Annotated in this window: 59 protein-coding genes (1 of these 59 only partly in view); 11 read left to right on the top strand and 48 right to left on the bottom strand. The window is 64.0% G+C overall.

The window, feature by feature from the left end; genetic code table 11:
• The 25 genes from IFSED24_RS13580 to IFSED24_RS13460 form a co-directional block, all read right to left on the bottom strand.
• Positions 1-170, bottom strand: the 5' end (the start) of a protein-coding gene (locus tag IFSED24_RS13580; RefSeq protein WP_491332009.1) for a hypothetical protein. 292 nt of this gene lie to the left of the window's left edge; the window shows 170 of its 462 coding nt (coding positions 1-170); the start codon lies at positions 168-170; the stop codon falls past the left edge of the window.
• A 188-nt stretch (positions 171-358) separates the two neighbouring features.
• Positions 359-1,174: a hypothetical protein gene (locus IFSED24_RS13575; RefSeq protein WP_491332008.1), complete on the bottom strand. Its 816-nt coding sequence runs from the start codon at positions 1,172-1,174 to the stop codon at positions 359-361.
• 149 nt (positions 1,175-1,323) lie between these two features.
• Positions 1,324-1,743, bottom strand: a complete 420-nt coding sequence (locus IFSED24_RS13570) for an SgcJ/EcaC family oxidoreductase (protein WP_491332007.1) — start codon at positions 1,741-1,743, stop codon at positions 1,324-1,326.
• 166 nt (positions 1,744-1,909) lie between these two features.
• Complete coding sequence (locus tag IFSED24_RS13565; RefSeq protein WP_491335060.1) at positions 1,910-2,374, bottom strand: GNAT family N-acetyltransferase; 465 nt, start codon at positions 2,372-2,374, stop codon at positions 1,910-1,912.
• A gap of 234 nt (positions 2,375-2,608) precedes the next feature.
• Complete coding sequence (locus tag IFSED24_RS13560) at positions 2,609-2,926, bottom strand: antibiotic biosynthesis monooxygenase (protein ID WP_491332006.1); 318 nt, start codon at positions 2,924-2,926, stop codon at positions 2,609-2,611.
• A gap of 171 nt (positions 2,927-3,097) precedes the next feature.
• Entirely contained in the window at positions 3,098-3,316 is a 219-nt protein-coding gene (locus IFSED24_RS13555) for a BrnA antitoxin family protein (RefSeq protein WP_491332005.1), read from the bottom strand.
• A 2-nt stretch (positions 3,317-3,318) separates the two neighbouring features.
• Entirely contained in the window at positions 3,319-3,606 is a 288-nt protein-coding gene (locus tag IFSED24_RS13550; protein WP_491332004.1) for a BrnT family toxin, read from the bottom strand.
• A 140-nt stretch (positions 3,607-3,746) separates the two neighbouring features.
• Positions 3,747-4,280, bottom strand: coding sequence for an ORF6N domain-containing protein (locus IFSED24_RS13545; RefSeq protein ID WP_491332003.1), 534 nt, complete (start codon positions 4,278-4,280; stop codon positions 3,747-3,749).
• 270 nt (positions 4,281-4,550) lie between these two features.
• Complete coding sequence (locus IFSED24_RS13540; protein ID WP_491332002.1) at positions 4,551-4,898, bottom strand: hypothetical protein; 348 nt, start codon at positions 4,896-4,898, stop codon at positions 4,551-4,553.
• A 130-nt stretch (positions 4,899-5,028) separates the two neighbouring features.
• Entirely contained in the window at positions 5,029-5,859 is an 831-nt protein-coding gene (locus IFSED24_RS13535) for a hypothetical protein (protein ID WP_491332001.1), read from the bottom strand.
• 106 nt (positions 5,860-5,965) lie between these two features.
• A complete protein-coding gene (locus IFSED24_RS13530; RefSeq protein ID WP_491332000.1) occupies positions 5,966-6,670 on the bottom strand; it encodes a hypothetical protein in 705 nt (234 codons plus the stop codon).
• 1,318 nt (positions 6,671-7,988) lie between these two features.
• Positions 7,989-8,642, bottom strand: coding sequence for a hypothetical protein (locus IFSED24_RS13525; protein ID WP_491331999.1), 654 nt, complete (start codon positions 8,640-8,642; stop codon positions 7,989-7,991).
• 570 nt (positions 8,643-9,212) lie between these two features.
• Positions 9,213-9,695 carry a YybH family protein gene (locus tag IFSED24_RS13520; protein WP_491331998.1) on the bottom strand — a complete coding sequence of 161 codons (483 nt, stop codon included), beginning with the start codon at positions 9,693-9,695 and terminating at the stop codon, positions 9,213-9,215.
• 156 nt (positions 9,696-9,851) lie between these two features.
• Positions 9,852-10,244, bottom strand: coding sequence for a type II toxin-antitoxin system death-on-curing family toxin (locus IFSED24_RS13515; RefSeq protein WP_491331997.1), 393 nt, complete (start codon positions 10,242-10,244; stop codon positions 9,852-9,854).
• On the bottom strand, positions 10,244-10,474 hold the full coding sequence (locus tag IFSED24_RS13510; RefSeq protein ID WP_491331996.1) for an AbrB/MazE/SpoVT family DNA-binding domain-containing protein: 231 nt from the start codon (positions 10,472-10,474) through the stop codon (positions 10,244-10,246). The genes IFSED24_RS13515 and IFSED24_RS13510 overlap by 1 nt, the downstream gene beginning before the upstream one ends.
• Before the next feature lie 541 nt (positions 10,475-11,015).
• Positions 11,016-11,477, bottom strand: a complete 462-nt coding sequence (locus tag IFSED24_RS13505; RefSeq protein ID WP_491331995.1) for a group I intron-associated PD-(D/E)XK endonuclease — start codon at positions 11,475-11,477, stop codon at positions 11,016-11,018.
• A 178-nt stretch (positions 11,478-11,655) separates the two neighbouring features.
• Positions 11,656-12,138, bottom strand: coding sequence for a YybH family protein (locus IFSED24_RS13500; protein WP_491331989.1), 483 nt, complete (start codon positions 12,136-12,138; stop codon positions 11,656-11,658).
• Positions 12,139-12,340: 202 nt separating this feature from the next.
• Positions 12,341-12,928 (bottom strand): hypothetical protein, encoded by a 588-nt coding sequence (locus IFSED24_RS13495; protein ID WP_491331994.1) that lies wholly within the window; start codon positions 12,926-12,928, stop codon positions 12,341-12,343.
• Between the two features lie 49 nt (positions 12,929-12,977).
• The gene (locus tag IFSED24_RS13490; RefSeq protein ID WP_491331993.1) at positions 12,978-13,457 is read right to left on the bottom strand and encodes a DUF8426 domain-containing protein; all 480 of its coding nucleotides are present in this window, start codon (positions 13,455-13,457) and stop codon (positions 12,978-12,980) included.
• A gap of 161 nt (positions 13,458-13,618) precedes the next feature.
• Complete coding sequence (locus IFSED24_RS13485; RefSeq protein ID WP_491331992.1) at positions 13,619-13,897, bottom strand: hypothetical protein; 279 nt, start codon at positions 13,895-13,897, stop codon at positions 13,619-13,621.
• Between the two features lie 206 nt (positions 13,898-14,103).
• Entirely contained in the window at positions 14,104-14,697 is a 594-nt protein-coding gene (locus IFSED24_RS13480) for a hypothetical protein (RefSeq protein WP_491331991.1), read from the bottom strand.
• A 244-nt stretch (positions 14,698-14,941) separates the two neighbouring features.
• Positions 14,942-15,808, bottom strand: a complete 867-nt coding sequence (locus IFSED24_RS13475; protein WP_491331990.1) for a hypothetical protein — start codon at positions 15,806-15,808, stop codon at positions 14,942-14,944.
• Between the two features lie 206 nt (positions 15,809-16,014).
• Positions 16,015-16,497 (bottom strand): YybH family protein, encoded by a 483-nt coding sequence (locus IFSED24_RS13470; protein ID WP_491331989.1) that lies wholly within the window; start codon positions 16,495-16,497, stop codon positions 16,015-16,017.
• Between the two features lie 405 nt (positions 16,498-16,902).
• Complete coding sequence (locus IFSED24_RS13465) at positions 16,903-17,619, bottom strand: hypothetical protein (protein ID WP_491331988.1); 717 nt, start codon at positions 17,617-17,619, stop codon at positions 16,903-16,905.
• Positions 17,620-17,848: 229 nt separating this feature from the next.
• On the bottom strand, positions 17,849-18,817 hold the full coding sequence (locus IFSED24_RS13460) for an integron integrase (protein ID WP_491331987.1): 969 nt from the start codon (positions 18,815-18,817) through the stop codon (positions 17,849-17,851).
• Between the two features lie 378 nt (positions 18,818-19,195).
• Here IFSED24_RS13460 and IFSED24_RS13455 point away from each other — a divergent pair, with 378 nt between their 5' ends.
• Complete coding sequence (locus IFSED24_RS13455; RefSeq protein WP_491331986.1) at positions 19,196-19,465, top strand: hypothetical protein; 270 nt, start codon at positions 19,196-19,198, stop codon at positions 19,463-19,465.
• A 134-nt stretch (positions 19,466-19,599) separates the two neighbouring features.
• Here IFSED24_RS13455 and IFSED24_RS13450 read toward each other — a convergent pair whose 3' ends face one another.
• From IFSED24_RS13450 to IFSED24_RS13405, 10 genes are all read right to left on the bottom strand, one after another.
• Complete coding sequence (locus IFSED24_RS13450; protein ID WP_491331985.1) at positions 19,600-20,103, bottom strand: ROK family protein; 504 nt, start codon at positions 20,101-20,103, stop codon at positions 19,600-19,602.
• A gap of 121 nt (positions 20,104-20,224) precedes the next feature.
• Positions 20,225-20,971 carry a 6-phosphogluconolactonase gene (gene pgl / locus IFSED24_RS13445; protein ID WP_491331984.1) on the bottom strand — a complete coding sequence of 249 codons (747 nt, stop codon included), beginning with the start codon at positions 20,969-20,971 and terminating at the stop codon, positions 20,225-20,227.
• A gap of 103 nt (positions 20,972-21,074) precedes the next feature.
• Positions 21,075-22,712, bottom strand: coding sequence for a glucose-6-phosphate isomerase (gene pgi / locus IFSED24_RS13440; RefSeq protein WP_491331983.1), 1,638 nt, complete (start codon positions 22,710-22,712; stop codon positions 21,075-21,077).
• 23 nt (positions 22,713-22,735) lie between these two features.
• The gene (tal, locus tag IFSED24_RS13435; protein ID WP_491331982.1) at positions 22,736-23,815 is read right to left on the bottom strand and encodes a transaldolase; all 1,080 of its coding nucleotides are present in this window, start codon (positions 23,813-23,815) and stop codon (positions 22,736-22,738) included.
• Positions 23,816-23,857: 42 nt separating this feature from the next.
• Entirely contained in the window at positions 23,858-25,246 is a 1,389-nt protein-coding gene (gene zwf / locus IFSED24_RS13430) for a glucose-6-phosphate dehydrogenase (protein ID WP_491331981.1), read from the bottom strand.
• 64 nt (positions 25,247-25,310) lie between these two features.
• Complete coding sequence (gene gnd, locus IFSED24_RS13425) at positions 25,311-26,330, bottom strand: phosphogluconate dehydrogenase (NAD(+)-dependent, decarboxylating) (RefSeq protein WP_491331980.1); 1,020 nt, start codon at positions 26,328-26,330, stop codon at positions 25,311-25,313.
• 13 nt (positions 26,331-26,343) lie between these two features.
• Positions 26,344-28,413 (bottom strand): transketolase, encoded by a 2,070-nt coding sequence (gene tkt, locus IFSED24_RS13420; RefSeq protein WP_491331979.1) that lies wholly within the window; start codon positions 28,411-28,413, stop codon positions 26,344-26,346.
• A gap of 319 nt (positions 28,414-28,732) precedes the next feature.
• Positions 28,733-29,791 carry a FlgD immunoglobulin-like domain containing protein gene (locus IFSED24_RS13415; RefSeq protein ID WP_491331978.1) on the bottom strand — a complete coding sequence of 353 codons (1,059 nt, stop codon included), beginning with the start codon at positions 29,789-29,791 and terminating at the stop codon, positions 28,733-28,735.
• A gap of 146 nt (positions 29,792-29,937) precedes the next feature.
• Complete coding sequence (locus IFSED24_RS13410) at positions 29,938-31,263, bottom strand: SdrD B-like domain-containing protein (protein WP_491331977.1); 1,326 nt, start codon at positions 31,261-31,263, stop codon at positions 29,938-29,940.
• 198 nt (positions 31,264-31,461) lie between these two features.
• Positions 31,462-32,142 carry a metal-dependent hydrolase gene (locus IFSED24_RS13405; RefSeq protein WP_491331976.1) on the bottom strand — a complete coding sequence of 227 codons (681 nt, stop codon included), beginning with the start codon at positions 32,140-32,142 and terminating at the stop codon, positions 31,462-31,464.
• A gap of 166 nt (positions 32,143-32,308) precedes the next feature.
• Between IFSED24_RS13405 and IFSED24_RS13400 the strand changes: the two genes are divergently transcribed.
• Complete coding sequence (locus IFSED24_RS13400; RefSeq protein ID WP_491331975.1) at positions 32,309-32,926, top strand: HAD family hydrolase; 618 nt, start codon at positions 32,309-32,311, stop codon at positions 32,924-32,926.
• On the opposite strand, the gene IFSED24_RS13395 is transcribed toward IFSED24_RS13400, so the two are convergent.
• The gene (locus IFSED24_RS13395) at positions 32,917-33,138 is read right to left on the bottom strand and encodes a hypothetical protein (RefSeq protein WP_491331974.1); all 222 of its coding nucleotides are present in this window, start codon (positions 33,136-33,138) and stop codon (positions 32,917-32,919) included. The genes IFSED24_RS13400 and IFSED24_RS13395 overlap by 10 nt on opposite strands.
• Positions 33,139-33,515: 377 nt before the next feature.
• Between IFSED24_RS13395 and hydG the strand changes: the two genes are divergently transcribed.
• Positions 33,516-34,925 carry a [FeFe] hydrogenase H-cluster radical SAM maturase HydG gene (gene hydG, locus IFSED24_RS13390; protein ID WP_491331973.1) on the top strand — a complete coding sequence of 470 codons (1,410 nt, stop codon included), beginning with the start codon at positions 33,516-33,518 and terminating at the stop codon, positions 34,923-34,925.
• 65 nt (positions 34,926-34,990) lie between these two features.
• Here hydG and IFSED24_RS13385 read toward each other — a convergent pair whose 3' ends face one another.
• From IFSED24_RS13385 to IFSED24_RS13375, 3 genes are all read right to left on the bottom strand, one after another.
• On the bottom strand, positions 34,991-35,527 hold the full coding sequence (locus IFSED24_RS13385) for a hypothetical protein (RefSeq protein ID WP_491331972.1): 537 nt from the start codon (positions 35,525-35,527) through the stop codon (positions 34,991-34,993).
• 93 nt (positions 35,528-35,620) lie between these two features.
• Positions 35,621-36,190: a thioredoxin family protein gene (locus IFSED24_RS13380; RefSeq protein WP_491331971.1), complete on the bottom strand. Its 570-nt coding sequence runs from the start codon at positions 36,188-36,190 to the stop codon at positions 35,621-35,623.
• 2 nt (positions 36,191-36,192) lie between these two features.
• A complete protein-coding gene (locus IFSED24_RS13375; protein ID WP_491331970.1) occupies positions 36,193-36,669 on the bottom strand; it encodes a hypothetical protein in 477 nt (158 codons plus the stop codon).
• A gap of 149 nt (positions 36,670-36,818) precedes the next feature.
• Here IFSED24_RS13375 and IFSED24_RS13370 point away from each other — a divergent pair, with 149 nt between their 5' ends.
• The 5 genes from IFSED24_RS13370 (at position 36,819) to IFSED24_RS13350 (ending at position 42,191) form a co-directional block, all read left to right on the top strand.
• A complete protein-coding gene (locus IFSED24_RS13370; RefSeq protein ID WP_491331969.1) occupies positions 36,819-37,316 on the top strand; it encodes an asparaginase domain-containing protein in 498 nt (165 codons plus the stop codon).
• Between the two features lie 115 nt (positions 37,317-37,431).
• Complete coding sequence (locus tag IFSED24_RS13365; RefSeq protein ID WP_491331968.1) at positions 37,432-38,379, top strand: DUF6588 family protein; 948 nt, start codon at positions 37,432-37,434, stop codon at positions 38,377-38,379.
• A 16-nt stretch (positions 38,380-38,395) separates the two neighbouring features.
• Entirely contained in the window at positions 38,396-39,070 is a 675-nt protein-coding gene (locus IFSED24_RS13360; RefSeq protein ID WP_491331967.1) for a hypothetical protein, read from the top strand.
• A 150-nt stretch (positions 39,071-39,220) separates the two neighbouring features.
• A complete protein-coding gene (locus IFSED24_RS13355; RefSeq protein WP_491331966.1) occupies positions 39,221-41,233 on the top strand; it encodes a TonB-dependent receptor plug domain-containing protein in 2,013 nt (670 codons plus the stop codon).
• Positions 41,223-42,191: a DUF4249 family protein gene (locus IFSED24_RS13350; protein WP_491331965.1), complete on the top strand. Its 969-nt coding sequence runs from the start codon at positions 41,223-41,225 to the stop codon at positions 42,189-42,191. The genes IFSED24_RS13355 and IFSED24_RS13350 overlap by 11 nt, the downstream gene beginning before the upstream one ends.
• Here IFSED24_RS13350 and IFSED24_RS13345 read toward each other — a convergent pair.
• The gene (locus IFSED24_RS13345; protein ID WP_491331964.1) at positions 42,177-42,503 is read right to left on the bottom strand and encodes a hypothetical protein; all 327 of its coding nucleotides are present in this window, start codon (positions 42,501-42,503) and stop codon (positions 42,177-42,179) included. The two genes, IFSED24_RS13350 and IFSED24_RS13345, sit on opposite strands and share 15 nt — an antisense overlap.
• 211 nt (positions 42,504-42,714) lie before the next feature.
• Between IFSED24_RS13345 and IFSED24_RS13340 the strand changes: the two genes are divergently transcribed.
• Positions 42,715-43,935, top strand: a complete 1,221-nt coding sequence (locus IFSED24_RS13340; protein WP_491331963.1) for an esterase-like activity of phytase family protein — start codon at positions 42,715-42,717, stop codon at positions 43,933-43,935.
• A gap of 259 nt (positions 43,936-44,194) precedes the next feature.
• Here the strand turns inward: IFSED24_RS13340 and IFSED24_RS13335 are convergent, their stop codons facing one another.
• Both IFSED24_RS13335 and IFSED24_RS13330 read right to left on the bottom strand, forming a co-directional pair.
• On the bottom strand, positions 44,195-45,253 hold the full coding sequence (locus IFSED24_RS13335) for a right-handed parallel beta-helix repeat-containing protein (RefSeq protein WP_491331962.1): 1,059 nt from the start codon (positions 45,251-45,253) through the stop codon (positions 44,195-44,197).
• A 68-nt stretch (positions 45,254-45,321) separates the two neighbouring features.
• Positions 45,322-46,239 (bottom strand): exonuclease/endonuclease/phosphatase family protein, encoded by a 918-nt coding sequence (locus IFSED24_RS13330; RefSeq protein WP_491331961.1) that lies wholly within the window; start codon positions 46,237-46,239, stop codon positions 45,322-45,324.
• A gap of 111 nt (positions 46,240-46,350) precedes the next feature.
• Here IFSED24_RS13330 and IFSED24_RS13325 point away from each other — a divergent pair, with 111 nt between their 5' ends.
• Positions 46,351-47,721: an aminopeptidase P family protein gene (locus IFSED24_RS13325; RefSeq protein WP_491331960.1), complete on the top strand. Its 1,371-nt coding sequence runs from the start codon at positions 46,351-46,353 to the stop codon at positions 47,719-47,721.
• Between the two features lie 31 nt (positions 47,722-47,752).
• Here IFSED24_RS13325 and IFSED24_RS13320 read toward each other — a convergent pair whose 3' ends face one another.
• Together IFSED24_RS13320 and IFSED24_RS13315 are read right to left on the bottom strand one after the other, a co-directional pair.
• Positions 47,753-48,802, bottom strand: coding sequence for a hypothetical protein (locus tag IFSED24_RS13320; RefSeq protein WP_491331959.1), 1,050 nt, complete (start codon positions 48,800-48,802; stop codon positions 47,753-47,755).
• 3 nt (positions 48,803-48,805) lie between these two features.
• Positions 48,806-50,275 carry a M64 family metallopeptidase gene (locus IFSED24_RS13315; RefSeq protein ID WP_491331958.1) on the bottom strand — a complete coding sequence of 490 codons (1,470 nt, stop codon included), beginning with the start codon at positions 50,273-50,275 and terminating at the stop codon, positions 48,806-48,808.
• 171 nt (positions 50,276-50,446) lie between these two features.
• Here IFSED24_RS13315 and IFSED24_RS13310 point away from each other — a divergent pair, with 171 nt between their 5' ends.
• Positions 50,447-51,538, top strand: coding sequence for a DUF481 domain-containing protein (locus IFSED24_RS13310; RefSeq protein ID WP_491331957.1), 1,092 nt, complete (start codon positions 50,447-50,449; stop codon positions 51,536-51,538).
• A gap of 2 nt (positions 51,539-51,540) precedes the next feature.
• Here IFSED24_RS13310 and IFSED24_RS13305 read toward each other — a convergent pair whose 3' ends face one another.
• The 4 genes from IFSED24_RS13305 to IFSED24_RS13290 form a co-directional block, all read right to left on the bottom strand.
• A complete protein-coding gene (locus IFSED24_RS13305) occupies positions 51,541-51,879 on the bottom strand; it encodes a PilZ domain-containing protein (protein WP_491331956.1) in 339 nt (112 codons plus the stop codon).
• Between the two features lie 134 nt (positions 51,880-52,013).
• On the bottom strand, positions 52,014-54,308 hold the full coding sequence (locus tag IFSED24_RS13300) for a hypothetical protein (protein ID WP_491331955.1): 2,295 nt from the start codon (positions 54,306-54,308) through the stop codon (positions 52,014-52,016).
• 220 nt (positions 54,309-54,528) lie between these two features.
• Positions 54,529-54,891, bottom strand: coding sequence for a hypothetical protein (locus IFSED24_RS13295; RefSeq protein ID WP_491331954.1), 363 nt, complete (start codon positions 54,889-54,891; stop codon positions 54,529-54,531).
• Between the two features lie 138 nt (positions 54,892-55,029).
• A complete protein-coding gene (locus IFSED24_RS13290; protein WP_491331953.1) occupies positions 55,030-55,620 on the bottom strand; it encodes a hypothetical protein in 591 nt (196 codons plus the stop codon).
• Positions 55,621-55,625: the final 5 nt, after the last annotated feature.

Genomic DNA, 55,625 nt, shown 5'->3' with positions numbered 1-55,625 from the left:
ATAGGCACCACATTGAACTTGCCGAACGGCGTTTGGTACCAGACGGAGATTTCGTTCGGTGCTTGACTGGCCGCATCGCCGACCTCATCCGATCGGTCGAATGCAGCAACGCTGGGCACTATCGCTCCAACGATCAAAAGAATAAGAATAAAGACGATCGGTGATCTCAACGTGCCCCCCTGTTAGCCAGTGAAGATGCCGCCCCGTTTCCACCCTCCATATAACGTTTTGGTTCACCTGCAATTGTGGCCGGCGCGTATTGTGCGCCAGCACGAAACGTGACGGACGCGATTGTGAGGTGCAAGCGATTGTTAGAAAGCCAATCAATCACTTCTGGTCTTGGTACCCGACATCTCCACTACCAATCTATGGGGTGCTCATTCGGCAGCATACAACGAACCCAGTTCAATTCGAGCACTCGCTGGGCTGTTTCCCAACTGCACTCCACCCCTATTGTTCGAAACCTCTCCGACATGCCCCGAACCTCTACATCGAGTGATTCAAGGTTCTGTAAAAAGGACGGCTCAATCCGCCTATTGAACAGAAATATGGTATACCAGTTTAACGAGGAGGGGCCCAAATCCGATTGCATTTTTAAGTCTGGACTATATTCCCCTAGCCATAAATAGTATTCTTGTCTCTGTAATTCTAACAGGCCCTCTGGTCGGCCCAATACAAGGAGACCGCCAAATACCTGTGGGGATGGACCGGCAAACAAATTCTGCAAAATCTGGATCCCTGATTCAAATAGACTTGCGACTTCGTCAATTGTCAATTCTCGCATAACTGCAAGAATTGCGGCCAGCTTTCTTGTATCTTTTGCGTCCTGGTTTTTGTCAATTAAGAAATCAATATACGAGCGATCGTTGGCATCGGGGAGGATCGTTGCGGCGGGCAAGTGCAAGGGGTACAGGCCCACCGCCGAGTTGCCAGGCTCGCTATATTGGTGAATATCGTGGCCAAGTGTTAATGCATCCTGGCGGAGCTTGCTTGCAGCGTGGGCAAGATCTTCAATCTGGTAGTAACTCTCCAAATCAACCATGTTCCGTGGCCAGACCTTGACCAGTTCCGCGAAAGCATCCTTGGGTGAACCCACCAATAGGACACCCAGGAAGAAAAGGGCGACTGCGCCTTTCAACCAATCCGGAAATCGGCCCCAAGACTCTTGAAACACGACTCCCCCTCCAAGCCTTTCTAACGTTTGCTTCAACTGCAAAGTCGGTTGGCGCGACCCTGGCGCCAGCCAGGGGCTGGCAATCGGCTTTGTCAGGTGCAAGCGTTTGTAAGGCGTCAGGCCACCTTCCCAACCCTGCTGGACCTTCTCTATTGCGGACGCGACGCGACACCTTCTACGATGTCTGTGTTCTGTGAATCGATGATACGCCAGGTTCCGTCGATCTGCTGCATCGTGTGTACCAGAATGCCGTTTCTCTCCGGTAGTGCAGCTCCTTCAGGGGAGACGTGACCTTCAAGCTTCCAACGACAACGCGCGATCGCGATGCCGGGCGCGGGGAAACGCGAGGCAACTTCCAGAATGGTCAACTGGCTGCTCTTGAACATCGTCTGATGGGAGAACTCATGCGCACCCTTGATCTCGGGTCGACCTTTCCACCACAGACCGACGACGTTCACGAACTCAGCGTCCTCAGCAAAGAGATCAGCGAACGCGTTCATGTCGTGCTGATTCCAACTCTCGGCAAAGGCGTTGACCACGCGAGTGACTTCGGCGACTTCTGATGACATGGCTGCCTTTCCAGTTCGAGTCGATTCCGGCCAGGAATTTGATGCCTAACACCGTGCCGTTAAGCGGCGGGCTTTCTTGGCGCGGGCCTGGCGCATGCCAGGACCGTGACAAGGACGACCGTCAGCTTAACGGCTTGTTAGACCGCACGAAGCATCGAGAGCCCATTCACGACGCCAGGTTCAACCGATACAGTAGTTCGCCTGATCCAACTTCTCCTTCACCGGAATCGCAGATGAAGCCAACCTTTTCTAGTACACGCTGTGACGCCGGATTCTCACGCTCAACGCCACCGACTACCGAAGAAATATCGTTATGCTTGCACCACTCCACAAAACCGCGTATCAGCTCCGTGGCCAGGCCTCGGCCCCACGCACTTTCCGCGAGGAGATAACCCAGTCGGAACTCGACGCCGCGAGCGCTTTCGTTGTTAGATTCAAACAGAATCACAAGACCTATTGGCGTTCGCTCAGGCTGCGCGACAACAAGCAGAGTAGCCCCTTCTCGATCACGTTCTTCGATCCAACGTCTCGCGCGTTCTTCGGTATAGGAACCCTGCCACCCTGGCGGCAATGACCTGGTAACTGGAGCCGTGAGCATCGCTGACACCACAGATGCCAGATCCTGTTCCATCCATTCCGTCGGTGATAGCGAGTGCCACTCTTTAACGAAGAGGCGTGAGGTCTCAAATGTACAAGTCTGGCCCACCATCGAGGCCTCCGAATCTTCGATCCAGAGCTTGTCTGTCTAACACCCTGGCGTTAAGCTGCGGGCGGCTCTGGCGCGGCGGTGGCGTCAGCCAGCGCCGTGACAGTGACGAAAGCCGTCAGCTTGAACGGCTTGTTAGACTGAACTCGCCTGGGACTTCTACATTCCCTCGTCTAGAACATCATAGTGAGCACAATCGGGATCCCAGCGACTGAGTACCTCTCGAGCTTCATCAGGCACGTATGCGCGAGCGTAGTCCTCGCCCTGGAATTCGATGACATTCTCGATCGAGTCGAAAGTGATCATCGTGACGAACTCAACCTCCGAACTATGCTCACGCCGAAGAACTTCGAATCCGCGATACCCTTGGATAGACTTAGCCTCAATGCCGGGGATGACGATATCACGCAGGACAGTCCAATAGGCTTCTGCATTCTGTGGAGTCGTCCAACCATGCCAGATGCGTTTGATCGCCATGCCTGCCTCCGAAGTCTTAGTCCTACTGATCCATTATCAAGGGAATCGATCTAAGCTCATTCTGTCTAACACCCTGGTGATAAGCTGCGGCGGTCTTGGCGCGGATCTGGCGCCAGCCAGATGCGTGACAAGGCCGGCTGTCAGCTTGAACGGCCTGTTAGATTCCCACATTTAATTCCCGGGCTTCCACTCGAGCGAAAGCCGCCGATTCGACGCCGCGCAGTCCCGCAAGTACAGATTGATCAGGGTCTGATACGGCACGCCGATCTCATCGGCAAGCGCCTTGAAATAGTCGATCGTCGCTTCCTCGAGACGAATCGTGACCTGCTTCTTGAGGCGCTTCGCGTATGGGTTCTTCTTGCCCTTCGAAAAGTCGTAGTTCTCGCGCATAGCTATCTCACCGTGTATTGCGCCCGCTCGGACTTGGTCGCCTTGCGAGCTGAGATGATCCGAATTGACTCCGCCTTCTCGCGATAGCAATGGCAGACGACGAGGACGCGGAGGGACCAGCTCATCCCCAAGAGGATGAAGCGATCTTCTGATTCGGAGTGGTCTGGGTCGGGGATCAAGACGGCATTCTCATCGGCGAAAGCGGTTGCCGCTTCCTCAAACGTCACGCCGTGCTTCTTCGCGTTAGAAGTAGCCTTCCGACGATCCCATTCGATCTTCAGATCTGCCATGCGTACACTGTACCTACAACGTAGTTTACGCGCAAGAACAAAGTGGATCTAACACCCTGGCGATAAGCTGCGGGCGGTCTTGGCGCGTCGCTGGCTTTTGCCAGCGACGCGCCAAGACCGCCCGCAGCTTGAACGGCTTGTTAGGATTCCTCCACCGTAAAGCCGATCTGTCGCTGTGGCGGTACTGCTTCTCTACTCATCAACCGGCGGATCGCTTCGACGATCGACGAAATCTGTTGATCGTGGGCTCCGGCGATTCGCTCGAGTTCTTCTAGCCGCCGAGCCAACTCCCTATGCTCCATCACGTATCGCCGCAGACGGACGAACGCTCGGACAACGAAGACACTCATCTCGACGGCACGCTCGGAGTTTAGCACACTTGCGGCCATGATTGCCCCGTGCTCGGAAAACACACGCGGTAAAACCGGCGAATACTTCAACTTGCGGAGGTGGTCGCAATTTGCGACCACCTTGGCCTTCTCCTCCGATCTCAGTTGGAAGACGAAATCGGCCGGGAACCTACCCTCGTTCCGTCTCACCTGCTCATTCAGTCGCTTGGTCGTGACACCGTAGAACTCCGCTAGGTCGGCATCGACGATGACTCTTTCCCCGCGGATCAGAAGAATGCGCTGTTCGATTGCTCCGATGCGAATAACCGGATTATTTTCGGCCACGCCTTTCCGCCAAACCGGGAGGTTATTTCAAGTAATCCTAACGTTTCGGTTCAGTGGCGGCGCGTGAGCGCCGTCCGCTGCAACCGCGGGTTAGGCGGTCGCGGTACGTGAGTGGAAACCACCCGCAATGCTCAATGAACTCCACAGTTCATGACCAATCGGCAGGTGCGGAAGCGTCGAGCTTGGCGAGTCCGCCCAGGCAAGCATGACGGCTTACTCCGGGACTGCTCACACGCGCTGGTCACGCACTGCAACGCACAAGATGACACTCTATCTCTTCACTTCTTTTCGCCGTGCGATGAGAGATGCAGCAACCGCTCCAGCGTACGTGCCCCCACAGCAAGAGAGCAGGAATCCGAGCCCCTGGGAAAGGACAACTTCTCGCTGTTCCACCAATGCCATGATTACAATCACAACAAGAAACGTAGCGTCCATCGCCAGCATAATGGGCCAGTCGTTGCGGTATGCGTTAACGTTGCCGCGCGACAGCAGAAACTGGCAGATTAAGAAGTACGCTCCCATTAAAATGAACGCAGCCAGTAAGCCCGCCACTGCACCGACGAAGGACAGCAAAAATCCAAGAAGCCCTAGGCAAAAAGCAAGCAACGGTTTCGACATTGTCGTCCTCCTGGTCACACTCTGTAGGCGCCTAACACCTTGGCGTTAAGCTGCGTGCGGTTCTGGCGCGGGCCGTGCTCTTGCACGGACCGTGACAGAGGCGAGCCGTCAGCTTAAACGGCTTGTTAGACTATTCCTTTCCGAGACGCATCTCCCTTGCCTCGTCCCACGGAAATGCCCGATCGTAGTGAAGTGGTTTTGCTTCCATTCCGCGAAGAAGCGCATCCAAGTACTGGACGTTGACGACGAGTATCGAGCGTTGGCTGTAGACGTTGGCATCTCCGAGGTTTCTAATCCCGGCAATCCGTGCATTAATCGAAGTGTCGAGTGCCTTTCGATATCGCAGAAAGCCGACTTCCTCGAACTGGGCTGTGTCAAATGATCCCTTTTCAGCGTCCATTGTCGCCGGATTGAACCGCCCGACCGTTAATCTGGCGTTCGTAACCACCATCGGTACATATGCCAAAGTGGAGCCGACTTCTATTGAGATCTCGGCACGAGAAAGCGCCTCAGTCGCGGCTACGAGATCACTGCCAATACGATCCAAGAACGTAATTTGGCCGTCCCCCGATCCCCTGACGCTACAGAAGCTAGATTCCAGCGATGCAGGGAATACCGAAATATCGTCCCATTCGAAGATACCCGGCGAAGGAAGGGGCATCTTGAGGTGCCAATGACACTTGAACCGAACTGCTAGGTCTTCGGATTCACTCGGTACTAGAAACAACCACTTCGCATCTTTTGTCCTCTTACATTCGACGACGATTCGAACTGTGGGCTTCTCTAGAACGAGATCGATAAACCCGGACAGACCTTTATCGACATGACGCCATGGATGTTCAGTTGCGAGTATTAGGCAGTATGCGTCACGCTCGGCAGACTCGAGTAGCTTTTCTACACCAAGTTGAAACGCAAACCCAGATGCGTTAAGAAGCCGCAGTAATTCCTCTTCTCGTTCCATTTCCCTCACCGGTTAGTCTAACGTTGGGTTCATCTGCAAAGTCGATTGGCGCGGCCCTGGCTCCGCCAGGGGCGTGACAAACGGCTTTGACAGGTGCAAGCTCTTGTTAGGCACTCTTCCTCTCTTGAAGAACCATGTTTGTCACAACCCATGTTGCACCAAATAGAATTGAGGCGCCCACAAACAGCCACACGAACACCATCTCCCACCTACTTGCGTCCTTCGATACATCTGCATATCTCGCTTGAATCTCTGCATTTGCCTCTGAGCCTGCACTATATACCCACTCTAAGAACTCATTAGTTACTATGATCAAATACCCTATTTCGGCATACGCTGAATCTGGGTCTCGTTCCTTTGCTCTGTGGTGTCGTACTATCTCAAGTGCATAGTCATAGTAGATGTCCAGATGCCCAAGCAGGACCGGATTCTCCTTGTCAATACGCACGGCAGAAATGAGTGTCATCCGATACACATCTGATATCTGATTAACGAGGTCTTCGATTACTATGTCATTCAACACTTCAGCATTAATAGCTTCCCGATAGGCATTTACCAGAGACACAGCTTTGGTTTGCTGCTCGGTAGCGTAACTGAAATCTTTTTCTATTTGAGACAGGGTAGCATCTGCCTCTTTGTAGAACCAATTTTGCCCAAGCCAGGACAAGAACATCAACAAACCGGCCAACCCATTTATGACCACAACGAGCCGACCCCTATCGCGAATCAGCCTCGCACCCCAGCTAGCGCTGTTGGGGTGTTCGCCACACTTTGCTTCAGGGCTACCAGTCGTCCCAATTGGCTCAGACATCTATTACACACTCCCCAAAGACATAAAGCATTGTATGCCTAACACCCTGGCGTTAAGCTGCGGGCGGTGCTGGCGCGGCACATGGCTCTGCATGAGCCGTGACAGCGCCGACTGTCAGCTTGAACGGCTTGTTAGGCAACCCATACCTCACTACCATCCGCGGATTATAAACACGATCAGCACAACCAGGGCTACGTTCAAGGGAATCACGTAATGGTAGAATAGCGAGCCGATATGCCCTGTTTCCTCCCGTGTGAGCTTAACGTACTGCCCGATGTATTTCAGAATGAACATTCGGAGCCAGATATAGTTGATTGTTTGCCCGCGTTTCTGGAGGTATGCGGCTATCAAAAGGGCGGCGACAACCCCCCATATAACGCAAACAACGCCGAGGACAGAAAGGATCACAGTCATCGTCACACCGCCGTTTTCCCTCGAATCTAGATAGCGTTGGTTTGTCTAACACACCCTGGCGTTAAGCTGCGGGCGTTCATGGCGCGGGTCTGGCGAATGCCAGAGCCGTGACATGGACGATCCGTCAGCTTGAACGGCTTGTTAGCTCGACGCTTCCTGCAATCGACGAACTCGCCTCCAGGATATGGCAAAATCTCGCTGTACCTTTCCGTTTCTTTCTAGCCGGATTTCTTGACGCCATGAGTAGCAAGATAAGCCTGCACTGATGGCGAGCATCAACAAGATCACACCTCCGTCGGGCCACCTACTTGGTCCATTAAGCCGTAGTGCACGAACGACGATCACAGCAGCAGCTAGCCAGTTCAGGATGTTTACAATTAGCCACTCGTTCCGCATCACGTTTGACGAGAACCTGGATCGGTCTCTGTGCTTTCGTCGCGCAATGAGTCCTTGCTCGTGCAATCTTGTTTCCCATTTGCGCTCCAGTTTTGGCTCCAAGAATATTCTGAGATAGGTGCTAATGCGCCATATTCTTCTACGGTTCCCGCATAGCAACTGATAGCTAGGAAATGTTACGACATATACGCAGAACGTGATAAACAATCCGTGTAGATGATGCGAGGCATTAAATCCGGCGGTGAGAAGGGCCGCCACGCCCGCGACCATGATCCCAATTATTTGATAGTTCAGAGCGTCCGCGGACCTCAACTCTTCTCTAAGGTCGGAGTACTCACTAAATAGTTGTTCGGTCGCGTCCATTTTCAACGCTCCCTTTGATTATGGCCATCCTATCCGAGAATCTAGCTAACACCCTGGCGTTAAGCTGCGGGCGGTTCTGGCGCGCAGCTGGCTCTTGCCAGATGCGTGACAGAGCCGGCTGTCAGCTTGAACGGCTTGTTAGAGACTAGTCCGCCACCCAAGCCCGGAATGCCCCGGCTGCAGCTAGCATGAACTCGTCTCCCTTGAAATGTACCTCAATCGCGTTTGCGGTAGCCTCGAAATCGACGATATCCCGGCCTTCATCCCCGGGCTTCGCATGAGGCTGCACATAGAGAATAACTAGTTCGTCTTTCGACACCGTTGCCCTGTAGCCAGATTCAGTTGCTTCGACGAGGCCGGCATCGGCCAGTTTCGCGAGGAGATGACGGTACTTGCCTTTGAAGTTGGCACTTGTTGCAGCGTATAGCTTCAGGATGCCCGATACAACGGCGCCCAAGCCTTCTCGCTGCGCTGACTCCAAGTACTCGTCCTGCTTCTGCCGCCGAGATCCTGAATCCGTTTTGAACTCAATCAGGATGCTCTTCCCGCACTTGGTTACGACGAAAAAATCAACTTTGTAGGACTTGTTCGAATACTCTTTTCCCTCATGTTGCGGCTGAACTGATCCGATTCGAAGCGGCAACTCGGGGATGACGGCCGCCACCTCTAGCTGGCGGGTATGGTTCAGAATCTGAGGAAGCGCGAAACCAATGATGGAATCAACTCGCGGCTCCATGCGGTAGGCCGGTAGCTTTTTCCAATCGAGTAGAGTTTGAAAATACGACGGTATCGATTTCAAGAGACCCCCCTCTATGTCTCTAACACCCTGGCGTTAAGCTGCGGGCGGTGCTGGCGCGGCACATGGCTCTGCATGAGCCGTGACAGCGCCGACTGTCAGCTTGAACGGCTTGTTAGGCAACCTATACCTCACTACCATCCGCGGATTATAAACACGATCAGCACAACCAGGGCTACGTTCAAGGGAATCACGTAATGGTAGAATAGCGAGCCGATATGCCCTGTTTCCTCCCGTGTGAGCTTAACGTACTGCCCGATGTATTTCAGAATGAACATTCGGAGCCAGATATAGTTGATTGTTTGCCCTCGTTTCTGGAGGTATGCGGCTATCAAAAGGGCGGCGACAACCCCCCATATAACGCAAACAACGCCGAGGACAGAAAGGATCACAGTCATCGTCACACCGCCGTTTTCCCTCGAATCTAGATAGCGTTGGTTTGTCTAACACCCTGGCGTTAAGCTGCTGGCGGTCTTGGCGCGGCGCTGGCTCTTGCCAGCGACGTGACAAGGCCGACTGTCAGCTTGAACGGCTTGTTATGCCGCTCACAGAACACGCATAGGAATCCGGACACTATCTCGTTGCCTCGTTGGCCGACCAGCTCATAGCCACCAGCTTCCATTGTCTTGAGATCTGTTGCCAAACACCAAGGTATTTGCCTTCGATTACTGTTCTTTCCCCTGATACTTCGACTACCATCTCGCTCCTACCGTCGAAATACGCCATATCGCCCGAGGGGCCAACAACAATAGATTCCGGCATTCCGGCTATCTCAACAAACGGCAGCTTAAACCATTCGTTCTCGTAGAATTCTCTGATGGCTTCATGCCCTACAATTGGCCCGTGCCCGGGAGGCTGAAACACTGCGTCGGGAGCTATGAAACTCATTGCCCCCTCCAGATCACGGTTCGCTTCAGCTCGTAAAAGATTGGAATCAGCAGCACGGATCTCCGCTGCTATCGATTCCGTGTCAATTGAATCGCGGCCGATATCCCCACATCCACTGAGTGGCACGGTGGCGAACATCAGAAGAGCAACAGCTAAATGTCGATTCATCACTGTCATCCCTCGCTGCCACTAAAGTTTCAAATCACAGCGGTATAACACCCTGGCGTTAAGCTGCGGGCGGTGCTGGCGCGCAACTGGCGTATGCCAGATGCGTGACAGAGCCGACTGTCAGCTTGAACGGCTTGTTAAGCAGAAGTCTGCCCCCTACGATTGTGCAACATGCGTCTTGAAGAATTCGATCACCTGAGCCTTCGATAGTTCGCCGCCAGCGACCCCCATAGCGAGTTCTTCGACGGAATCGTCATCGGCGACCAGTTCGTGATCATTGACCAGCAGAAACAATTCCGCCGTGGCAACCGCGACTCGTTTGTTGCCGTCGACGAAGGGGTGATTCGCGCACAGGTGGAAGAAATAGGCTGCCGCCTGCTCCGCGAGGTCCGTGTGCAATTCTTCGCCGCCGAATGTCGATCGAGGCATTGCGACGGCGGACTCGAGAAGCCCCCGGTCTCGGAGCCCCGTATCGCCACCGAATTCCTCGACTACACGTCGATGGACAGTCAACACATCTTCGACGGTCAGAAAAGCGGCGTGGCTCATTATTGGGCCAACCGCCTGAGAACATCTTCCCGCTTCCTGATGACGTACTCGAGTTTCTCGCGAACTAGCTCAGCGCTGACTGGATTTGGGCGGGCCGGAGTGACGATCAGATTGCCGTCTTGGATGGTGAGTTGGACCTGGCCGTCTTCGTCGAGCCCCAGCAATTCCAGGATTGGTTTGTCGAGGATCAGCGCATTGCTGTTCCCAACTTTACGTAACTGCTTGATCATTTCAGCCTCCAGGTTATAACCAAATTATAACCCAAGCTGATCACTGCGTCAACTACCGGCCATTTCCTGCTTAACACCCTGGCGTTAAGCTGCGGGCGGTTCTGGCGCGGCTCATGGCTCTGCATGAGCCGTGACAGAGACGACTGTCAGCTTGAACGGCTTGTTAGGCATCCTACTCAAGGAATCTATCAGAATCGCCGTACTGTTCTGGTGATTCTACGAGATTGCTGAGAAGACCACAAATCTCACGACACTCGACTTGAATGAGCCATGCCCTGCGATAGTCCGCTTCAGCCTTTGCCGCTTCGAAGAGTTCTTTATAACTGAGAAGTTGTCGTTTCAGACCGTCTTGATCATCAATCTTCTCAATCGTATCTGTTGTACTGAGGTACAGGAACTTACGATCTGGACTGTATAGTGGAAGCGGTCGGTCCGTGGGCATTGCCGGAGAAAGTGCGACTACCTCAGAATAGCTCGCACGTGAAAGCCACTTATCCCAATCAAAATCTCTTGCCACTAGCACTTCCTCCAGAAAACGCGGCTATCGATCTGGCTCAATTGTCGTAGTGCGGCCCAGACCGACCAATTCCCAACGCTCTTTCCCTGCGTTCCCGACGTAGTCACTCTCGCCAGAATCCGGGTAGACGGTTCTGTCTCTATCGAACATATCCGGTCCGAAAAAGAACCAGCAGCCAGCGGCTTTAGTGACGATGCAGTCAATTTCGTTCTCGCCATACGAAACTGCTCGCGAAGATCCGCCCGGGTCACCGGGACGCATCTTGGGCAACTTTCTCGTGATGTTGACAAAAAAGCCCTTACCTGAGCTGTTCCGCGAAGCTTTCTTGACCTGCACTCTGTGAATGCGGGCCCCATCGTCAACTAGCAAATCATAATGCGCATTGTCGCCGAACGGCTGGCTAACCGTAGCGCCCCGCTTGATGCACTCAAGCGCGAAATCCAACTCTAGAACCTGTCCAGCAAGCCTCGTCTTTGACCCCGCCATCCGCATTCCTTTTCGACTTGAGCCACCAACGGTCGACTATCTGTATGCCTAACACCCTGGCGTTAAGCTGCTGGCGGTCTTGGCGCGGCGCTGGCTCTTGCCAGCGACGTGACAAGGCCGACTGTCAGCTTGAACGGCTTGTTATGCCGCTCACAGAACACGCATAGGAATCCGGACACTATCTCGTTGCCTCGTTGGCCGACCAGCTCATAGCCACCAGCTTCCATTGTCTTGAGATCTGTTGCCAAACACCAAGGTATTTGCCTTCGATTACTGTTCTTTCCCCTGATACTTCGACTACCATCTCGCTCCTACCGTCGAAATACGCCATATCGCCCGAGGGGCCAACAACAATAGATTCCGGCATTCCGGCTATCTCAACAAACGGCAGCTTAAACCATTCGTTCTCGTAGAATTCTCTGATGGCTTCATGCCCTACAATTGGCCCGTGCCCGGGAGGCTGAAACACTGCGTCGGGAGCTATGAAACTCATTGCCCCCTCCAGATCACGGTTCGCTTCAGCTCGTAAAAGATTGGAATCAGCAGCACGGATCTCCGCTGCTATCGATTCCGTGTCAATTGAATCGCGGCCGATATCCCCACATCCACTGAGTGGCACGGTGGCGAACATCAGAAGAGCAACAGCTAAACGTCGATTCATCACTGTCATCCCTCGCTGCCACTAAAGTTTCAAATCACAGCGGTATAACACCTTGGCGTTAAGCTGCGGGCGGTCTTGGCGCGGGCCTGGCTCTTGCCAGGGCCGTGACAAGGCCGACTGTCAGCTTGAACGGCTTGTTATGCGGCTCTCCTCGTCGCTTTTCAAGAGCACAGTGTTTGAGAGTAGCAGCCCGAAACACTATCTAGCTGCGATTTCCGCCAGGGAACAATCCATCAGCGTTCAGTTTGGTAGTGCCAAGCTGCAGGGTATCGAGTGCAAAATCCTTTGGCACCGGCGCACTTGAGTCCATATAGCACATCAAATCTGAAGCCCCAACCAAGTAAAGTGCCTTTTCTTCATCCTCCTCGTACTGAAGCCCACGAGTCACCCTAATTCGATCTCGAAATGAATCACCTAGGCCTTTGATAAACGTTTGCTCTCGCCTGCCCATAATGCTTTCTACGATAATGGATGCTGATTCCTCAATCGCAGCTTCGATGAAGGCTTCGCAATCATTCAGTTTCAGTTTTTGGCGAGCTTTACGAAACAACACTATGAGGAAAAATCCAACCAAGGAGGTCATAAAGCGCCCAGTATCGGTGCTTAGTTTCACTGCTTCCGCTACTTTGGCAAAGTTGTTACACATGGCACAAATCGCTAGAGCCGCACATTCCCCTTTCTCGTTCAGCGCCAACCGATCACCCGAAGGACCGACTACCTTGCTCCAATCTGTTTGTTCCACTTCTTTGAAGTTGTACACGCCGCCACTTTTGCTGTGTTCCATATCCAACCGCCATACCTCCGAGTAGAGAACCTAGCAGATTATCATATAATTGGTTCTAGATCCTACTTGACCTAACCTTGGTGCGACAACGAAAGAGAGCCCAAGCTAGATTCTCGCCGGATGCAGGCCCGCCGGACTTTCTCCAAAGGCTCTCTGGATCTAGATTCAACGAAGATACCGATCGTTGATGAAAATAATCACAACCGGCAACAGGTACGACTTTACAGTTCCAACTGTAATCCCCTGCGACTTCAAAACACCCGTATCGTGTTCCGTTATGGGAAACGATCACCAGATCTCCGATTTGAACCTCAGTGAAGAGCCGCCATAGACTTGCCGCAGCGTGACCGAGATTCTGCTTCTGTGGATAGACGCACTTTAAATGAGGTCGCAGTTCTTTCTGCGACGTGACACTCAGTTTCCGCAGGTTTCCGATACGCCCCCAGCCCATAGCTAGAGATCCCGATTCAAGCATCCATTGGTACGCCACCTGAGGTCGCTCGTGGTGCGCGCTCAATCTCCATACAGTTCTCATACGTACCCGATTCTCGTATAACACCCTGGCGTTAAGCTGCGGGCGGTCTTGGCGCGGCGCTGGCTCTCGCCAGCGACGTGACAAGGCCGACTGTCAGCTTGAACGGCTTGTTAGGCTGTTCATCCTCCGTCCTCATTCACTCCGCCGATAAACAGCCTTCCCTATGCTTGATCGACTTGCTTCAACTGTCGGTTTGTGAGAGCCAAACGCAGGCCTGCTCCGACGCACGCCGAGACCGAAGCCCAGTTGAGAAGCATCGTGAACTTCTGAATACCGAACAGAATCGTATTTCCGCCAAAGATGAGGCCAACAACGGCGATGGCCGACAGCGATATAAAGGTCGTCGCCCCACTTCGGCTTTCCCGCTGAGCGCCGGCAATCCACCCGATTTGGCCAAACACGGCAACGGTGATCAAACAGTTGATGATACTGAGCGACATCTGATTCACCTTCCCGATGGATGTTCTTCTCTAGCTATCTGCCTAACACCCTGGCGTTAAGCTGCGGGCGGTTCTGGCGCGGCTCATGGCTCTGCATGAGCCGTGACAGAGCCGACTGTCAGCTTGAACGGCTTGTTATGCGAGGACTCCAATCCGTCAGCAACCCTCCGAATCGCCGAACACGAATACCTTCGATTCCCACTGAATTAACGATAGAGTGCCTTGACTGCTCCCCAGGTTCTGGACTCTGCGGCCACGAGCTGCCCATCCAAAACCACGCGAACGTCTGTCAACGTGGTCAGCGCGTCGATCCAAGCATCGCACGGCGGAGTAAAGTTGCACTCGAGCTCTGCCTGGATCGTCGTATTCAGCAAGAGACTAGGATCTAGAGGATTGCCGACATCGCAATTCTCCACCGGTCCCGACTCGTCAGTGAAGGTTGGAGTCAACAAGTTTACGATGCCGAAAAAGCAATCTTCCCCTAACGTCTCGGCGGTCAAGACCAGGCGCATCTGAGTAACGACGGATAGAGTGTCCAGAACCGTCTGGCCGCCCCCGACATCGTATTCGCAGATCATCCACCCGTCGGAGTTCGTACCCGACATGACCAACTGTAATTGATCAACGGATATGACCTCCGGTGGAATAATGAACGTACAGGTACGCACGCGCGGGGAATCGTTGGGGGGCAGGAAGCCCGAATCGAAGTCACCCGTGAGGGCGGGCAAGGAGATCTCGACTGAATCGGCGTAGGATGCGGTGGAGATCGCCAGGAAAAAAAGCAGGATCGACAGTCTCATGGCTAAGACCTCCCGCCTGAAGACTACCACGGCGCATTTGCCGTGATCAATCGGCCAGACTCGAACGCTGGCAGAGTACCCGCGAGCATGGCCGAGCTGGAGTTACACAGTTTTTCCTCCGCTCGTTCGTATAACACCCTGGCGTTAAGCTGCGGCCGGCTCTGGCGCGGGACTGGCTCTGCCAGACCCGTGACAGAGGCGATAGCCGTCAGCTTGAACGGCCTGTTAGCCAGTTTCAGACTATCTAGCTCTCAAAGACCGCTTCCATCTCTTGGGCTTCTTGTTCATTGATTGCATTCCTGATGGTATCTATATCGAACTCTGGACGAAAGTGGTGGAGAGGCCCGGTCAGCCAAACACCAAATTCCGTACGTAACGCAACTACCCCTCTTCTAAGAATGGGGATATGTGGTTTTGATACACCCTCCACGGGTTTGATCATTCCCGGCCTATTGGGATTTCGACCGAAATCATTGCAAGGGTAAATGAATGAGATTGTGTCACCAACCGCGACAGGAGAGAGGGTCTGATTTTTAAGGACTTCAAGTACACAGGCTCGTCTTTCCTGGTGAGGGAATAAGCACTCCGGATGGGCACCGTTCGACAGCTTACGTAGCACAACATTGGAGTATTCAATAATATCAACGACCAAGATCGTGGGTGACGATTCGATCCAAGTCTCGACGCTATATTCAGCGGCTACTGCGTGAATCGCATTCATTATGGAATTCTGGTGAATATATGAATACCCTGCAATCATCCATTCTCCTTGATCAAATCGCAGCGCAAATACACCAACTGCTCCTGGCTCTAGATGCTTTCCTTGTAATGACGAAATGCTCATGTACATGTCTGGCTTCGAAGGGTCCTCGCCATATTTTCCTGAAACATAGGTAATGGTTACTGTGTCGCCGGGCGCCAGGATATAGCCAGAATTGGCCTTGATAATTTCGGTTACGACAATGTGGGCTTTGTTGTGTGGGAACAGCCAACCCTTCATATCCGGTCGGCTTAACTCTTGTGGCTCTACAGGCTCATCGGATACAACTATGCCAATCGCGATAATTGGAGCCATGAGATACCAATGATGTAAGAGCTCTTCGATTTCCAATGCCTCACTTCTGTTCGTCGTCGCGATCAGAGTTGCGCATATTAGGAGTGCTCTTCCAAGAACATTCATTATCTGGCTAACACCCTGGCGTTAAGCTGCTGGCGGTCTTGGCGCGGCGCTGGCTCTTGCCAGCGACGTGACAAGGCCGACTGTCAGCTTGAACGGCTTGTTATGCCGCTCACAGAACACGCATAGGAATCCGGACACTATCTCGTTGCCTCGTTGGCCGACCAGCTCATAGCCACCAGCTTCCATTGTCTTGAGATCTGTTGCCAAACACCAAGGTATTTGCCTTCGATTACTGTTCTTTCCCCTGATACTTCGACTACCATCTCGCTCCTACCGTCGAAATACGCCATATCGCCCGAGGGGCCAACAACAATAGATTCCGGCATTCCGGCTATCTCAACAAACGGCAGCTTAAACCATTCGTTCTCGTAGAATTCTCTGATGGCTTCATGCCCTACAATTGGCCCGTGCCCGGGAGGCTGAAACACTGCGTCGGGAGCTATGAAACTCATTGCCCCCTCCAGATCACGGTTCGCTTCAGCTCGTAAAAGATTGGAATCAGCAGCACGGATCTCCGCTGCTATGGATTCCGTGTCAATTGAATCGCGGCCGATATCCCCACATCCACTGAGTGGCACGGTGGCGAACATCAGAAGAGCAACAGCTAAACGTCGATTCATCACTGTCATCCCTCGCTGCCACTAAAGTTTCAAATCACAGCGGTATAACACCAATTCAACATTTCTTCCTGATAGGATGCATGGCCAATAATCCTGCGGATCAACCGCAGGTTATTCGCTCTGGGTGTGTCAATGCTGGGTGACGGCATCCTCCCCGCTGACCCCGCGAGGCTCACACACCTCCGAGGCTTTGATGAGAATACACGATCGGAACATCCAAGTAAACAATGCTGCTGAGAACAGATATCCAGGCGGAGATAGACTGCGATGTGAACCACCGGACGGCTGATTGGCCGTTTCTTCGGCTGGCTCTGTCCGGGATCGAAGGCGCGAGGAATCCATCGGCCCGTCGGCTCCTGGATTCCTCGTGCGTCGGTCTCCCGGATGACCGGGCTCGATTCGCTCTCAGCGGCGGAACGTCGCCTTGATCGCACTCCAGTTCATCGCCCTGACGGGAGTGGAGGGTCCGGACTCCATGGTCATCCGGTCGTAGCTCGAGGAGCACGGCGGATCGTCGGGAGAGCACTCGCTCTCGAGGATGAGCTTCGCCGCATGGCCGAGGTCGTCCCGGGTGAAGCTCGTGAAGACCGATGCGTAGGCGATCGGCCCCGACGAGAACGCCGGCGAGTCCGTCGTGATGCTGAACGACACCTCCTCCAGGACGAGTGTCAGGACGATCGGGCCGCCCGCGTAGCCGGCGACCTGGCCGACGTCGTATTCCTCCTCACCGGTCTCGACATCGGAGGCCTTCACCACGATCCGGCCGTCCGAGGCCCAGAGCTTGACCCAGAAGTGATTGTCGAACTGGGAGAAGTCGATGATGCCGCAGTGGGTGTGGTTGGTCGTCCCGGCGATCGCGGTGGTGATCGTGGTGACCGCCGTGGCGTTGGGATCGAGGTCGACCGTCGTGCCGATGGTGAACTCGTCGTGAAGGGTCACCGTCGTACCCTGCTCGACGGCGGATCCTTCCCCATCGCCGAACCAGTTCGCCGGGATTCCGCCGGAATTGCCGGCGAAATCGTCGTCGAAGACCACGTCGGCGAGGGCGAGGCCCGGCATGGCTGCGAGCATGCAGGTCAGCGCGATGCGCGGGCACGCGCGACTCCACGGGTAGCGAGACATCTTGCGCCTCCTTCTCTGCCAGAGAAGCGCCTGCCTCGTCGGTCGGACCGGCCTCCGACTCTCCACTCGGTGCGATTTCGCCTGGATGACCTCCCGGGCGAGGCAAGCACCGCCCCCTCCTCGGCCGACAATGTAGCGATGAAATCGACCCGAAGGCAGGGGCCCCCGACGAGATTTTCTCCCGTTGGCGCCCTGGCCGAGGGGGCCCTGGACGAGCCGGCTGGGTGCCCTACCGATCCAGCGGACTCCGCACCCCCCGCCCACCCTGGTTCAGCACGTGGGTGTAGATCATCGTGGTCGCCACGTCCCGGTGGCCCAGCAGCTCCTGGATCGTCCGGATGTCGTACCCGTCCTCCAGGAGGTGCGTGGCGAACGAGTGCCGCAGCGTGTGGCAGCTCGCCTGCTTGGCGATCCCCGCCACGCGCACCGCCTCCCGCACCGCGCGCTGCACCGCGGTCTCGTGGAAGTGGTGCCGGAAGTACCGGCCGGAGGCGGCCTCGCGGAACGGGCGCGACGCCGGGAACACCCACTGCCAGGCCCACTCGGACTCGGCCGCGGGATACTTCCGCACCAGCGCGTCGGGCAGCTTCACGCGGCCCAGCCAGCGCTGCCGGTGCGCCTGGTGCTTCGCCCGCTGCCGCCGCAGCTGTTCGCGCAGCGCCGGCTCCAGCGACCGCGGCAGCATGGTGCGCCGATCCTTGCGGCCCTTGCCGTCGCGCACCACGAGCTCGTGACGCTCGAAATCCACGTCCTTCACCCGCAGCCGCAGGGCCTCCAGCAGCCTGAGCCCCGACCCGTACAGCAGGTTCGCCACCAGCCACGGCACGCCGCCGAGCTGCTCGAACAACGCGGTCACCTCGGCGCGCGTCAGCACCACCGGCACCCGTTGCGACCGCTTCGCCCGCACCATCCCGTCGATCCACTCCAGCTCGCCGCCCAGCACCTCGCGGTACAGGAACAGCAGCGCGCTGAGCGCCTGGTTCTGGGTCGACGCGCTCACCTTCCGCGCCACCGCCAGGTGGTTCAGGTAGGCACGCACCTCGGGTTCGCCCATCTCGCCGGGATGGCGCTTGCCGTGGAACAGCACGAAACGCTTCACCCAGCGCACGTAGGTGACCTCGGTGCGGCGGCTGTAGTGGCGGGTGCGGATGGCGATGCGGACCTGGTCCAGCAGGGTGGGGGCGGTCTCGGGCGTCATGAGGGGCTCCTTCCGGTGCCGGCCACCGAGCAAGAAGGAGCCCCGTTCCGCCTGGCGGGGAACGCCAGGAGGGGAGGTGCGGTAATATCGCTTGTCGTGCGCCAGCTTCGGGCTGCTCACCCCGTCCATGCTGCGCAGTCAGGCCAGGTCCACGCCCGACGCCGCGTGACGTCAGGACTCGTCCGTCGTCGGTGAGTTCAGCCCTGGCGTCTGCGTGGAAGTGACTATTGACAGGTGTTCCTGGCGCGATAGGTTGCCTTGAGACCGCCTCCAATTCGTCTGGGATCCGTAATCGCGGTGGCCTTCCTCCAGGTGATCCTTATCAAGCAGGTGCGCTGGTTCTGAACGGCCCTGCGCGGCCAGGCGGGAGTCATGGCCATGTTCGAACGCTTCGAATCCTGGCTGTCCGGAGCCGGGGTGATCGTCCATATCCTGTTCATTGTGCTGGTGCTCGTAGCGATCCACCTGGGCGTCAGCCAGATCCGCCGGGCCGGCCGTCACATGTCCGAGTCGTCACTCGGACACCGCATGGCCAAGACCCGCACCATCGTCAGCCTGGCCACCAGTGTCCTTGTCTTCGCCCTGTACTTCACGGGTCTCGGCCTGATCATCAAGGAGTTCGGGCTGTCCCTGAAGACCCCACGCTGAATCGGTGGGAACAAGGAGCGGTGCTACGTGGTCGGTTGACCGTGCCCGATGTCGACGTCGGCGATTGGCCGGAAAGCGCTCTGCGCACCGCGAACACCACGGTCTGTACCGACCTCGGCCTGAGGAGCGTCCGTCTAGGCGTCGGCCCACATCCGGAAACCGCCCTTGAAGGCATTGGCGTTGTCGCCGAGGCGGCAGTTGGGTGGCAGCTCCGTCAGCTTCTTGGCATTCCCCCCGTCGATGACCAGCGCCGTCCCCAATCCGGTCCCGAGGCCGACGAACAGCATCGCGCCGCCCTCGTGGCTGCCCAGCGCCTGCATGGCGGCATCGTTCACGATCCTGAGGGGCTTGCCGAAGGCCTCGCCGAAGTCGAACTCTCTCCAGCCAGGACCGAGATTGTGGGGATCTTGTACGATCCTGCCGTGCAGGACCGGACCGGGGTAACCCATGGTGATCACGTCGAAGGACCAGTCCCGGGTCATCTCCTGCACATGGGCGACCATCGCGGCTGGGGTCATGGTCGGACCGGACGCGACCTCGCGTTCCTCGTCGCTGCCGCTGTGCTTCACCTTCACGTGCGTGCCGCCGACATCGATGACGAGAATTTGGCGCGGCTGCACCGCTGCTTCCTCGGTCATGGTTCATCCTCGACGTTCTCGTGGCGCCGCGGCTGTCGGATCCGGGACCCCGCCCCGCCAGGATCCGGCGTGAACACCCGGGCGCGGTCCTGTTCCGCTGCGGCGACCTGCTCTTGCCGACCTATTCCGGCTGCAAGGTCGCCCCGGCGGCGCGGTCGACCAGCCAGCGGAGCTGTCCGTTCCGCGGCCGGACCAGCTGGGCCGGCAGCACCTCTGGTTCGTGGGGGCCGGTGAGGACCCGTGCCAGGATCTCCGCCTTGCCGGCGCCCGCCACGAGGAACACCGCGTTGCGCACGGCGTTGATCACCATCGGGGTCAGCGTCAGCCGCCAGGCGCCCAGGACCTCGACATACTGGGCCACCACCCAGCGCTCGTCCTCGCGCAGACAGGCCGTGCCGGGAAACAGAGATGCCGTATGTCCGTTCTCGCCCAGGCCCAGCCAGACGAGGTCGAGGGCCGGTGGAGCCTTGCCCGGGAACACGCGCCGCAGGTCCTGTTCGTAGGCCAGCGCGGCCCGGGTGGGATCGTCCTCGCCGGCGATGCGGTGGATGTTTTCCGGTGGTAGAGGGACATGATCGAGTAGGGCTTCCCGCGCCATGCGGTAGTTGCTGTGTGCATCGGTTGGGAGTACGCAGCGCTCGTCGCCGAAGAATACCTGAACCTTGTCCCATGAGATCCGGTCGGCGAACTCCGGTGTGGCCAGCAGCGCGTAGACGGGACGTGGCGTGTCGCCGCCGGCGAGGGCCACCGTGAAGCGGCCCCGGGCCGCCGTCGCGGCCACAGCCAGATCCACGAAGTGTTCGGCTGCCGCCCGCACGAGATCGTCCGTCGTCGGGAAGATGGACAGATTCGGTATGCCCCGTGTCATGGACGATCCCTCCCGCCCTGTGGCCGCACCCACCGTTCCATGGCCCTGGCGAAACCCTCGTCGTCGCAGGAGCCGGTGACGCTCCCGCGTCCGTTGGCGTCAACTAGCCCCGACCCCGCAGCTGCCGATACCGCCGGATCAGGGCGTTGGTCGAGCTGTCGTGTTCAAGCTCGGGCACCTCCTTGGCCGCCAGCTCGGGGATGATGCGCTTGGCCAGCACCTTGCCCAGCTCCACTCCCCACTGATCATAGGAATCGATGTTCCACAGGACTCCCTGCGTGAAGACGCTGTGCTCGTACAACGCCACCAGCGTGCCGAGCACACGCGGTGTCAACCGCTCGGCCAGCAGTACATTGCTCGGCCGGTTGCCGGGGAAGGTGCGGTGGGGCACCAGCCAGTCCTCGGTCCCCTCCGCCTTCACCTCGGCGGCGGTCTTGCCGAAGGCCAGCGCCTCGGCCTGGGCGAACACGTTGGACATCAGGATGTCGTGGTGCTGGCCCAGTGGATTCAGCGAGTGCGCGAAGCCGATGAAGTCGCAGGGGATCAGCCGGGTGCCCTGGTGGATCAACTGGTAGAACGAGTGCTGGCCGTTGGTGCCCGGCTCGCCCCAGATGATCGGTCCGGTCTGGTAGTCGACGTCCGCGCCCTCGAGGGTCACCCGCTTGCCGTTGCTCTCCATGGCGAGCTGCTGCAGGTAGGCAGGAAAACGCTTCAGATACTGGTCGTAGGGCAGCACGGCCATGGTCTCGGCCCCGAAGAACTCGTTATACCAGAAGGACAGCAATCCCATCACCACCGGCAGGTTCTGCCCGAGCGGCGCGGTGCGGAAGTGTTCGTCCATGGCGTGGAAACCCGCCAGCATGTCGCGGAAGCTCTCCGGGCCCACCGCGATCATCGTCGACAACCCGATGGCCGAGTCCATGGAGTAGCGCCCGCCCACCCAGTCCCAGAAACCGAACATGTTGTCCGTGTCGATGCCGAACTCCGCGACGGCCGACGCGTTGGTGGACACGGCGACGAAGTGGTGGGCGATGGCCGCCTCGTCGCGCAGCGAGGCCAGCGCCCACTGCCGCGCCGACTGGGCGTTGGTCATGGTCTCGAGGGTGGTGAAGGTCTTCGACGAGATGATGAACAGGGTTTCGGCCGGATCCAGATCGCGGACGGCCTCGGTGAAATCGGTGCCGTCGACATTGGAGACGAAGCGCAGGGTCAGGTCACGGGCGGCGTAATGGCGGAGCGCCTCGTGGGCCATGACCGGTCCGAGGTCCGACCCGCCGATGCCGATGTTGACGATGTTGCGGATCCGCTGGCCGGTGTGCCCCTGCCACCGGCCGCCGCGGATCCGCTCGGCGAAGGCGGACATCCGCTCCAGCACCTCGTGGACCTCGGGCACGACGTCGCGGCCGTCGACCAGGATCTCGCTGCCCCGCGGCGCGCGCAAGGCCACGTGCAGCACGGCCCGGTCCTCGGTCACGTTGATCCGGTCGCCGCGGAACATGGCGTCCCGGCGCTCCGCGAGCCCGCGATCCCGGGCCAGTCCGAGCAGCAGATCCATTGTCTTGCTGGTGATGCGATTCTTGGCATAGTCGAGCACGAGACCCTCGGCCTCGATCGTGAACCGCGTCGCCCGCTCCGCGTCCTCGGCGAACAGCGTCCGCAGGTGCACGTCCTTCAGGGTCTCGTGATGGGCGGCCAGCGCTTGCCAGGCCGGGTTCTGGGCGACGGATCCGTGGTGCGCCATGGGCGCCTCCTCCTTGACGGGACCTATCCTCGAGCCTCGATCTTGGCGGCCAGGACGGCCATCAGGCTCTGCCACGATTTGACGAAGGCCGCGGCCCCGTCCTCCTGTAGTTTCACTCCCAGCGCCGCCATGTCCAGCCCCAGCCGTTCGATGGCGAAGATCACGTCGTCGGCATCGCCTCCGCCCGCGGGGACGATCCCGCGGAGCTCCCCGTGTTCCGCGAAGGCCAGCAACGTCTTCTCGGGGATGGTGTTGACCGTGTTGGGGGACGCCATCGCCGTGACGTAGAGCGTGTCGGATGCCGCCGGGTCCTTGGTCCCCGTGCTCGCCCAGAGGACCCGCTGGGGCCTGGCCCCCGCGTTGGCCAGCCGCTGCCAGCGGTCCGAGTTCAGGAGGTCCCTGTAGGCCCGGTAGGTCTGCTGGGCCACGGCGATGCCCAGCCGGTTCTGGAGCACGTCCGGGAGCCTGTCCTTGGCCGCCGCGTCCCAGCGGCTGATGAACAGCGAGGCCACCGAGCCCACCTGCGGGTTCAGGCCCGCGGCGAGTCGCCGTTCGATGCCGCGCAGATACGCCTCGGCGGCGCCGAGGTAGTCGTCCCTCGAGAAGAGCAGTGTCACGTTGACCGGCACACCGGCATAGATCGCCTCCTCGATGGCCGGCCGGCCCTCGCGGGTGCCGGGGATCTTGATCATGAGGTTGGGCCGAGCGGCCTGAGCGTGCAGGGCCTTGGCCGCGGCCAGAGTGCTCTCGGCATCGTAGGCCAGCGCCGGGGAGACCTCGAGGGAGACCCAGCCATCGACCCCGTTGGTGAGCTCGTGAACGGGACGGAACAGGTCCGTCGCCCGGGTCAGGTCCTCGATGGCCAGCTCGAAGAAGAGGTCCTCGCCGGACTTGCCCTGCAGGACCTTGGCGGCGATGGCCTCGTCGTAGGCGGAGGAGTTCTTGATCGCCTGATCGAAGATCGTGGGATTGGATGTCAGTCCGGTCACCGACAGGTCGGCGATGTACCGCTCCAGCGTGCCGCTGTCGAGGAGATCGCGGGTGATGTTGTCGAGCCAGAGGCTCTGCCCCAGCCGGTGGAGAGCGTCCGTCGTCCTGGTCATGGTGTTCTCTTTCCGTTCGTGACGTTCGACCGCGGCGCCCGCTCAGGGACAGACGCCCGTGGTGCTGCCCGGCTCGTGCCAGCCGCCCACGGCGGCCGCGATGTTCTCGGCGGCGGCCGGCCCCCACGACCCCGGTTCGTAGAGATGAATCGGTGCGACATCCCCCAGGATGGGGTCGACGATGGCCCAGGCCAGCTCGACCGCGTCCTGACGGGCGAACAGCGTCGCTTCACCGTGCATCGCGTCGGTGAGCAGCCGCTCGTAATCGCCCAGGGCGGCGGCCCCGGGATGATACTCGGCGAGCAGTTCCTGGTTCTGCGAGGCCATCTCCTCGTCGCCGGCCTTCACCCGTGCCTCCAGCCCGAGCATGATCGGCGTCGAGAGCCGGAAGCGGATCCGGTTGCCCTTGCCGGGCGACAGCTTGGCGATGGGCGGTTTCTTGAGCGTCACCTGCACCTCGGTCACCGTGGTCGGCAGCGACTTCCCCGTACGGATCAGGAAGGGGACGTCGGCCCACCGCCAGGAGTCGATGTTCAGCCGCACGGCCGCGAAGGTCTCCACCTGGGAATCCGGAGCCACTCCCGTCTCGTCGCGGTAACCGTGGAACTGGCCGCGGACCAGGTTCTGCGGATCGAGCGGGTCGATGGCCCGCATCACCTTGGCCGTCTCGTCGCGGATCGCCTCGGGGTAGTTCACGGCCGGCGCTTCCATGGCCAGGTACGCCACCACTTGCAGCAGGTGGTTCTGGAGGACGTCGCGGATCGCGCCCGCCTCCTCGTAGAACTTGCCGCGCCCCTGCACGCCGAAGCTCTCGGCCATGGTGATCTGCACGCTCTCGACGTAGTTGCGGTTCCAGATCGGCTCCAGGAAGGTGTTGGCGAAGCGGAAGTGCAGGATGTTCTGCACCGCGCTCTTGCCCAGGAAATGGTCGATGCGGAAGATCGACTCCTCGGGGAATACCTGGTGCAGCTTCGCGTTCAGTTCCACGGCTCCGGCCAGGTCGCGGCCGAACGGTTTCTCGTTCACCACCCGACCACCCTTCGCGCAGTCCGAGGCGCCGAGATGGCCGACCACGTCGCCGAACAAGCTGGGCGGAATGGCCAGGTAGTGCAGCGGATGCTGCGCGTCGCCCAGCGCCTGCCGCAGTTGCCGGAAGGTCTCGGGGTCGCTGTAGTCGCCGTTGATGTATTTCAGCAGCGACATCAGCTTGGCGAAGGCGGCCTCGTCCATGGTGCCGTGTTCGACGACGCTCTGGCGAGCCCGCTCGCGCAGCTGCTCGATGCCGCCTTTCCCCCTGGCCACGCCGACCACCGGGACGGTGAGGCTGCCGCACTTGACCATGGCCTGGAGCGCCGGAAAGATCTTCTTGTAGGCGAGGTCTCCCGTCGCGCCGAAGAAGGTGAAAGCATCCGATTGGACCATCTTCATCATCAACGCCCTTCCGGATCCTCGATGTGTCTGGAGCCCGGTCGCGAACGACAGCTGGATCCGTCGCCTATTCCTTGTGCGGCAATTCGTGGTGACCGCCGAACTGGAAGCGCATGGCCGAGAGCAGCTTGTTGGCGAATTCGCCCTCGCCGCGGGAACTGAAGCGCTCGTACAGCGCCGAGCTCAGGACCGGCACGGGTGTCCCCTGCTCGATCGCCGCCAGCAGCGTCCAGCGACCCTCGCCGGAGTCGGAGACCCGGCCCGAGAAGTCCGCGAGTTGTGGATCGTCCAGGAGCGCAATGGCGGTCAGGTCCAGCAGCCAGGAGGCGATCACGCTGCCCCGCCGCCAAACCTCCGCCACGTCGGCCAGGTCCAGGTCGTATTGATGGAGTTCGGGGTTGCGCAATGGCGCGGTCTCGGCGTTGGCGTCGCGGCCCTGCTTGCCCACGTTCGCGTGCGCGAGGACGTTCAGCCCCTCGGCGTAGGCCGCCATCAGGCCGTACTCGATGCCGTTGTGGACCATCTTGACGAAGTGGCCGGCGCCGCTGGGCCCGCAGTGCAGGTAGCCCTCCTCGGCGGTGCCTTTCTTCTGGTCGCGACCGGGCGTGCGCTCGATCGAGCCGACACCCGGCGCCAGCGCCTTGAAGACGGGATCGAGCCGCTCCACGGCCTCCGGCGGGCCGCCGATCATCATGCAGTAGCCCCGCTCCAGGCCCCACACGCCGCCGCTGGTGCCGACATCGAGGTAGGCGATCCCCTTGGCCGTCAGTTCCCCGGCCCGGCGGATGTCGTCGATGTAGTAGGAGTTGCCGCCATCGATCACGATATCGCCGTGGTCGAGTCCGCCCAGGACATCGGCCAGGGCGGCGTCGACCACCGCGGCAGGCACCATGAGCCAGACAACACGCGGCTGCGCCAGCTTGGCGAGGAATTCGTCCACCGTGCCGCAGCCGACCGCACCCTCTGCCGCCAGCGCCGCCACCGCTTTGGCGTCGCGGTCGTAGACGACGCATTCATGTCCCTTGGCCATCAGACGGCGCACCATGTTGGCGCCCATCCGGCCGAGTCCGATCATCCCGATCTGCATGGCGACTTTCCCCCTAACCGCGAGCCAGTTCGAGTTGCGCCCTGGCGGCACGGATCACGTGATCGACCGTCAGGCCGAAGAACTCCTGCAGGGCCCCGGCCGGCGCCGAGGCGCCGAAGCTGTGCATCCCCAGCATGGCGCCGGCCATCCCGACGTAACGTTCCCAGCCCAGGGTCGCGCCGGCCTCGACCGACACACGCGCCGTCACCTGCGGCGGCAGGACCTCGTTCCGGTACGCCTGCTCCTGTGCCTCGAAGAGATCCCACGACGGCATGCTCACCACGCGGACTCGGACGCCTTCAGCGTTCAACGCCTCGAAGGCCTTCATGCAGAGGGAAACCTCGCTGCCGGTGCCGATGAGGATGACGTCGGGCCGGCCGCCGTCGGCGTCGGCCACAACATAGGCGCCGCGGGCCAGGCCCGCCGCCGCGCCGTAACGAGTGCGATCCAGGGTGGGCATGGCCTGCCGTGAGAGGACCAGGCACGTCGGCTTGTCCCGCGTCTGCATGATGACCCGGTAGGCCTCGACCACCTCGTTGGCGTCGGCCGGCCGGATGACCCGCATGCCGGGCATGGCCCGCAGCGACGCCAGGTGCTCGATCGGCTGGTGGGTGGGACCGTCCTCGCCCACGCCGATCGAGTCGTGGGTCCAGACGTAGATGACCGGCTGCTCCATGAGCGCGCTGAGCCGGATGGCGGCGCGGGCATAGTCGGTGAAGATGAAGAAACCGGCGGCGTAGGGCCGCACCCCGGTCAGCGACATGCCGTTGGCGATGGCGGCCATGGCGTGTTCGCGCACGCCGAAGTGGAGGTTGCGGCCGCCGGGGCTGTCGGCCTGGAAGGCGCCGGCGCCAGCGAAGGTCAGGAGCGTCTTGGTGGAGGGGGCGAGGTCGGCGGCGCCGCCGATCAGCCAGGGCACCCGCGGCGCGAGGGCGTTGAGCGCCAGACCGGAGATCTCCCGCGTGGCCTTGCCCTTGGCGTCGGCGGGGAAGACCGGCAGATCCTCGTCCCAGCCCGCGGGCAGTCCCCGGGCCTCGATCGTCTCGATCTCCGCCGCCAGATCGGGATGTTCCCGGCGGTAGGCCGCGAACCGGTCGTCCCATTCGGCCCTGGCCGCCGCACCGCGGCGTCCGAACCCGGCCGCGAAGTGCTCGCGAACCCCGTCCGGCACCAGGAACTCGGCGTCGGGGTCCGCACCGTAGAACTGCTTGGTCAGCCGCACCTCCTCGGCGCCCAGGGGTTCGCCGTGGGCGCCGGCGGTGTCCTGTTTGTGCGGCGCGCCGTAGCCGATCTGGCTGTCGCTGATGATCAGTGTCGGCCGGTCCGTGGTCTCCTTCGCCTCGCGCAGGGCCCGGTCGATCTGCTCGAGGTCGTTGGCGTCGGTCACGTGGGACACGTGCCAGCCGTAGGCGAGGAAACGGGCTCCCACGTCCTCGGTGAAGGCCAGGTCGGTGTGGCCCTCGATGGTCACGCGGTTGCGGTCGTAGATCCAGCACAGGTTCCCGAGGCGGAGATGGCCGGCCAGCGACGCCGCCTCGCTGCTGAGACCCTCCATCATGCAGCCATCCCCGGCCAGGGCCCAGACCCGGAAATCGATCAATTCGAACCCGGGACGGTTGTAGCGGGCCGCCAGGTGGCGCCCGGCGATGGCCATGCCCACGCTCATGGCCACACCCTGCGCCAGGGGGCCGGTGGTGGCCTCCACGCCGGAGGTGAGACCGTGCTCGGGATGCCCCGGGCAGTGGCTGTGCAACTGACGGAACGCCTCGAGATCGTCGAGGGTGAGGGCGGGGCCGCCGATCCTCTCGCCGTAGGCCGGCAGCGTGGCCTTGATGCCGGTCAGGTGGATCAGGCCGTACAGGAGCATCGAGGCGTGCCCGGCCGACAGCACGAAGCGATCGCGGTTGAACCACTCCGGCTCGGCGGGGTCGTACTTCAGGAATCGCTGCCACAGGGTGTAGGCCACTGGGGCGGCGTCCAGCGGGGTTCCGGGGTGACCGGAGTTGGCCTTCTGGATGGCGTCCATCGCCAGGGTGCGGATGGTGGTGATGGATAGTCGGTCGAGATCGGCGGCAGCTCTCATGGGTCGGTCTCCAGTGTGTTTTCGGACGAGAAAACCCTACCAGATTCGCTGCCTACGATAGCACCGACCATGAGCCTTGTCGCCAGGTCAAGCGCCTTGCTGGATCTGCTGCTGCGTCATGGGAGTGGGAACCACAAGCGGGAGACGATCGCATGGTCGAAGCGACATTCGGCAGCCGGTGGCGTGAGTACTGCTGGGGTGCGGTGGAAACGGCAGCTTTGGGGGTGAATCGGCGGCATGCGTTGAAGCGGGCGGCTTGAAAGAGAGGGCCTGGGCGTTGGCCCAGGCCCGGGACACAATCTCGTGGGCACAACCAGGATTACTTGGCGAGGACTAGCTTCCGGCTGCTCACACCGTCCGCGCTACGCAGCCGCGCCAGGTACACGCCCGACGCCACCGGCAGGCCGGCGTCGTCACGGCCCTGCCACGTGGCCTCGTGACGGCCCGTCTCGGCGTACCCGTCCACCAGCGTGCGCACCACGCGGCCGCTGAGGTCGTGGATCAGCACCGTGACCGGGCCGGCCTCGCGGACCTCGTACTTCAGCCGCGTCGTGGGATTGAACGGGTTCGGGTAGGCGTCGAGCGACGGCAGCGACAGCGCGGCCACGTCGCGCGGCGCGGCGGTCACCGTGCCCTCGGACACGAACATGGTGGCGGCGTTCTGGATCTCGCCGGTCGTCATGTTCTGCACGTAGACCGTGGTCCGGCAATTATCGTACACCCAGCGGCTGTTGATCTCGGTGGGGATCACGAACTCCTGCAGGCCGATCGCATTGGTCACCGGCAGGCCCTCGGTGTCGGGGTAGAGGCGGCGGAAGGCCTGGTTGTGATAGTCCTCGCCGTTGGATCCCGAGGCGAAGATGTTGTCCTCGGTGATGGCCGCGAACAGGCGGTAGTCGGCGTCGGGCATGGGGTCGAGGATGTTCACGCCGACGTAGGTCGTCTGGGAGGCTTGGGCGAAGTCCACGTCGATCACGAGCGGCGACGGCACCTCGAGGCGGGCGGTGTAGCCGGGGACCATGTTCTCCTGCTGGTAGCTCAGGTCGACGTAGTTGTCCATCCACATGTGGGGGGCGAAGTCGGCGCCGCCCGGAGTGTTGTAGACCAGGAACTCGGACTGGGCCTCGTTGGCGCCGAAGATGGGGTCGTCGTCGCCGGGCCACCAGCAGTGGACGCGGATCAACGCCACGTCGTTGCCCATGGTGGGGATGTACGCGTCGAGGACCTGGTTCACCGGGGCGCAGGGCCCGCAATCCCAGTTGGTCACCAGGATGCCCAGCGGCACGCGCTGGCCGGTGTACTGGGCGAGGGCGGTGGTGCTGCCGAGGAGCAGGCCGGTCAGAGCTAGAATGACGAGGATAGCAGATTTATGCTTCATTCTGGACACCTCCGTTCAGGGGTGGTCGTTGGTGTCGAGCCGGGGCTGGGGAGAGAGCCTACCACAATTCTCAGGGTTTGGCGCGATAAACCGAGGCCCCGGCTCCACCGAGCCGGGGCCTGCGTTCCGCTGCCGGGACGGTCGGTCTACGAGTCGTCGCCCTCGTCGCAGTCGCCCGCCTGCGTGAGGTCCACGTGCACGCCCAGGATCTGCACGCGGGTCGCGTGGCCGTCATCGTCCAGTTCCACGCGCTGCACGAAGCCGCGGACGCGGTCCCAGTGGCCCTCGAACGAGCGCAGGCGGCAGACCTCCAGATGCGGCCCGTCCTCGCCGTCCTGCACCGCCACTTCCACGCGCACGCGCCGGCCGACCACCAGTTCGGACGGGTCCAGGTCGATGTCGCTGCCAGCGGTCAGGTGCAGGGTGGCGCCCATCACCGCGACCGTGTGCTCCTCCAGGTTCACCGCGGTGATCGGGCCGCTGATCCGCTCCCAGCAGTCGCTTTCCGGGTCGTCGTCATCGTCGCTGCAGGTGCAGGCGTGGTCCACGAGCAGGCGCGCCGGGTCGTCCGTGAAGTCACCCTTGGCGTGGAGGCAGTCACCCACCTGGATGTCGCCCTCGGGCGGCGACTCCACCACCAGGCAGCCGAAGTTGGCGGCCAGGAAGTCCACCACGTCGCCGTTCTCGTCGGTCACGAGCAGCACCTGGAGCCGGGGCGGGGTGGTGGCGCGCAGGTCGTCGCGGGGCAGCCGCGTGACGGTGTAGTAGCCGGGGGCCAGGCCGTCGAACCGGTAGGTGCCGTCGGCGCCGGTGGCGGTGAGCCAGTGCTGGTCCGGGCCGCCGTGGAGCGAGACCGCCACGTCGGCCAGGCCAGTCTCGTCGGGATCGATCACGCCGTCCTCGTCGCCGTCGTGCCACACCACGCCGCCGATGGTGCCGCCGCCGGGCAGCAGACCCACGTCCACGCGCGCGGCGAAGCCGATGGACACGCCTTCGCCCACCGCGAAGTGCACCGTGAAGGGAAAGCTCTCCTCGCCGGGGGTCCACAGGGCGTCGTCGTTGGCGAACTCGCACTGGAACATGGCGCCGGGGCCGGTCTCGCCGTTGTCGGCGTTGAGGATCCGGACGCTGTCGGGCACCAGCGAGACGAAGGTCAGGGTCACCGGCTCGGGGAAGACCTGCTCGCTGGCGTTGACCACGGTCAGGTCCACCACGAGGGCGGCCAGTTCGGGATCGTAGTGCACGTTCTGGCCGCGGATCAGGAAGCGGCCGGGGCGCGCGCCGTCGCCGCCGTCGACCATCACGCTGGCGAACTCGAACGCCACGGTGCCGTCGGCGATCTCGCCCTGGACCAGACCCGTGCTGGCCGGATCGTCCTGGCCGGGGCCGGTGGGCCCGTCGTTGCCCTGACAGCCGAGCAGGGCCGCGAGGGCCAGCGTGGCGAAAAGGAGGAGGGGCAGGCGGGAATTCATGGGTGGCCTCCGGATCGAGGGGATGAGGTATTCAACATATCGCGCACAGTATACCCTATCTTGTGCCAAGAAGAGTGTGTCCATGCCATTCTGTGATCTTTGCCGTCGCCATTGTTGATGTTACGTTACAATGGTGACAACAATGATGCGGCTTTCAGGGCGATGATCGCCCCGGAAACAATCTCGATGGCACAACCTTCAGATCTCCAGGCTCTCCCCGGGCTTCAGCACCGACACCTTCGCGCTGGTCTCCGCCTCCACCCGCGTGGCCCACGGCCCGGGATCCTGGGCGATGATGTCGAAGGTGTCGTAATGGATGGGCAGCACCCGTTTCGGCTCGAGCAGCTTCACCGCGCGCAGCGCGTCGTCGGGGCCCATGGTGAAGTTGTCGCCGATGGGCAGGATGGCCAGGTCCACGCCTTCCTCGCCGATGAGCTTCATGTCGTAGAACAGGCCGGTGTCGCAGGCGTGGTAGATCTTCTTGCCCTCCACCGTGAACAGGAAGCCGCAGGGGTTGCCGCCGTAGGTGCCGTCGGGCAGGACGCTGCCGTGGAGCGCGTTGGTCAGCTTCACCCGGCCCCAGTCGAAATCGGCGCCGCCGCCGATGTGCATGGCGCGGACATTGGTCAGGCCCTGGCCCTCGAGCCAGCCGGCGATCTCGAAGTTGCTGATTACCAGCGCCCCGGTGCGCCTGGCCAGCTCCACGGTGTCGCCCACGTGGTCGCCGTGGCCGTGGCTGACCAGGATCACGTCGGGGTCGACGTCGCCGGCCGAGATCGCGGCCAGGGGATTTCCCGTGAGGAAGGGGTCCACCAGCAGGGTCGTGGGGCCGGTCTCGATCTGGATCACGGAGTGGCTGAACCAGGTGATCTTGGGCATGGCGGGACCTCCGGTCGCAGGGTTTGAGGATCCTTTCTTGACCACCATAAATCGCCCCGCCATCGCCATCAACACCGGGATACCTGTAGCTCGTGCGCCGGCGTCCGGGTTGTGGCGCCCGCCGTCAGCCCTTACCATACCGCGACCACTTCACCGGGGAGCGCCCATGACCCGTCCCGCCCTCTTCGTCGACCTCGCCGGCACCCTCGACGTGCGCGATCCCGCCACCGGCCGCTGGGGCCTCTGGCCCGGCATCGACGCCGTCCTGGCCGACCTCGCCGCACATTGCGACCTCTACCTCACCACCGGCGACAGTCCCGACGGCGCGCAGCAGAGCCTGGCGGAGCTCGGCCTGACCCGCCACTTCGCCGGGGTGCGCGCCGGCCTGCCGGGGGGCGGCAAGCCCTTCGGCGCCATCGCCGCCGAACTGGGCCGGGAACCCGCGCGCTGCCTGGCCCTGGGCGACAATCCCGTCAGCGACACCGCCGGCGACACCGACGCCATCGTGAGCGTCCTGCTCGACCACCGCCGCCAGCGGCTCGTCTCCAGCCGGCGCGCGGGGGCGGTCCTGGCCCGGCTCCTGGCCGGCGGCACCGTCCTGCAGACCTTCTCCAAGCTCCTGGCCACGGCGGCGACCAGCGGCAGCGCGCCCAACGACGAGATCTTGATCCAAGCAGTATTGTATGAATTAGGCAGGGGTGAGGGGGTCTATCTCGGCTGGTGGGAGAAGATGAGCCGTCAACGTCGGCCCGTGGTGGTGGTCACCGGCGAGGCTCAGGACTGAGAGCTCTCCCGGAACAACCGCTCACGGGGCAGGCCCATGACGTCGGCGGCTTCCTCGAGCCAGCAGACCACGGCCAGTTCGGTCTCCGGATCGAGTTCGTCCTCGGTCAGATCACGGCTCTCGACGAGGTTGCGGAGCAGAAGCTGCACCCGTCCGAGATGATCGCCCAGATGGGCGACGGTGTTCTGGATGCACGGTGCGTATCGATTCATGTTGTGCTTTCCAGGGCTGCGGTTCGGTGGTGGTAGCCCGCCGGGTTGACCCACGGGGCCAGGCCCGCGCGCTGCAACTTGCCCAATCATAATCCAAGCAGCCTGTCTGGTGTAGTAAAATATTTGAGGACAGGCGGTTACGGCAGATTCCTGATTCTTATTTTCAGCGATCGAAAGGCGCCTCGCCCGCCGGGTCAGCGGACATCTTGACATGATCAAGGCCGGTCAATTACTTCGTGCCGGAGGTCCGGACAGGCCGTCGGATCCGAGGGTCTGACATCCCGGCCGGACCTGGTTACCTTGGGCATTCCCGGCCCGCGCCGCACGGCGCGAGCTCGCCCCCGGCTTTCGGCCGCGTCCCTGGAGATGACCAGATCATGAGCACGCCCACAACCGGCCCGCACATCGACGCCGGCGCCATCCATGCCGCCCTCGACCACCACGCCGACGCCACCGCCGCCGTCGTCCGCGACATCCTGGCCAAGGCCCGCGAACTGAACGGCCTCGACGACCAGGACGTGGCGGTCCTGCTCGCCAACACCGACCGCGACCTCGACGACGAGATCTTCCACGCCGCCCAGGACCTGAAGCAGACCATCTACGGCAACCGCCTGGTGCTCTTCGCCCCGCTCTACATCACCAACAAGTGCCAGAACGAGTGCCGCTACTGCGCCTTCCGCGCTAGCAACCAGCGCCTGCGCCGGCGTTCGCTCACCCAGGCCGAGATCGCCGAGGAGACCCGCATCATCGTCGACGAGGGCCACAAGCGGATCCTCCTGGTGGCGGGGGAGAGCTACCCCGAGGGCAAGGGCCTCGACTACGTCTACGAGACCATCGAGACCATCTACGCGGTCAAGTCGGGCAACGGCGAGATCCGCCGGCTCAACGTGAACATCGCCGGCCTCGACGTCGAGCACTTCAAGCAGCTCAAGGCCTGCAACATCGGCACCTACCAGCTCTTCCAGGAGACCTACCACCGGCCGACCTACGAGCACATGCACCTCAAGGGCCCCAAGTCCGACTACGACTGGCACATCGGCGCCATCGACCGCGCCATGACCGCGGGCATCGACGACGCCGGCATCGGCGTGCTCTTCGGCCTGCACGACTACCGCTTCGAGGTCCTGGCCATGATGCACCACGCCCGGCATCTCGAGGACCGCTTCGGCGTGGGCCCGCACACCATCTCGGTGCCGCGCATCGAGCCCGCCGAGGGCAGCGCGGTCGCCCTGAATCCGCCGGCCCAGGTGAAGGACCACGACTTCCTGCGCCTCATCGCCATCCTGCGTTTGGCGGTGCCCTACACCGGCATCATCCTGTCGACCCGCGAGAACGCCACCATCCGGCGCCAGTGCTTCGCCCTGGGCATCTCCCAGCTCTCCGCCAGCAGCCGCACCAACCCCGGCGGCTACGCCGAGCACGTCCAGGATCCGCACTCGGGCAGCCAGTTCTCGCTGGGCGACCACCGCTCGCTCGACGAGGTCATCGCCGACTGCCTCGAGATGGGCTACCTGCCCTCGTTCTGCACCGCCTGCTACCGCCGCGGCCGCACCGGCGCCGATTTCATGGACCTGGCCAAGCCCGGCCTGATCAAGGAGTTCTGCCAGCCCAACGCCATCCTCACGGTGAAGGAATACCTGCAGGACTACGCCACGCCCGAGACCCGCGCCCTCGGCGAGCAGATCCTGGCCCGCTCCCTCGAGCAGATCGAGAAGGAGGGTCTGCGCTGCGACGTGTGCGACCGGCTGGTGAAGATCGAGGCGGGGGAGCGGGACCTGCACTACTAGACGCGCCCCGGTTCGTCATGGAAGGCGGGACCCGCCAGGGTCCCGCCTCTCTTTCACCGATGGCATCACCGGAACAGACTCTTCACCCCGTCCCAGCTCCACCGCTCCACCGACACCGGCGGCACCAGCACCAGCTCGGCGCCGGTGATGGTGGCCGTGGGCCACTCCACGATCTCCCAGCCGGGGATCAGGTAGATGTAGATCCCGGCGACGGCCTCCACGGTCTGGCCGGCCAGCTCGCAGAGGTCGCAGGGGTTGGAGTAGGGCTCCAGCGGCAGGACCACGTCGAAGGCCGCGCTGGCCTCCTCGATCATCACCGTGGCGCCCCAGTAGCCGGACCAGCCCTCGGGCGATTGCAGGAAGATCTCGGGACCGCGGAGCAGCTCGAAGAGCTGGCCCTCGTCGTCGCGCAGGACGCCGGGCGTGGTGGTCCCGGTCAGGTGGATGGCCAGGTGGTCGATGGGGTCGAAGGTGTCGGGGAAGGTGACCTGGGTGATCAGCGCGGGGGGGATGGTGCCTTCCAGGCCGGGCACGGGGATGGTGACCTGGGCGAGGCTCGCGGCAGCGGCGAGCACGAACAGGATGGTGAGGATGGGACGCATGGGACTTCCTCCTGGGACAGGAGGCGGGGTCCCTCACAATCTAGCACCGATCACGCGTCGGGGGCGAAGAAATCGGCCGGCCGGGCCGTCCGATCAAGGGGCGACCGCGGCCGCCGTCGCCACCAGCTCGATCAACTCGCGCACCACCTCGCGCTTGCCCGGATCGGCGGCGTACCGCGCCGCGACCAGCTTGCGCGCGGCGGGCACGTCGCCGCAGGCCTTGCCGCGGGCGATGAGCCGCCGGCAGTCGTCGGGCATGGGACCCCAGTGGCCGCACTCGGTGAAGGTCTCGCTCAGGAACACGAACTTGGGCACCGCCTCGCCGCCGTTGGTCAGGAAGCGCGCGAAGGCCTCGGGCTGCTGGGCGCGGCTGACGTAGCGGACCTGGATCCAGTCGCTGGCGTCGGCCAGGGCCTGCAGCACCGGCACGTGGCGCACCACGTCGCCACACCAGTCCTCGGCGAACGCGATCACGTGCACCGGCCGGACCAGGTTCTGGACCAGCGCCTCCTCCTGGGGCTCGAGCACCATGGCGGTCAGGCTCTCGTTGATGGCGTCGGCCTGGCCGGCGTCCTCGGCGGCGTCGAGCCAGTCCTCGTAGCCGGGGGCCAGGGTGAAGATGGTGGCCCAGTCGATGGTGGGCAGGATGGGCGGGCGGGGCATGGCTAACCTCCCGGGGTCGAGGCAGGTTGCTGGGGGATCTGCACGCGCTGGAAACTGAGCGAGGCGCCGCTGGCCGCGCTGTCGATGTACATCTCGGCTCCCGAGCTGGTCATGCCGAAGTGGGTGGCGGTGCTCAGGATGACCAGGAACTCCTTGCCCACCGAGCCCGGCGGGAATCGCGAGGCCAGCGGGCAATCCAGCCGCACCGTGAGGGCGCGGCCCGAGCTGTTGTACAGGCCCACGCACTGGTCGCTGCCGGAGGTCACCACGAAGCGGTCGGCCTCGGCGAAGTGGATCCGGTAGGCGCCGGGCGTGTCCACGGGCAGGCGCTGGCGGCTTGGCAGCTGGATGAGCGACAGCGACCAGGCGGTGCCCTGCAGACGGTTCACGGTGGGGTCGGACTGGGGGCCGGGCTCGGAGCCGCAGCCCGCGACCAGCAGGACGAGGGCGACACACGATGCCAGGGCGAGACGTCTCAAGGGGCACCTCCGGGGCTTGCGGGCATGATAAGGCGATCCCGGAATCCCGCCGTCGCCGAGTTGTGTCGTGCCCGCCGGGACCCTAGATTATCGACGCCAGCGCGGGCGCCCGCCCGCCTTTCGCCATCGCGAGTGGAGGGGACCTCGACATGAGCCAGAACGTGCGGATCTACGTCACCGGCGGCACCTTCGACAAGGAATACGACGAGCGCACCGGCAGCCTCTTCTTCAAGGACACCCACCTGCGCGACATGCTCAAACTGGCGCGCTGCCGGGTGCCCGTGGAGGTGCGCACCCTGATGATGGTCGACAGCCTCGAGATGGACGACCACGACCGCGAGCTGATCCTCGCCCAGTGCCGGAAATCCGACGCCGACCGCATCGTCATCACCCACGGCACCGACACCATGGCGGTCACCGCCCAGACCCTCGGCCAGGCCGATCTTGCCGGCAAGACCATCGTCTTGACCGGCGCCATGATCCCCTTCGCCTTCGGTTCCAGCGATGGTCTCTTCAATCTGGGCGCCGCCCTGGCCTTCGCCCAGAGCCTGCCGCCGGGGGTCTACGTCGCCATGAACGGCCGCGTCTTCGACTGGGACAACGTGCGCAAGAACCGCGATATCGGCGAGTTCGAGGAACTGGTCTAGCGCCCCGGGCTGATTACAGATTCTCACTAATTGACAAACCACCCCGCCCCGGTGTGGTATGAAGTGTGCATACGAGTAGCGGCCCCCCGATTTCGCCCAACGAAAGGACGTTGCCATGCCCAGGCGTTCCCTGTCGCTCCTGATCCCGGCTCTGCTGGCACTCGCCGCGGCCCCGGTCAGCGGGCAGAACCTCGAGGAGTTGCTGGTTCAGGTCGGCCAGGATTACGCCGAGGCGTACACCACGCCCCTGATCCACGGCTTCGGCGCCAACCAGAACTCCGGCCTCTACCACACCGCGAACATCCCGCGGTCCCGCCTCACCTGGTCGGTGGGCATCAAGTTCATGGGCACCTACCTCGACGAGGGCGACCAGACCTTCCGGCGGGTCCTCGAGGACGTGGAGCTCAACGACTACCTCGGTCTCGAACCCGGCGACCCCGGCTACGGCGAGCGGGGCGACATCGTCCTGCAGGGCCCCACGGTCTTCGGCGACAAGAATACCAACGGCACCGCCACCGCCTACATCAACGGCGCACCGGTCTTCAGCCAGGAGACCATCCCCGGCCTGGTCGACACCCGCTGGGTGCCGCTCTTCGCCCCCGAGGCCACCGTCGGCGGCATCATGGGCCTCAGGGCCACGGTGCGCTGGCTGCCCGAGATCGACTTCAGCAACTACGGCAAGACCAAGTATCTCGGCTACGGCCTGCAGTGGAGCCCCAGCTTCCTCTTCAACAACCTGCCGGTGGACGTGATGGTGGGCTTCTTCATGCAGGACATCGACCTGGGCACCATGGTCCAGACCGAGGCCGAGAGCTACTACATCGCCGCGTCCAAGGGCTTCGGCCCGACCACGGTCTACGGCGGCCTGTCCGCCGAGTCGTCCAACATGAAGGTCGACTACGTCGAGGAGGAGACCCAGACCCCGGTGAAGTTCGACATCGACGGCAAGATGAAGAGCCGCCTGACCCTGGGCGCCACGTTCGATCTCGGCGTCAAGCTCAACGCCGAGATGGGTATCGGAAAAATGGTGGTCTACACCGCTGGCATCATGTTCGGCATGTAATCCTGGAGGCTTCGCCATGCGCAAGATCCTGATCTTCCTGACGCTCCTGCTGGCCGCGAGCATCTTCGTGACCGGTTGCTCGAGCGATTCCACGGCTCCCAACGACGATCTACCGGCGCTGGAGGCCGAGGACGTGGCCGGCCAGTCCGGCTACATGGCCATGGCCATGGTCGAGGTGGCCCCGCTCGCCCTCGAGTACGACGGCTCGGCCAAGGCCGACGAGACCGACGGCAACTACGTCTACACCTTCGGCCCCACCGACGACATCCAGGGGATGGTCCTCCTGCACTTCCGCGAGGGCGGCGCCGACGGCACGCCCTGCGGCTACGACGTGGCCGACTACGGCCGCGCCTGGACCGCCGACGAGGAGCCCCTGTCCATCGAGATCATCGAGGGCGGCGTGCCCTGGTACGTGGCCTTCGTGCTCGAGAGCGACATTGACCAGGCCGCCGACTCGGCGGTGGTCAACGGCGCCGGCACCCTGACCATCATGGACTACGTGGCCGACTGGACGGTGGAGGACCTCGAGGTCGTCGTCGACGCCGATTGGCCGCAAGAGGGCGTCATGACCTTCACCAACGAGGGCATCACCGCCACGGTGACCTTCAACGGCACCGACACCGCCACGATCGTCATCGGTGAGCTGAGCTGGTCGCTCAACCTGGGCAGCGGCGAGCTGACCGAACTCTAGCCGCAAGCCCGCGCGCAACGGGGCCGGAGCCTTCGCGGGCTCCGGCCCTTTCGTCCGTCCGGCACGGCATCCCTTGCGTCCCGCGCCGAAGAGTCGTATTGCCATGGGAGACCCGGACGCGAGCGGCCACCCCCACCGGCGAGACGAACCGTGACCCGCATCCCCGGCGCGCCCCTGCTGGCAGCCCTCCTCATCGTGACCGGCGCGGCCTGGGCCGCGGAGCCGGACACCACCGCCACCGTCCTCGACGAGATCGTCGTGGTCGGCGACCCCGCCGAGCTCGAGGCCGACCTGCAGGCCGGCTTCCTCAGCCTCGATGCGGGCACCCTCGGCGCCGTGCCCAGCGTGCTGGAGGACGATCCGCTGCGCGCGCTCCAGTCGCTGCCGGGGATCCAGGCGGCCTCGGACATCTCCAGCGGCCTCTACATCCGCGGCGGCGGCCCCGACCAGACGCTGGTGCTCATGGACGGCGTCACGGTCTACAACCCCACCCACGCCTTCGGCTTCTTCTCCACCTTCAACAACGACGCGGTCGGCGAAATCGACCTCTACAAGGGCGCCTACCCAGCGGCGTACGGCGGCCGCCTCGGCGCGGTCCTCGACGTGCGCATGCGCGAGCCCCGGAGCGACCGCCTCCGCGGCAAGGTCGGCATCAGCCTCATCGCGGCGCGCGCGCTCCTGGAGGGCCGGCTTGGCCCGGACCACTGGCTCGTCAGCGGCCGCCGCAGCTACCTCGAGCCGCTGCTCGACGCGCTGCGCACTCCCGAGGATCCGCTGCCCGACTATTACTTCTACGACCTGAACGCCACCTACGTCACCGAGCGCCTCGGCGGTGTGACCACGCTCAGCTTCTACCGCGGCCGCGACGACATCACGGTCGACGCCGACGTCAACACCGCCTTCACCATCGGCTGGGGCAACACCGTGGCCGCGCTGCGCCACCAGCGCTACCTCAGCGACCGGATCGAGGCACGCCTCGCGCTTTCCACCAGCCGCTACGAGAGCCTCACCGACGCCGAGATCCTCGCCACCGGCTTCGATGTCACGAACGAGCTGCGCGACGTCACCCTCGCCGGCACCCTCGACTGGCTGGTGGGCGCCGACCACCGCCTGCTGCTGGGCCTCAGCCAGTCGTGGTACGACTTCACCTACCGCCAGAGCTTCAACCTGGACGAGCAGGTCGACTACGCCGCGCGCCCCGCCGAGCTGGCGGCCTTCGCCGAGGACCGCTGGTTTCTCGACGACTGGACCACCCTGCGCGCCGGCCTGCGCGCGCGCTGGATCAGCGACGGCCACCGCCAGCTCCTCGAGCCCCGCCTCGCGGTGAGCCGCGCCGTGCGCCCGGACCTGCGCCTCAAGCTGGGCGCCGGCCTCTACAACCAGTACCTCCAGCTCGTGGGCACCGAGGGCTTCTCCGCCGGCGACTTCTACCTGCCCATCGACGAGACCGCCCAACTCGGCCGCTCGTGGCAGACCGTGGTCGGCGCGGCCTGGAACGCCACCCCGCAGGATCTGGTCACGGTGGAGCTCTACGCCACCGGCCTCGACGACCTGGTGGAGTTCGACAACCAGGTCCCCCTCGATCAGAGCAGCTTCACCGCCCAGGACCTCTTCGTCACCGACGGCAAGGGCTACGCCCGTGGCGCCGAGATCTTCGTCCAGCGCCGCACCGGCCGCTTCACCGGCTGGCTGGGCTACACCCTGGGCTGGACCCGCCGCACCTTCGCCGAGCTCAACGGCGGCGCCGAGTTCGCCCCCAAGTACGACCGCCGCCACGACGTCAACGCCGTCGCGACCTGGCAGGCCGGCTCGTGGCGCCTCGCCGCGGCGTTCCGCTACGCCACCGGCCAGGCCTTCACCCCGGCCGCCGCCCGCTTCCAGCTCCGCGACCCCGGCACCGGCGAGATCCTCGACCAGGGCCAGATCCTGCCCGCCGACCGCAACAGCGCGCGGCTCTTGTCCTACCACCGCCTCGATGTCAGCGCCCGCCGTCCCTTCCGCCTCTTCGGCCTGCCCGCCGAGCTGGTGCTCGAGGTCTTCAACATCTACAACCGCCGCAACGAATGGTTCGTGCAGTACACCACCGAGGACGAGGTCACCGAGGCTGACGTGGTCCGCATGCTGCCCTTGATCCCGAGCGTGGGGGTGAATCTTGAATTCTGACCGACCGCACCGCGCGCTGCTCCTCGCGGCCGCCCTCCTGCTTGTGGCCGCCTGCTCTCCCGAGCGCGACGAGGCCACGCTCTTCGCCCCCCAGGACGTGGGCATCCTGGTGGTCGACGCCGTGCTCTTCGTGGGCCAGTCGCCCACCGCCATCCGCCTGACGCGCACCCAGCCGCCCGACGTGCCGTACACGCTGGAGAACGCCGGCGTGGCCGGGGCCGCCATCGCCATCGCCTGCGACCAGGGGACCGTGTACTACAACCCCGTCGTGGAATTTCCCGGACTCTACACGCCGGGAGCGAGCGACGGCTGGACCATCGTCGCCCCCGAGACCGAGTACCGCCTCGCCGTGCAGACTCCCGCCGGCGAGCGCCTGACCGCGGTGACCCGGACCCCGGCGCGCCTGCTGGTGGAGTCCTGGACACTGCTGGATCCCGACACCGGCGCCCCGGTCCGCGACCTCGTGACCTTCCCCGAGGCCGGCGACGCGATCTACGACCGCCCCGAGAACCAGCTCCCCTACGCCACGGGCATCGTCGACGCCCGGTTCCCGGCCAGCGCCGCCGGCGTCCTCGCCGGCGCGGGCTACCAGCTCGCCATCTTCAGCCTCGATCCCGACTCCGACTACGTCATCGATCCCCCGTTCTTCGAGGACGATGATTTCGAGGACCTGCCGCGCACCGGCTCGTCGCCCGCTCTCGCCGGCGAGGGCGGCTCGCTCCGTCTGCCCTGGTTCAGCATCTACTTCGAGGGCCGCCACAAGTACAAGGTCTTCGTGGTCGACACCAACTGGTTCGACCTCCTGCGCACCTCGAACTACAACACCGGCGGTTTCGGCGCCGGCGGGACCCTGGGCGACGGGGTCGAGCGGCCGCTCTTCCACGTCGAGGGCGGCATCGGGCTGTTCGGGTCGGGGTCGGTGGATTCGGTGGGGTTCCGGGTGTTACCGGCGCCGTGAGTCGGGCGGCGGTGGCAACGGCCGCGGGTGCAGGCGCATGGCGTGCAGCCCGGGCGGCGGACCCTGGGGGAAGCGGGCGTACATCTGCAGCGCCTGCCAGCCGTCGTCGCCGGGCTCCTTGATGGCGGTGCGCGCCTGCGCGCCGGCGGATACCGAGCCGGTGGCCAGCCACACCGGCAGGCTCAACATCAGGCCGACGCCGTGGCTGAGGTTGGAGACCGCCCCGAGCGCCACGTAGCCCAGGACCATGCTGGTCTGCGCAGCGAAGAACGAGATCCTGGCCGACACCACCTGCACGAGCGGCACGGTCACCAGCGTGCTGTCGGTGGTCAGGACGTAGAGGGTGTCCGGGGTTTGGGAGCGCAGGCCAGCACGGCCAGGGCGAGCACGAGGACGAGGCCGGAGCGGAAGGCGGCAGGCATGCCAGGCTCCTCCATCGATGAGGCCGTCGGTGCTTGCCTCAGCATACCGGATCGCCGAGGATGGACCAAGCCACCAGCACCTCCACCGATGGGGAACCGCCATGAAGTCCCTGGCCGCCCTCTGTCTCGCGCTCCTCGCGCTGACCGCCTGCTCCGACCAGCAGCCCGACCGCGCCGTCCTCGACGCCCGCGCCGTCCTGCCCGCCGACACCTTCACCGCCGGCCCGCCGGTGGGCGCGGCCCGCGCGGGCGAGTTCAACGGTCGCACCCTGCCGGTGGACGCGCCGCCGGTCCAGGGCTTCTCCTCGCTGGTCGCCCTGCCCGACGGCCGCTGGCTCGCGCTCCAGGACAACGGCTTCGGCACCCTGGCCAACAGCTCCGACTACCCGCTGCAGTTCTTCGTCCTGGACCTCGACCTCGCCGCCGGCAAGGTCGCCGTGATCGACGCCGTCCCCATGCACGACCCCGACCGGGCGCTCGGCGTCCCCCACACCGCCGACCAGCTCTTCGGCAACGACCTCGACCCCGAATCCTGCGCCCGCCTCGACGACGGCACGCTCTGGATCGGCGAGGAGTTCGGCCCCTACCTCGTCCACGTCGACCCCGCCGGCCGGGTCCTCGAACCCGCGGTCCCCGTCCCCGTCCCCTTCGCCCTGGGCGAACTGGCCCGCGGTGCCGAGACCTACCGCACCCCCGACCACCCCGACCTGCGCGCCCTTCCCGAGGACCGCCGCCTGGCCGCCGCCAACCTCCCCCGCAGCGGCGGCCTCGAGGGCCTGACCCGCACCCCCGACGGCACCCGCCTCTACGCCGCCGTGGAGAAGGCGCTCGTCGACGACCCGGTCCCCGAACGCCGCGTGCTCCTCGAGTTCGACCCCACCGCCCGCATCTTCACCGGCCGCACCTGGTACTACCGGGTCGACGAACCGGGCCTCTCCATCGCCTCGCTCGAGGCGTTCACGGCCACGATCCTGCTCGTGGTGGAACGCGACGCCGAGGAGGGCCCCGCCGCCCGCATCAAGCGCATCTACCGCGTGGACCTGGACGAGCGCGACGCCGAGGGCTACCTGCCCAAGACCCTGGTCTGCGACCTCCTCGACCTCGCTGACCCCCACGGCCTGACCGCCCCCGAACCCGGCGCCCACGGCCTGGGCCCGGATTTCGCGTTCCCCTACGTCACGCCCGAATGCCTGGCCATCCTCGACGCGCGGACCCTGCTGGTGGCCAACGACAACAACTACCCGTTCAGCGCCGGACGGCGCGCCGGGGTGCCGGACGACAACGAGTTCGTGCGGGTGGTGTTGGGGCGGGGGTTGGAGTAGGGAGGATTCTGGGGGTGTTGCGTTCGCAGTCTAATTCGAACCCCCGGGGTTTTGGGGGTTCGCAGTCTAATCCCATTCTCTGGGGGATATTAGTTCGCAGTCTAACCCAACCCCCGGGGGTTTTGGGGATTTCGCAGTCTATCTCCATCTCCCGGCGGGATATTACTTCGCAGTCTAATTCGAACCCCCGGGGGTTTTCACAATCCGCAGTCTATCTCCAATATCCGGAACATCATCCCACCGACCAACCGCCCACCCCTCAATCGAACAACCCCTTCACCGAACTCCAGCTCCGCCGCTCCACCACCACCGGCGGCGCGCACCCCGCCGCCTCGCACCCCGGTCCGTACGCGCCCACCAGATCGCTGCACCCCCACGGATGCAGCCCGGGCAAACACCACGAATCCCCCGCGAGCGTGTAGTCGTCGCCGGCGAGGTCGCAGAAGCAGGGGTCGGCGGAGAAGCAGCCTTCGTCGAGCTCCCACAGCGAGTAGTCGTCGCCTTCGTTGGCGAAGAAGTCGTTGCATGAGCCGGTGGCGCCGCCCAGGTGGCCCGAGCCCTGAGTGACGAGCCTGGCGGCGTTGAACGCCACGATGGAGCGGTCGATGGTGATGGCGCCCCAGGCGGCGACGAACACCGCGCCGGAGGGCTGGTCGCACGAGTTCTGGACCACGGTGCACCGGTCGTAGGTGGCGCCGCTGTCGATCAGGTAGCCCGAGGAGCCCACGGCGCCGTACTGGCCGGCGTGATTGCGCACGAAGAGGCAGCGCTCGAAGAGGATGCCGCCGGACCATCTGATCCCGATCGCGCCGCCGGACTCCACGGCGCTGTTGTCGCGGAACACGCAGTCGTGCACGTGGATCGACCCCGCCGCGTGGCCCTCGATGAGCAGGGCCCCCGCCGACTCGGCCCGGTTCCCGGCGAAGACGCAATTGGCGATCTCGAGCGTGCCCGACCCCGTGCAGCGCAGCGCCCCGCTGTCGGCGTTGGCGAAGGTGAGCGAGGCGATGAGCGCGGGTGAGAGGTCCTCGCCGGCCTGGAAGTCCATGATCCGACCGACGAACCAGCCGTCGAGGGTCACCAGATCGGGCGAGCCCTCGGCCGCGCCGCGCAGCGCGATGCCCGGCTTCATGGCGAGGTCATGCACGGCGTAGGAGCCCACGGCCAGCACGACCTCGTCGCCGACCAGCGCCGAGTCGATGCCCGCCTGGACGGTGGGCGCCTCGGCCGGGACATGCCACACGCGCGCCGTGGCCGTGGTGGCCAGCAGGCAGAAACCGGTGAGAAGTAGGATGGAACGGTAAGAACGCAGCATCATCGCACCCCCGGGCGATCGAGGCAGATGTCGGATCCGGACAAGTATACCACGGCACGGGCGCCAGGCGGTCACTCGGGTGGCGGCAGCGCCGCGGCGGCGGTCCGCAAAGCGCTGAGCTCCCGCTCCACGCGGTCGATCCGCCACAGCAGCTGGTCGCGGGTGACGGGGGCGGCCACCGGGGTCTCCACGGCGGCGAACACCAGCACCGTCTCGATGGGGCGGTGGTCCGGGGTGCGCGTGTCGTCGGGGAAGTCGCCCGGGGCGACCACGATGCGGCTGGCGCCGCCGGCGACGCCGGTGGGGTCGGCCAGGAAGGCGAAATCCAGGACCGCCGGCGCGTAGCTCTGGGCGTACTGCGTGCGGACCAGGACCGCGGGCCGCAGCCAGGTCAGGTGGCGATCGGCGGTGAGCAGGTCGAAGCCCTCGTCGTGGTGGTCCTCGCCGTCCTCCACGCGCCAGTCGTAGTTGTAGTCGCCGATCGCCAGCAGCGGGGTCGTGACCGTGGCGGCCCACTCGCTCAGCAGCTCCGATTGCTCGCGGCGGCGCTGGTCGTTGGTGCGGTAGAGGTGGTTGACCATCACGCGGAATTCCTGGCCGGTGCCGCGCAGCCGGTAGCGCGCCACCAGCGGCGAGCGCACACTGCCGCCCAGGTTGATGTGGTGCAGCTCCTGGTACTCGAGCAGCTCGAGGCGGTCGCTGTCGTGGATCAAGAGCAGGCGGTCGGCACCACCGGTGGTGCCCAGGACCGCGGCGAACGTGGCCGCCTCACCGACGCCAGCCGAGGCCGTGAGGGTGGGCTCCCAGGCGCTCATCACCTCGCTGAGTCCCCACACGTCCACGCCGGTGAAGGCGGCCATCCGGTTGGCGACGGCCTCGGGGTCGGCGTCGCCGGACTGGACGTTCCAGCCCACGATGGTCACCGTGTCCTGGCCGGATGCGGCCACGGACAGGATCATTAGCAACAAGACGATCATTCTGACGTTCATGATCGGAGACCTCCCGCGGCGGGAACCGGAGAGATGATCGCTCGGCCCGCCGCCTGTAGACTGGGACGAGACTCGAGACCCGCGATCACGCGCCACCCCGGAGGATGGACCATGTTCCCGGCCGCCACCTACACCGCCCGCCGCCAGGAGCTCCGCGCGCGACTCGACGCCGGCCTGGTCCTCCTGCTCGGCAACGCCGACAGCCCCATGAACTACGCCGACAACACCTACCCCTTCCGCCAGGACAGCTCGTTCCTCTACTTCTACGGCCTCGACCAGCCCGACCTCGCCGCGGTCCTCGACCTGGACGACGACCACGACACGGTCTTCGGCGACGAGCTGACCATCGATGACATCGTCTGGATGGGCGACCAGCCCACCCTCGCCCATCGCGCCCGCGGCGCCGGCATCGCCGAGACCCGCCCGCGCGCCGACCTGGCGGAGGTCGTGAGCCGGGCCGTGGCCGCCGGCCGCCCGGTTCACGTCCTGCCGCCCTACCGCGCCCGCAATAGACAGCTCCTGGGCGACCTCCTGGGTGCCGATCCCGCGCCATCGGTCGCCCTCATGGCTGCCGTCGCCGCACTGCGCTCGCACAAGAGCGAGGAGGAGATCGCCGAGATCGAGCGCGCCGTCGACCTCTCGGTCGACATGCACACCGCCGCCATGCGCCTGGTCCGCCCCGGCCTGCGCGAGTCGGACGTCGCCGCCGAGGTCGAGCGCATCGCCCTGGCCGCCGGGGTCCGCCCCGCGTTCCCAGTCATCGCCACGGTCCGCGGCGAGATCCTCCACAACCACCACCACGGCAACGAGCTGTGCGCCGGCGACCTCTTCCTCCTCGACGCCGGCGCCGAGAGCCCGCTCCACTACGCGGGCGACCTCTCGTCCACCTTCCCCGTCGACCCCGCCTTCACCGAGCGCCAGAAGACCATCTACGAGCTGGCCCTCGCCGCCCACGAGGCCGCACTGGCAGCGGTGGCGCCGGGCGTGCCTAACCGCGACGTCCACTTCACCGCGGCGCGCGTCCTCACCGACGGCCTGAAGGACCTGGGGCTCATGCGCGGCGACACCGAGGAGGCGCTCCAGGCCGGCGCTCACGCCATGTTCTTCCCCTGCGGCGTGGGCCACATGCTGGGTCTCGACGTCCACGACATGGAGGATCTGGGCGAGGAGCTGGTGGGCTGGGCCGGCCGGGCCAAGAGCACCCAGTTCGGCCTGAAGTCGCTGCGCCTGGGCCGCGCGCTCGAACCCGGGTTCGTGCTGACGATCGAGCCGGGGATCTACTTCATCCCCCAGCTCATGGACCTCTGGCGCGGCGAGGGCCGCCACGAAGAATTCCTGGTCTACGACGAGCTGGACAGGTGGCGCGACTTCGGCGGCATCCGCAACGAGGAGAACGTGCTGGTCACCGCCACGGGCAGCCGCGTGCTGGGCAAGCCCAAGCCCAAGACCGTGGCCGAGGTGGAGGCACTCCGTTCCGGCTGACCGCAGCGCGATCGCCGGAGATGGTCGCCCGCTAACCCTCCACCGCCTTCCGGGCCGCACTCTCCCGGGATTGGAGCAGGCCGGGGACGAAGGTTTCGCTGAATCCTGCCAGCACGGACCAGCACACGAGCCCGGACAGGGCCTTGATCCTCTCGACGAGGGTGCCGGTGGTGGCGAGGTCGGGAAACAGGTCGCCGCCCAGGTATCCTGACCGCACGAAGAAGAACACGACCCCACCGCCGACGCCCCCGATCAGGATCCTGGAAACCAGGAAGCCGAGGTTCCGCGCCCGCCCGGCCTCGTCATAGGTCCCGCTCTGCAGCTTCTTGCGCAGCGTCACGAGCAGGCTGAACGACGAGCCGATGGAGCCGGAGACCACGGCGATGGCGAGCAGCTGGCCGTCGGCGATCGATTGGAGACTCAGGACGTGTCGGAAGAGGAAAAAATCGGCGATGAGGATGGCGATGACGAGCAGGTTCACCAGCCTCATGATCTCGCGGATGTGGATGCGCTTGTTCTGGTTCTTCTCGTACATCCACTGGAGATCGCCGATGATCTGTGTGAGCAGATAGTTCTTGTCCATGGGCGAGGATTTGCTGACATCAAGCTGATCGTAATAGGCCTTGCGTGCCCCCTTGAGCGTGTCGCGGGCTTCGATGAGCTTCCGCGCCAGTTCCGCCTCGAGGATGGGTTCGGCCCTGGTCGCCGCAGCGATGCGACGTTCGATCGCATAGGCGTGATCCCAGGACTGTTCGGTACGGGTGTCGAGCTGTTTCTCGATCGCCTGGATCTCGGCCTTCGTCTCGGTATCGCCGGCGAGTGCCTCGAGTGCATCCAGCTGCGAGCGGAGATCCATGTAGAAATGAGGCAGGAGCGATTGTCGGCTGTCCAGGAGCAGCAGGTGCGAGATCGAAGCCCAGAGGTTCTTGAAAAACTTGCCCATCCCATTCCCCTTCCGGTATGACCACGCGCCAGGCGCAGGCCCGGCTACCTTCGCGATCCTGGCTGCTGCGTCGTACGCAAGGATGCGGAATTCAGGCTGCCGGGCACGGAAGAGGATTGACCAGGATTCTCGGGACACATGTTACTCGAGATACCGCTCGACCACCCGCACGATCCCCCGCCGGCACGCCGCGCAGAACGGCTTGATGCCCTTGGTGAACATGATGCAGTCCAGCTCGGCGCGGTACATGCCCTCGCTGCAGTAGCCGGCGCCCTCGAACGCGCCCACCACGTCCTGGTAGGCGCTGCGCGCGAAGTACGCGTCGACCCACTCCTGGTGCGACCGCGACAGCTCCTCGCCCGCCGCCTTGGCGGCCTCGATCTCGGCGGCCGGGGCGCCGGCGGTCATCAGCGCGGCCACGCGCTCGTTGCCGGCGGCGCGCTCGGCCTGGTAGACGCGGTCGCGGGCGTCGTAGTCGGCCTTCTCCCACGACGTGGGCAGCGCGGCGCCCGGGGTGGCCAGGTCGGCCCACTTCAGGTGCGCGGGGTCGAAGAGGCGGGTGATGTTGGGCTCCAGCGGTTCGTGGTCGCGGGGGTAGAAGTCGCTGTAGGCGATCTGCGAGGTGTAGTACTCGTCGGCCAGGCCGGCGAAGTGGTGGCCGAACTCGTGGAGGAAGACGTAGTCGCTCCACTGGTTGTCGCTGGTGAAGGTGTTGAAGAAGTTGTAGATGCCGCCGCCGCCGTAGCGGTCGTGGTTGACCATGATGTAGAGCGCGTCGTAGGGCACGCAGGCGGCGACGTCGCGCAGCGCGCGGTTGTCCTCGGTCAGGAGGTAGCGCTCCGAGCCGAGCGAGTCGAAGGTGCAGCCCAGCGGGGTGCGGGCGAAGACGCCGCGGCTGGGCTCGTCGCAGCCGGGGTCCTGGCTCGCGGCAAGCACGCCGCGGATGTTGAAGCGGTCGGCCAGGCTCGCGTAGGGCTCGTGGCCCAGCATGACCGCGGCGAAGTGGCGTACGTCCCGCTCGAACTTGGCGGTCTGCTCGCGGGTGTATCCCTCGCCGAGGATGGCCACGTCCACCTTGCCGTGGTGGTCGCCGCTCTCGTGGACCGGGATCACCAGCACGCCGGCGGGCGGCGGCTCGCGGCGCACGGAGTAATGATCGGGATCGATGGTCGTGCGGAAGATCTCCGCGAGGGAGAGGTCGTCCTGGCGGACGGCAAGGGAGAACTCGCAGGCCTGCCGGGGACACGGCACGAGCACGGTCTCGTGGTAGACGCGCCACTCGCCGGCGGCGGCGGGGCCGGTGGTCTGGTACTCGCCGAAGTAGCTGTCGAAGCCGCGCGAGTAGAGCAGTTCGCCGGTGGCCGCGTCGTGGAGGTAGGCGTAGTAGCGGCCCAGGTTCAGCTCGTCGACCAGGCGGGTGCGGCTGCCGGCCCACGGGCCCTGGCGGTAGACCTGGTCGAGGGCCACCTCCTCGCTGTCGGCGTCGCCGGCGTGGTGGTAGTCGATGCGCAGGGTTTCGTCGTGGAAACGGTCGGCGAACTGGGCGAGGGTGCCGGCCGCCGCGAGCGCGGGCAGCAGCGCGACCAGGAGCGCGGTGGCGAGGATCTTCATGGCGGGTCCTTGGCTGGGGGAACGGCCGGTGGTGCCTGGATTCTAGGCCGCCGGGAGGCGTCGGACAAGGGCGACTCGCCGCGGCGGCGAGGTTGCCGGCTCGGTCGATTGGTATATCATCCTCCGGACCGGATTTCATCGCTCCCGAACCACCGCCGAGGATGCTTCGCCATGACCCGTCGACGTCTCGTCATGCTGTCCGTCACCGTCCTGTGCCTCGTCCTCGCCGCCCTCGCCGGCGCCCAGCCGGCCACCATGGACGCCCCGCCGCTGCCGCCGCTGCAGTACGACTGGCTCAAGATGAAATCGGGCGAATGGGTCAAGGGGAACATCGACCTCATGCGCGACCGCGAGCTCCAGTTCGACAGCGACGAGTTCGACGACCTCGTGGTGGACTGGGCGGACATCGCCGAGCTGCACGCCGCCCAGGTGCTGACCTTCGTCCTCGAGGACGGTGCGCACGTCAGCGGCCGGGGGATCATGCGCGACGGCGTGCTGAACGTGGCCGCACAGGACGGTACGCAGGAGATCGACGCGCCCCGGGTCCTGGCCATCATCGAGGGCCACCCCAACGAGCTGAATTTCTGGTCGGCCCGGGTGACGGCCAACCTCCTGAGCCGTTCGGGCAACACCGAGCAGACCGACTTCAACACCATGATCAACCTGCGGCGCGAGGCCACCACCACGCGGCTGGACCTTCTCTACAAGGGCAATTACAGCAAGCTGGACGGCCAGAAGTCGGTGGAGAACCAGCGCGGCAACGCCAAGTTCGACATGTTCCTCTCACGCCGGTTCTTCGTGACGCCGGCCTCGGTGGAGCTGTTCACCGACAGGTTCCAGAACGTGAAGCTGCGCAGCACGCTGGGCGCCGGTCTCGGCTACTACCCGGCGCGCGACGGCGCGGTGGACTGGTATCTGAACGTGGGCGGCGGTTACCAGAATTCGCGGTACAACTCGGTCCAGGAGGGGGCGGCGAACCCGGAGAAGAACGGCTTCGTTCTTCTGGGCACCACCGTGGAGACCGATCTGACCGACACCGTGGAACTGGATTTCGACTACAGCCTGCAGCACTCGCTGGGCAGCGACAAGAACACCTTCCACCACCTCTACCTGCTGCTGACCTTCGACCTCATCGGCGACATCATCGAGTTCACCACCTCGATCACCTGGGACCACGTCACCAATCCCAAGACCAACGCCGACGGCATCACGCCCGACAAGAACGACCTGATGATGGCTTACGGGCTGGGCATCGATTTCTGAGCCTAGCTCTTGAGCGCCTTCAGGAGCAGCTCGGCGATGGTCCCGCCGGGCGGCGTCTTGCCGTGGAATTCGAGGCCGATGACGTGGGTGGCGGGCTCGAGGTCCGGCTCGCACCAGCGCACCCTGGCCTCGAAGGGAATCGGCTCCTGCTCGCCGCTCGCCGGCGGCAGTTCCACCCTCAGTTGCAGCTTCTGCTGCCGATCCAGCGGTGCCTCGGCCCGCAGCATCATGCCGCCGCTGGAGATGTCGGCCACCAGGCCCACCAGCCGGCCGGTGCCGAGGTCCTTGATCTCGGCGGGGAAGACGTGTTCGTGACGGTCGAACCGGCGACGTTCGTCCATGGCGATCTCCTTCGCGGGGCCGTGGTGCGGGTCCAGACTACGTGTCAGCGGGAACATCATAGGCCCGGGGCGCGCCGATTGCGAGCGCGGACCCGGCCCCGCGCGGGGACCGGGTCCGCTCGTCGTGAAGCCGGTCAGACGGACGTTCCCGTCCCCGTTCCCGGCGCCTGGGGCGTCAGCGCGAACGCCCACTCGGTGCGGTCGTCGTACTCGTGCAGCCGCCGCCACCCGTTGGTGGCCTTGGCGTAGACGCGCAGGACCTCGGCGAAGGCGGCCTGCTTGCACGCGCCGAGCAGAACACCCGGCGCGAAGGTGGCGTGGAAGTTGCCGGCGTTGTCGCCGGTCCAGTTGCCCGCCGCCAGTGCCGCGGTCTCGCCGCTGGCGGTCTCGATGATCGAGGCGCCGCGCCGGATCCAGTAGTGGAAGGTGGCGCGGTTGGCCGGCGGATCGCCGTGGCTCGTGTGCGGTTGCAGCGCGTGGAAGTCCAGCGTCACCGACTCGCCCGACCCGAATTTCAGGAACCCGCAATTCGGATCGGCGCCCACTCCGGCCACCGCCGGCGGATCGATGACCGCCTCGCACTCGCGGTTGTCGATGACCAGCCCGAAGACGAACCCGCCGTCCTCCACCTCGCCGGGTAGCGGCAGCCGCGAGTCGCCGGCGCTCGAGGTGAGCACCACGAACTCGAAGGTCCCCGATCCTGGCATCACCTGGACGCCGCTGGCGTTGTAGACCTCGAGCTTGAACCAGTACAGGCCCACCGCGTCGCCCGGCCCGCCGGGCAGCGCGCGCGAATCCAGCTTGCCGCTGTAGATGTCGTTGCCCACCGCTTCCACCGGCCACTGGTAGAGGTGGTTCGGCGGGGCGGTGGCCTGCAGCTCGGACTCCTGCGGCCGGAACTCGTAGAGCGTCAGGCCGGCCAGGCTCTTGGGCCCCAGGTTGTAGACCGGGAAGGTAGGCGGCTTGAGCGGCTGGGTCAGGTCGTAGTCGGCGAAGTTGCGGCCCACCGGCACCGCTGGCGGCGTTGTGAACTCGTGCCAGATCGGCTCCCCGCTCGTGTCGACCTCGCCGTCCTTGTGGTAGAGCCAGCGGTAGTACTTGAGGCCGGCGGTGGGGATGTCGGGCGAGTGGCTGGTGCGGAAGCCGAGAGTGCCGCCGAAGGGCGCCCCGGTGGCGATGGTGTGCCCGCTGCCGTCGACGAAGTCGTAGCCCACCAGGCCGTCCTCGTCGATGGAGTCGATGAGCAGGCCGCCGATGCGGTTGATCAGTACGTAGGTGCCCACGCCCGGCGGCAGGTCCACGTCCGGCGGCGGCTCGCAGACCCGTGCGGCGGGGTCGTCGGTGACCAGGAGCACCTCGCTGCCGCAGGGGTAGTTCCAGTGGGTGTGGCAGCGCATGCCGGGGTCGTAGAGCACGTGGAGCGATCCGCCGGTCCACTGCAGTGCGCGGAAGTAGAGGTCGGGGTGGTCACCGAAGCAGGGGTAGGTGAGGGTGGTCTCGAAGTAGCCCTGATCGTCGGTCATGGCGCAGGTCAGCAGGTCCTTCTGGTACCACTGCATGAACCATGGCCAGCCGCAGAGGTAGCGGATCAGCGAGGCGCCCTGCTCGATGAGCACCTGGCGGAGCTGGCTCGCCGACGCCGCCATGGTGATCTCCTCGAGGCCGCTGAACGACCGCACCTCGGCCGCCACCTCGCGCACCGCGCGGAGGCGTTCGGCGGATTCACTCCGCGACCGCGCCTTCATCCTCATCGGCGGCGGCGGCGGAGGCGGCGGCAGCTCCACCGGCGGTTCGGGCGGCTCGGGCAGGTCCTCGGGTATGCGCCGGATCTCGCGCAGGAGCTCGTCGCGGATGCGGTAGACGTCGTGGTCGGGCAGCCGGGCGATGATGCGTGGGAATGCGTCGACGTCGTAGATCAGCACGCAGGCGTGGCAGACGCCCCAGTCCTGGACCGTGCCGTCGGGCAGGGGCACCTGCTTGACCAGCCGACCGCGAACGATGCAGTGGCAGGTGAGCCAGCCGCCCCAGTCCCCGGGATAGACCGGCCACTCCATCAGGTTGGTGAGGTCGGCCAGCCGTACGGTCTGCTCGATGGCGCCCAGGCGCTTCAGCTGGTCGCGGGTGGGATGCTCGGGGAACTGGTCGACCTCGCGCAGCGAGGCCTCCATCCACTCGGGGAGCTTGCTGCCCGGCGCGGGAGAGAACGCCACCGGCGGGCCCAGCAGCACCCGGACCGAGCGTCCGCGGTACCCGATGGGCAGGTTGAGGTTCAGCGTGCTCTCGGGCTCGGCAGCGGCGGTGGCCGAGGTGAGGAAGCGGCCGGCGGTGTCGTAGACGTAAGCCACCGACCCGGGCAGCATCTCGTTCTCGTGATCGTGCAACCGCAGCTTGACGGTGAGTTTCAGGTTCTTGCGTCTATCGTCCTTCATGAGATCCCCTTTCGTCGTCAACGTGGTCGGGGTCGCAGGATGGACGTCGAGAACCGGCGTTTCCGGTCATCGCACCGGAACGTGCGGTCGGGCCCGGTTGGGTGGCACAGGGTGAAGGGCGAGGGCGGACCTGCCGGTCCTGGACGTTCGCAGGGGCCTGCCCGGGCTCGTAGCGTCAGGCAGGCCTACATGGAAAGAAGACGCAGAAATTCCTGTTTAATCACACCCCGGCTGATTCCTGCCGGGCGAGTTGCTTCCGCGAATGGTAGGCGCGCAGGATGATCAGGAGGCCGAGCACGAACACCGCCACGGCCACCGTCGGCACGCGGAAGTACACCGCCACCGCGGTGGCGCAGAGCACCAGGCCGCCGGGATGCGGTCGGATGACGGCGTAGACGATCACCAGGGCGGTGACGCAGAGCAGGCCGCAGGTCTGGGAGTTCCTGGCCAGGTATTCCTCGGGCACCAGGGGATGGGCGAGGTTGGTCACGCCGATGACGACCAGGGCGACGGCCATGACGAAACCGATCACGATGGTGGCGATGGCGAGCGGACTGGAGAAGGTCTGGGTCGGTCGGAACATGCGTTACCTCGCTGGCTCGACGGCTCCGTGAAAAGACCGTCCGTGAACCTGTCGCAGTGTCCGCTCGTGCTGTGGTGCCGACAGGCAGGCTCTGGGCCAGTGCAGGAATATCATAGCCGAAGGATCGGTAATTGTCTCTCAAAAACCGAAACCGATTCCTAGTAAGAGATGGAAGCCCAGGTGCCGCACGCGGGCATGGCCACGGGCGATGTCCACATCGGCCCAGGCGCCCATCATCTGGAGGTCGGCGGCCAGCATGGCGTGCTGACCGAGCGCCCGCTCCCAGCCCGCGCCCATCAGGACGGCGGGCCCGGAGATCTGGTAGCCGCTGGTGCTGTGCGCGAGCCCGCGCACTTCCGACTCGGTGTCCGGGAGCACCACGCCCAGCCCGGCGCGCAGCTGTACGGGCGCGGTCCAGGCCACGTAGTTCGCGGTCAGGATGTTGAAACCGTGGGTGACCTCGAGGTGCTGGATCTCGGGCGGGTTGTTCGTGAGGTAGAGCTTGTGGTGCAGGAGCTGCAGCTCCAGCCCCTGCCCGTCCCGTTGCCAGCGCAGCCGCAAAGCCCAGTAGAACGGCTGGGAGAACGGGCGGGTGGCCCAGGTGCCGCGGTGGGTGAAGGTCTCGTACCCCTCCTGGTGGACGGTCAGGTGGGTGGGGGAGTTCAGCGCCATGCCGCCGAAGGCCTGCAGCACGAGATTCCGATCGAGCACCTGAGCGGTGGCGGGCATGACGG

This window comes from Candidatus Latescibacter sp. IFSED24 (genome assembly GCF_058273205.1).
Note: the sequence above shows the minus strand (reverse complement) of the source record. Positions and strands in the feature narration are given on the sequence as shown.

Coding starts and splice junctions, on each gene's coding strand:
- IFSED24_RS13570 (WP_491332007.1), bottom strand. CDS start 1,743: ATGTCATCAGAAGTCGCCGAAGTCACTCGCGTGGTCAACGCCTTTGCC.
- IFSED24_RS13565 (WP_491335060.1), bottom strand. CDS start 2,374: ATGGAACAGGATCTGGCATCTGTGGTGTCAGCGATGCTCACGGCTCCA.
- IFSED24_RS13560 (WP_491332006.1), bottom strand. CDS start 2,926: ATGGCGATCAAACGCATCTGGCATGGTTGGACGACTCCACAGAATGCA.
- IFSED24_RS13555 (WP_491332005.1), bottom strand. CDS start 3,316: ATGCGCGAGAACTACGACTTTTCGAAGGGCAAGAAGAACCCATACGCG.
- IFSED24_RS13550 (WP_491332004.1), bottom strand. CDS start 3,606: ATGGCAGATCTGAAGATCGAATGGGATCGTCGGAAGGCTACTTCTAAC.
- IFSED24_RS13540 (WP_491332002.1), bottom strand. CDS start 4,898: ATGTCGAAACCGTTGCTTGCTTTTTGCCTAGGGCTTCTTGGATTTTTG.
- IFSED24_RS13535 (WP_491332001.1), bottom strand. CDS start 5,859: ATGGAACGAGAAGAGGAATTACTGCGGCTTCTTAACGCATCTGGGTTT.
- IFSED24_RS13530 (WP_491332000.1), bottom strand. CDS start 6,670: ATGTCTGAGCCAATTGGGACGACTGGTAGCCCTGAAGCAAAGTGTGGC.
- IFSED24_RS13520 (WP_491331998.1), bottom strand. CDS start 9,695: ATGAATCGACATTTAGCTGTTGCTCTTCTGATGTTCGCCACCGTGCCA.
- IFSED24_RS13515 (WP_491331997.1), bottom strand. CDS start 10,244: ATGAGCCACGCCGCTTTTCTGACCGTCGAAGATGTGTTGACTGTCCAT.
- IFSED24_RS13510 (WP_491331996.1), bottom strand. CDS start 10,474: ATGATCAAGCAGTTACGTAAAGTTGGGAACAGCAATGCGCTGATCCTC.
- IFSED24_RS13505 (WP_491331995.1), bottom strand. CDS start 11,477: ATGGCGGGGTCAAAGACGAGGCTTGCTGGACAGGTTCTAGAGTTGGAT.
- IFSED24_RS13500 (WP_491331989.1), bottom strand. CDS start 12,138: ATGAATCGACGTTTAGCTGTTGCTCTTCTGATGTTCGCCACCGTGCCA.
- IFSED24_RS13490 (WP_491331993.1), bottom strand. CDS start 13,457: ATGAGAACTGTATGGAGATTGAGCGCGCACCACGAGCGACCTCAGGTG.
- IFSED24_RS13485 (WP_491331992.1), bottom strand. CDS start 13,897: ATGTCGCTCAGTATCATCAACTGTTTGATCACCGTTGCCGTGTTTGGC.
- IFSED24_RS13480 (WP_491331991.1), bottom strand. CDS start 14,697: ATGAGACTGTCGATCCTGCTTTTTTTCCTGGCGATCTCCACCGCATCC.
- IFSED24_RS13470 (WP_491331989.1), bottom strand. CDS start 16,497: ATGAATCGACGTTTAGCTGTTGCTCTTCTGATGTTCGCCACCGTGCCA.
- IFSED24_RS13465 (WP_491331988.1), bottom strand. CDS start 17,619: ATGTCTCGCTACCCGTGGAGTCGCGCGTGCCCGCGCATCGCGCTGACC.
- IFSED24_RS13460 (WP_491331987.1), bottom strand. CDS start 18,817: ATGACGCCCGAGACCGCCCCCACCCTGCTGGACCAGGTCCGCATCGCC.
- IFSED24_RS13455 (WP_491331986.1), top strand. CDS start 19,196: ATGTTCGAACGCTTCGAATCCTGGCTGTCCGGAGCCGGGGTGATCGTC.
- IFSED24_RS13450 (WP_491331985.1), bottom strand. CDS start 20,103: ATGACCGAGGAAGCAGCGGTGCAGCCGCGCCAAATTCTCGTCATCGAT.
- pgl (WP_491331984.1), bottom strand. CDS start 20,971: ATGACACGGGGCATACCGAATCTGTCCATCTTCCCGACGACGGACGAT.
- pgi (WP_491331983.1), bottom strand. CDS start 22,712: ATGGCGCACCACGGATCCGTCGCCCAGAACCCGGCCTGGCAAGCGCTG.
- tal (WP_491331982.1), bottom strand. CDS start 23,815: ATGACCAGGACGACGGACGCTCTCCACCGGCTGGGGCAGAGCCTCTGG.
- zwf (WP_491331981.1), bottom strand. CDS start 25,246: ATGATGAAGATGGTCCAATCGGATGCTTTCACCTTCTTCGGCGCGACG.
- gnd (WP_491331980.1), bottom strand. CDS start 26,330: ATGCAGATCGGGATGATCGGACTCGGCCGGATGGGCGCCAACATGGTG.
- tkt (WP_491331979.1), bottom strand. CDS start 28,413: ATGAGAGCTGCCGCCGATCTCGACCGACTATCCATCACCACCATCCGC.
- IFSED24_RS13415 (WP_491331978.1), bottom strand. CDS start 29,791: ATGAAGCATAAATCTGCTATCCTCGTCATTCTAGCTCTGACCGGCCTG.
- IFSED24_RS13410 (WP_491331977.1), bottom strand. CDS start 31,263: ATGAATTCCCGCCTGCCCCTCCTCCTTTTCGCCACGCTGGCCCTCGCG.
- IFSED24_RS13405 (WP_491331976.1), bottom strand. CDS start 32,142: ATGCCCAAGATCACCTGGTTCAGCCACTCCGTGATCCAGATCGAGACC.
- IFSED24_RS13400 (WP_491331975.1), top strand. CDS start 32,309: ATGACCCGTCCCGCCCTCTTCGTCGACCTCGCCGGCACCCTCGACGTG.
- IFSED24_RS13395 (WP_491331974.1), bottom strand. CDS start 33,138: ATGAATCGATACGCACCGTGCATCCAGAACACCGTCGCCCATCTGGGC.
- hydG (WP_491331973.1), top strand. CDS start 33,516: ATGAGCACGCCCACAACCGGCCCGCACATCGACGCCGGCGCCATCCAT.
- IFSED24_RS13385 (WP_491331972.1), bottom strand. CDS start 35,527: ATGCGTCCCATCCTCACCATCCTGTTCGTGCTCGCCGCTGCCGCGAGC.
- IFSED24_RS13380 (WP_491331971.1), bottom strand. CDS start 36,190: ATGCCCCGCCCGCCCATCCTGCCCACCATCGACTGGGCCACCATCTTC.
- IFSED24_RS13370 (WP_491331969.1), top strand. CDS start 36,819: ATGAGCCAGAACGTGCGGATCTACGTCACCGGCGGCACCTTCGACAAG.
- IFSED24_RS13365 (WP_491331968.1), top strand. CDS start 37,432: ATGCCCAGGCGTTCCCTGTCGCTCCTGATCCCGGCTCTGCTGGCACTC.
- IFSED24_RS13360 (WP_491331967.1), top strand. CDS start 38,396: ATGCGCAAGATCCTGATCTTCCTGACGCTCCTGCTGGCCGCGAGCATC.
- IFSED24_RS13340 (WP_491331963.1), top strand. CDS start 42,715: ATGAAGTCCCTGGCCGCCCTCTGTCTCGCGCTCCTCGCGCTGACCGCC.
- IFSED24_RS13335 (WP_491331962.1), bottom strand. CDS start 45,253: ATGATGCTGCGTTCTTACCGTTCCATCCTACTTCTCACCGGTTTCTGC.
- IFSED24_RS13330 (WP_491331961.1), bottom strand. CDS start 46,239: ATGAACGTCAGAATGATCGTCTTGTTGCTAATGATCCTGTCCGTGGCC.
- IFSED24_RS13325 (WP_491331960.1), top strand. CDS start 46,351: ATGTTCCCGGCCGCCACCTACACCGCCCGCCGCCAGGAGCTCCGCGCG.
- IFSED24_RS13315 (WP_491331958.1), bottom strand. CDS start 50,275: ATGAAGATCCTCGCCACCGCGCTCCTGGTCGCGCTGCTGCCCGCGCTC.
- IFSED24_RS13310 (WP_491331957.1), top strand. CDS start 50,447: ATGACCCGTCGACGTCTCGTCATGCTGTCCGTCACCGTCCTGTGCCTC.
- IFSED24_RS13305 (WP_491331956.1), bottom strand. CDS start 51,879: ATGGACGAACGTCGCCGGTTCGACCGTCACGAACACGTCTTCCCCGCC.
- IFSED24_RS13300 (WP_491331955.1), bottom strand. CDS start 54,308: ATGAAGGACGATAGACGCAAGAACCTGAAACTCACCGTCAAGCTGCGG.
- IFSED24_RS13295 (WP_491331954.1), bottom strand. CDS start 54,891: ATGTTCCGACCGACCCAGACCTTCTCCAGTCCGCTCGCCATCGCCACC.
- IFSED24_RS13290 (WP_491331953.1), bottom strand. CDS start 55,620: ATGCCCGCCACCGCTCAGGTGCTCGATCGGAATCTCGTGCTGCAGGCC.